A 55,427-nucleotide genomic window follows, 5' to 3' on the forward strand; every position below is an offset into this window, starting at 1 on the left:
CAGTTTGGCCAACTGGATCTCGATGTGGTTCTGGGCCAGCGGATGTGACAGGCCCTGGTGTGCTCCGATCGGGGTCTTCCACACCTGCCGGGTGGTGACGTAGTCGACGGCCTTGCCGATCGCGAAGCGGCCCATGCCGACGGCGCTGGCCGCGCCCATGATGCGCTCCGGGTTGAGGCCGGCGAACAATTGCGCGATGGCGGCGTCCTCGGAACCCACCAACGCATCAGCCGGCAGTCGCACGTCGTCGAGGAACACCTGGAACTGGCGTTCCGGGCTGACAATCTCCATCTCGATCGGCGTGTAGTTCAGCCCGGGGGTGTCCGTGGGAATCACGAACAGGGCCGGGCGCAGGTTGCCGGTCTTGGCGTCTTCGCTGCGGCCGACCATCAGCACCGCCTGCGCCTGGTCGATTCCGGAGATGAAGGTCTTCTGGCCCTTGAGGATCCAGTCCGGCCCGTCGCGGCGCGCGGTGGTGGTGATCTTGTGCGAGTTCGACCCGGCGTCCGGTTCGGTGATGGCGAACGCCATGGTCAGCGACCCGTCGGCGATGCCGGGAATCCACCGCTTCTTCTGCTCGTCGGTGCCGAACTTGGAGATGATGGTGCCGTTGATGGCCGGCGACACGACCATCATCAGCAGCGCGCAGCCGTTCGCCGACATCTCTTCCATGACCAGCGACAGCTCATACATGCCGGCGCCGCCGCCGCCGTACTCCTCGGGCAGGTTGACGCCGATGAAGCCGAGCTTGCCGGCCTCGTTCCACAATTCGTCGGTGTGCTGCCCCGAGCGTGCCTTCTCCAGGTAGTAGTCCTGGCCGTAGTTCTTTGCCATCGCGGCGACCGCCTCGCGCAGTGCCCGACGTTCGTCGCTTTCGATGAAGCTGGTGTCGCTCGTGGAATCGGTCACAGCGGATCTCCTTCTACTGATGCTTCGGGCATTTCGACACGGGCCAGCACGGCGCCGACCTCTACCTGATCGCCGGGTTTGACGTTGAGGTGGGTGAGTACCCCGTCGGCCGGTGCGCTGATGGTGTGCTCCATCTTCATGGCCTCCAGCCAGATCAGCGGTTGGCCGGCGGTCACCGGGTCGCCGAGCTCGGCACCCAACCGGATCACGTTGCCCGGCATCGGTGCCAGCAGTGACCCCTGTTCGACGGCGGATTCGGGGTCGGGGAATCGCGGTAACGCCACCAAGTGCACCGGGCCGGCCGGGGAGTCGACGTAGACGTCCTGGAAAGCCGGGCCGTAGCGGGCGACGCTGAACGTGCGCGCGACGCCGGCCGGGTCGGCCAGCACCACCTCGTCCGGACTGGATGAGACCAGGCTGATCTCGTCGTTGATGGTCAAACCGGTTCGGGTGAAACGGTATTCGATTCGATATTCGACACCGTCGTCATCGGCGTAGGTCTTGGTCTGGAACCCCGACGCCACGTTGCGCCAGCCGCTGGGAAGCGAGCCGAATACCTCTGCGGTGGCCCGGTTGTGCGCGGCGTCGGCCAGTGCCGCCGCCACCGCCGATGTCCGGACGGTCCCGGCGTCGGCCAGCGGTGCGGACAACTCGGGCAGGCCGTGGGTGTCGAAGAACGCCGTGTCGGTGGCGCCTTCGAGAAACGCCGGGTGCCGCAGCACGTTGACCAGCAGGTCGCGGTTGGTGCGCAGCCCGTGCAGCCGGGCGCGTGCCAACGCGCCTGCCAGTACCGCCGCCGCCTGACGGCGGGTGGGCGCGTAGCTGATCACCTTGGCCAGCATCGGGTCGTAGTGGATGGACACCGTCGACCCGTCGTCGATGCCGGAGTCCAGCCGAACCCCGGTGTGCCCGCACAGCGTGTGGAATCGTGCGGCCACTCCGGGGATGTCGATGGCGTGCACCGGCCCGGCCTGCGGCTGCCAGCCCCGGGCCGGGTCCTCGGCGTACAACCGCGCCTCGATCGAATGGCCGTGCGATGCAGGCGGTTGCGGCTCGAGCCGGGCGCCGTCGGCCACCGCCAACTGCAGCTCGACCAGATCGCAGCCGGTGGTCTCCTCGGTGACCGGGTGCTCGACCTGCAGCCGGGTGTTCATCTCCAGGAAGTAGAACTCGCCGCGGGAGTCGGCCAAGAACTCCACGGTGCCCGCACCGGTGTAGCCGATCGCGCTGGCCGCCAGCCGGGCGGCCTCGAACAGCTTGTCGCGCATCCCGGGGGTGCGTTCCACCAACGGTGACGGCGCCTCTTCGATGACCTTCTGGTGGCGGCGCTGAATCGAGCATTCCCGCTCACCGACCGGCCACACCGTGCCGTGCTGATCGGCCATCACCTGCACTTCGATGTGATGCCCGGTTGGCAGGTAGCGCTCGCAGAACACCGTCGGGTCGCCGAACGCCGAAGCGGCCTCGCGCTGGGCGGCCTCGACTTCGCCTGCCAGGGAAGATAATTCGCTGACCACCCGCATGCCGCGGCCACCGCCGCCCGCGGAGGCTTTCACCAGCACCGGCAGTTGAGCGGCGGTGACGGTTGCCGGGTCGAGTTCTTCGAGAACCGGCACGCCCGCGGCGGCCATCATCTTCTTCGACTCGATCTTGGAGCCCATCGAGGTCACCGCGGCCACCGGCGGCCCGATCCAGGTCAGACCGGCGGCCTGCACGGCCGCGGCGAAGTCGGCGTTCTCGGAAAGGAATCCGTAGCCGGGATGGATGGCGTCGGCGCCGGCGGCCTGCGCCGCGGCGATGATCGCCTCGGCAGACAGGTAGCTGGTGGTCTCCGGCAGGCGCACCTTCGCGTCGGCTTCGGTGACGTGCGGCATGTTCGCGTCGGGGTCGGTGTAGACCGCGACCGTGCCCAGGCCCAGTCGACGGCAGGTCGCGAAGACCCGTCGGGCGATCTCGCCGCGGTTGGCCACCAGAACAGTGCTGATCATTGACTCCGCCTTCTGCTCTTCGCGCAAGCGCTCATCGCGCTCACATCCGGAAGACGCCGAAGTTCGACGTCCCCTCGACCGGGCCACTGGCTATGGCGGACAAACACATTCCCAATACCGTGCGGGTGTCGCGCGGGTCGATCACCCCGTCGTCGTAGAGCATCCCCGACAGTACGAGTGGCAGCGACTCGGCTTCGATCTGACCTTCGACCATGGCGCGCATGGCGGCATCGGCCGCCTCGTCGACCTGTTGGCCGCGGGCCTCGGTGGCTGCCCGGCTCACGATCGACAGCACGCCGGCGAGCTGTGCCCCGCCCATCACCGAGGACTTGGCCGACGGCCAGGCAAACAGAAAACGGGGATCGTAGGCGCGCCCGCACATGCCGTAGTGTCCGGCGCCATAGGAGGCGCCGAGCAGCAGCGAGATGTGCGGCACCGTCGAGTTGGACACGGCGTTGATCATCATCGAGCCGTGCTTGATCATCCCGCCCTCTTCGTAGTCCTTGCCCACCATGTAGCCGGTGGTGTTGTGCAGGAACAACAGTGGGGTGTTGGAGCGGTTGGCCAACTGGATGAACTGGGTGGCCTTCTGGGATTCCTCGCTGAACAGCACGCCCCGCGCATTGGCCAGGATGCCGATCGGATATCCGTGCAGCTGTGCCCAACCCGTCACCAAGGATGACCCGTAGAGCGGTTTGAACTCATCGAAGTCGGAGCCGTCGACGATCCGGGCGATCACCTCGCGCGGGTCGAACGGGACGCGCAGGTCCGCGGGCACGATGCCGATCAGTTCTTCGGAGTCGAACAGCGGCTCGGTCACCGGCTTCGGCTTCGGGCCCTGCTTGACCCAGTTCAGCCGGGCCACGATCCGTCGACCGATCCGCACCGCGTCAAGCTCGTCGTTGGCGAGGTAATCGCCCAGTCCTGAAGTGCGCGAGTGCATCTCGGCACCGCCGAGCGACTCGTCGTCGGACTCCTCGCCGGTGGCCATCTTCACCAGCGGAGGCCCGGCCAGGAATACCTTGGAACGTTCCTTGATCATCACCACGTGATCGGACATGCCGGGCACATAGGCCCCACCGGCGGTGGAGTTGCCGAATACCAGCGCGATGGTCGGGATGCCGGCGGCCGACAGTCGCGTCAGGTCGCGGAACATCTGACCGCCCGGGATGAAGACTTCCTTCTGGGTGGGCAGGTCCGCTCCGCCGGATTCCACCAGGGAGATCACCGGAAGCCGGTTCTCCAGAGCGATCTTGTTGGCCCGCAGGATCTTGCGCAGCGTCCACGGGTTGGACGTGCCACCCTTGACCGTCGGGTCGTTGGCGACGATCATGCACTCCACGCCTTCGACCGCGCCGATCCCGGTGACCAGGCTGGCCCCGACCTGGAAGGCACTGCCCCAGGCAGCCAGCGGGCACAGCTCCAGGAACGGTGAGTCGGCGTCGATCAGAGCTTCGATGCGCTCCCGGGCGGTGAGCTTGCCGCGGGAATGGTGGCGCTCGACGTACTTGGGTCCGCCGCCGGCGAGTGCTTTGGCGTGCTCGGCGTCGATCTCGGCGAGTTTGTCGTTCAGCGCCTCCGCCGCCTCGGTGTAGGCGGGGGACATCGGATCGAGAGTGGATCGCAGTGTGCTCACGATTGGTATCCCAGCGTCTTGGCGGCCAGTGAGGTCAGGATCTCGGTGGTTCCACCGCCGATGCCGATGATGCGCATGTCCCGATACTGACGCTCCACCTCGGATTCGGCCATATAACCCATGCCGCCGAACAGCTGCACCGCCTGGTTGGCCACCCACTCGCCGGCCTCCACCGCGGTGTTCTTGGCGAAACACACCGAAGCGAAAAGGTTGACCTCGGCTGTATCTGATGTCGCCGCCTCCGCGGCTCCGGCTAGCTGCCGCTCGACGACGTGGCGGGTGTACACCCGGGCCACGTCGATGCGGCGGGCCATCTCGGCCAGGGTGTTCTGCACCGCCTGCCGGGAGATCAGCGGCCGGCCGAAGGTCTCCCGATCCCGGCACCACGCCAGGGTCAGCTCCAGGCAACGCTGCGCGCTGGCATAGGCCTGCGCTGCCAGCCCGACTCGCTCGGAGACGAAGGCCGACGCGATCTGGGCGAAGCCGGTGTTCTCGACGCCGACCAGGTTGGCCACCGGCACCCGGGCGTCGACGTAGGACAGTTCGGCGGTGTCCGAGGAGCGCCAGCCCATCTTCTCCAGCTTGCGGCTCACCTCAAACCCGGGCGTGCCCTTCTCGACCACCAGCAGCGACACCCCGGCCGCCCCGGGCCCGCCGGTGCGCACCGCGGTGACGACATAGTCGGCGCGCACCGCGGAGGTGATGAAGGTTTTGGCGCCGTTGACCACGTAGTGATCACCGTCGCGGACAGCCGTGGTGCGCAGGTGCCCGACGTCCGAACCGCCGCCGGGCTCGGTGATGGCCAGCGCGCCGATCTTCTCTCCCGCCAGGGTCGGACGGACGAACTCCTCGATCAGCCGGGGGTCGCCCGAGGCGATCATGTGCGGCACGGCGATGCCGCAGGTGAACAGGGAGGCGAACACCCCGCCGGGCGCGCCGGCCTGGTGCATCTCCTCGCAGATGACGACCGCGTCGGCGCCGTCGCCGCCACTGCCGCCGACCTCCTCGGGGAAGCCCGCACCCAACAAGCCGACTTCTGCGGCCTTGCGGTGCAGCTCGCGGGGCAGGTCGCCGGAGCGCTCCCACTCGTCGACGTGCGGTGAGATTTCGCGCTCGACGAAGCCGCGCACGGTCTTGCGCAGCGCTTGGCGCTCCGCGGTAGTCCAGATACTCACGATTTCCCTTCTGACAGCAGCTGCTCGGGTATCTCGAGGTGACGACTGCGCAGCCATTCGCCCAGCCCCTTGGCCTGCGGGTCGAATCGGGCCTGGTAGGCCACGCCCTGCCCGAGGATGCCCTCGATGACGAAGTTCACCGCGCGCAACTTCGGCAACAGGTGGCGGGTGACCGGCAACTCGGCGGTCTCGGGCAGCAGCTCGCGCAGCTTCTCCGCGGTCAACGTGTGGGCCAGCCAGCGCCACTGCTCGTCGGTGCGCGCCCAGACCCCGACGTTGGCCGAGCCGCCCTTGTCTCCGCTGCGGGCGCCGGCGATCAATCCCAGCGGCACACGCCGGGTCGGGCCGACCGGTAGGGGCTCGGGCAGCGCCGGCGCGGCTGCTGTAGCCAGCTCACGTGTTTGCGAGGCGGCCGGGATGTCCACCCGAGTCCCGTCGGCGTGCACGGCGACGTGCGGCACCGCCGTGGCGTCGACATAGCCCGGGGTGAATACGCCGTAGACCTGGCCGTCGCCGGGCGGGGCGGTGACGCAGAACCCCGGATAGCTGGCCAGCGCGAGCTCGATGCCGGCCGCGGAGAATTTGCGGCCCACCTTGGCCGGGTCGGGGTCGCGCACCACGCAGTGCAGCAGAGCGCTGGCGGCCTCCTCGGTATCGGCGTCCGGGTGGTCGGTGCGGGCCAATGTCCACTCCAGCTCGGCCGGGCGGACCGTCATCGCCGCCTCCAGCTGGGTGCGCAGCAGCTCGGCTTTGGCCTCGATGTCCAGGCCGGTCAGCACGAAGGTGGTGGAGTTGCGGAAACCCCCGATGCTGTTCAGCGACACCTTGCAGGTCGGCGGCGGGGGTTCGCCGATCACGCCGGAGATGCGCACCCGGTCCTTCCCGTCGGGGAGAAGTTCGATGCTGTCCATCCGGGCGGTGACGTCGGGGTTGGCGTAGCGGGCCCCGGTGACTTCGTAGAGCAGTTGCGCGGTGACCGTGTCGACACTGACCAACCCGCCGGTGCCCGGATGCTTGGTGATCACCGATGACCCGTCGGCGTGGATCTCCGCGAGCGGGAAGCCGGGGTGCAGCATCTGCTGGGTGGGAATCTCGGTGAAGAAGGCGTAGTTGCCGCCGCTGGCCTGGATACCGCACTCGATCACGTGACCGGCGACCACTGCCCCGGCGAGCTGGTTGTAGTCGGTGCGACCCCAGCCGAAGTGGGCGGCTGCCGGGCCGACGATCACCGAGGCATCGGTGACCCGCCCGGTGATCACGACGTCCGCGCCACCGGCCAGGCACTCGGCGATACCCCACGCGCCCAGGTAGGCATTCGCGGTCAAAGGGGAGCCCAAACCCAACTCGGCGGCGCGGGGGAGCAGGTCGTCGCCTTCGACGTGGGCCACCCGCGCCGGAACCCCGAGCCGGTCGGCCAGCTCGCGCACCGCGTCGGCCAGACCGGCCGGATTGAGCCCGCCGGCATTGGCCACAATGCGAACACCCTTGTCCCGGGCCAGGCCGAGGCACTGTTCGAGCTGGGTGAGAAAGGTCTTGGCGTAGCCGCGCTCCGGATGCTTCATCCGGTCGCGCCCCAGGATCAGCATGGTCAGCTCGGCCAGGTAATCGCCGGTGAGATAGTCCAGCTCACCATCGGTGAGCATCTCGTGCATCGCGGCATGCCGGTCGCCGTAGAAGCCCGAGCAGTTGCCGATCCGAACCGTTGCCGTCATCCGCAATCCCATCACTCAACCAACCGGTAGGTTAGCCGGTACCGCCGGTGTCGCGTCAAGGCGGCTGAACCGCCGACGGTGCCATTTTGGAGCCGACGCTGATCACCGGCTATCCTTTTGCAGAAGTCCCGCCGTTGTTCTCTGGCGGCAACCCGCGAATTTGAGGAGAGGCTCGAGCATGGCCGTGCCGAAGCGCAGAATGTCGCGCGCGAACACCCGTTCCCGCCGCGCGCAGTGGAAGGCTGAGGCAACCGGCCTGGTCAACGTCTCGGTCGCCGGCCGCGCGCACAAGGTGCCGCGTCGGTTGCTCAAGGCGGCCCGCCTGGGCCTCATTGATCTCGACCGCCGCTAATTAGGCCCCGACACGACCGGCGCCTGACCCTCCAGATCGCCTTTCGGATGATTGGATAGCACGTATGGCTACCCGGGTACTGGTTGTTGATGATGACCGCGCGGTGCGTGAGTCGCTGCGCAGGTCTCTGTCGTTCAATGGTTATTCCGTCTCGCTGGCTACCGACGGTGTCGAGGCGCTCGAGGCGATCACCAGCGACCGCCCCGACGCGATGATCCTGGATGTCATGATGCCGCGGCTGGACGGTCTGGAAGTCTGTCGTCAGCTGCGCAGCACCGGTGACGACCTGCCGATCCTGGTGTTGACCGCCCGCGACTCGGTCTCCGAGCGGGTGGCCGGCCTGGACGCCGGCGCTGACGACTACCTGCCGAAACCGTTCGCCTTGGAGGAGTTGCTGGCGCGGATGCGGGCGTTGCTGCGCCGCACCACCGCCGAGGACCTGTCCGAATCGGTGGCGATGTCGTTCGAGGACCTGACGCTGGACCCGGTGACCCGCGAGGTCACCCGTGGCGACCGGCAGATCAGCCTGACCCGCACCGAGTTCGCGCTGTTGGAGATGCTGATCGCCAACCCGCGCCGGGTGCTCACCCGTAGCCGCATCCTCGAGGAGGTGTGGGGGTTCGACTTCCCCACCTCGGGCAATGCGCTGGAGGTCTACATCGGGTATCTGCGTCGCAAGACTGAGGCCGAAGGGGAGCCGCGGCTGATCTACACCGTGCGCGGGGTGGGTTATGTGCTCCGCGAGACCCCGCCCTGATGCAATTGTTCCACCGGCGGCAGGACGGCGCTTCGGCGCAGAACACTTCCCTGTCGCTGCGCTGGCGGGTGATGCTGCTGGCGATGTCGATGGTGGCGCTGGTGGTGGTGCTGATGGCCGTCGCCGTCTACGCGGTGATCTCCGCGGCGCTGTACAACGACATCGATAATCAACTGCAAAGTCGCACCGAGATGCTGATCGCCAGCGGCTCGCTGGCCGCCGATCCCCGCAAGGCGATCGAGGGCACCGCCTACTCGGACGTGAACGCCATGCTGGTCAATCCCGGCCGGTCGATCTACACCGCCAACCAGCCCGGCCAGCGGCTGCCGGTCGGACCGCAGGAGAAGGCCGTCATCCGGGGCGAGCTGTTCCTGTCGCGCCGCACTGCGGCCGGTCAGCGGGTGCTGGCCGTGCACCTGCCCAACGGCAGCACGCTGTTGATCTCCAAGAGCTTGGCGCCCACCCGGGCGGTGACGATGAAGCTGCGCTGGGTGCTGCTGGTCGTCGGCGGGGTCGGTGTCGTGGTGGCCGCGGTGGCCGGCGGAATGGTCACCCGGACCGGTCTGCGGCCGGTGGGCCGGCTGACCGATGCGGCCGAACGCGTGGCGCGCACCGATGACTTGCGGCCCATCCCGGTCTACGGCAGCGACGAATTGGCCCGGCTCACCGAGGCGTTCAATGCGATGTTGCGGGCACTGGCCGAGTCGCGGGAACGGCAGGCGCGACTCGTCGCCGACGCCGGGCACGAACTGAAGACACCGCTGACGTCGCTGCGCACCAACGTCGAACTGTTGATGGCGTCGGCGGCGCCCGGCGCTCCGCAACTGCCCGACGACGAGATGGCCGATCTGCGTGCCGACGCAATCGGCCAGATCGAGGAATTGTCCACGCTGGTAGGCGATTTGGTGGACCTCACCCGCGACGACCAACGTGAGGTCGCCAACGAACAGGTCGATGTCACTGAGGTCGTCGACCGCAGCATGGAGCGAGTCAGGCGGCGTCGCAACGACATCGAGTTCGACATCCAGGTGGTGCCGTGGCACGTGTACGGCGACGCCGCGGGTCTGTCGCGCGCGGTGCTCAACCTGCTCGACAACGCGGCCAAGTGGAGCCCCTCGGGCGGGGTCGTGGGGTTGCGGATGCGCCAGATCGACCCGACGCACGTGGAGATGATCGTGTCGGACCAGGGAACCGGAATCCCGGAGAACCAACGGGAATTGGTGTTCGAACGCTTCTACCGCTCGGATTCCGCGCGCGCTATGCCCGGCTCCGGCCTGGGGTTGGCGATCGTCAAACAGGTGGTGCTCAAACACGGTGGGGCGATCACCATCGAAGACACCGTCCCCGGAGCTCAGCCGCCCGGGACGTCGTTCCGGATGGTGCTGCCCGGCGGGCCCAGGTCCGCAGACCGGGTATCGGCCGGAGCAGTCACAGGCGGTTCTCAGTCCACCTAGGCATGGTGGTGAGGCAACTTCGCGTCTCTAGGAGTAGGCAACGACATGACGAACTACCCCGGGTACCCCCCGTCGCATCAGCAGCCGGAACGGTCCAACCCGACCGGTGCCCCGGTGGCTGAGCAACGCGGACCTGCCGGCTACCCGGGCCGTGGCGCGCAGGGCCCGTACTCGCAGTCGTATGACTGGCGCTACGCCCAACAGCAGGCACAACAGCAGGCCCAGTCGGCGTACCGCTCCGCCTACGACACCTCCTACGGCCGGCCGCCGATCCCGGGTCCGGGTACCCCCCCGAAGCGCTCCCGCACCGGGGCGCTGGTGCTGGGCGCGGCCGCCATCGCGGTGATGTCGGGCGTGACGGGCGGCGTGGTGGGTTCGGCACTGCACTCCGACCACAAACCGGCCGCCAGTGGCAGTCGCACGCCGGGCTTTCAGTCGCCGGGTGTGCCGGCCGCGGTGAGCCTGCCGGACGGCTCGGTCGAGAAGGTCGCGGCGAAAGTGGTGCCCAGCGTCGTCATGCTGGAGACCGATCTGGGACGGCAGTCCGAGGAGGGCTCGGGCATCATCTTGTCGGCCGACGGGATGATCCTGACCAACAACCACGTGGTGGCCGCCGCGGCCAAGGCGGACGCAACCTCCAAGGCGCCGCCGAAGACCACGGTGACGTTCGCCGACGGACGCACCGCGTCGTTCGCCGTGGTGGGGTCGGACCCGGCCAGTGACATCGCGGTGGTGCGTGTACAGGACGTCTCGGATCTGACCCCGATCACGCTCGGCTCGTCGGCGGACCTGCGGGTGGGCCAGCACGTGGTGGCGGTCGGGTCGCCGCTGGGCCTGGAGGGCACGGTGACGACCGGGATCGTCAGTGCCCTCAACCGGCCTGTCTCCACCAGTGGCGAGGCGGGCAATCAGAACACCGTGCTGGACGCGATCCAGACCGACGCGGCCATCAATCCGGGTAACTCGGGCGGGGCGCTGGTCAACATGAACGGCGACCTGGTCGGGATCAACTCTGCTATCGCGACGATGGGTGGGGACTCCGCCGAAGCTCAGAGCGGCTCGATCGGCCTGGGCTTCGCGATTCCGGTGGACCAGGCCAAGCGGATCGCCGACGAACTCATCAACTCGCCGGATCACACGGCGTCGCACGCCTCGTTGGGGGTGCGGGTCACCAGTGAGCGCAGCCTGCACGGCGCCAAGATCGTCGAGGTGGTGCCCGGGGAGGCGGCGTCGAAAGCCGGGCTGCCCGAAGGCGCGACGGTCACCGCTTTCGACAAGCGCCCGATCGGCAGTGCCGACGCACTGGTCGCCGCCGTGCGATCCAAGGCGCCAGGAGACCAGGTGACGCTGACCTACCTGGATGCCGGCGGAGCGTCCAAGAGCGCGCAGGTCACCCTCGGTAAAGCCCAGCAGTGACGGGACTGGTGGGTCCGCCGGATTCATGCGGCGGTCCCAGCTTCGCCTCTCCTTCGTCGAGCCTCGCTGAACCGCCGTCGGATTCCGGATATACGGTTGCACCCATGGAACAGACCCAAGAACTCGCCGGCCGCGCGCTCGTCGTCGTCGTCGACGACCGCACCGCGCACGGCGATGAGGACCACAACGGTCCGTTGGTCACCGAACTGCTGGCCGAAGGTGGGTTCATGGTCGACGGCGTGGTCGCCGTCGCCGCCGACGAGGTGGAAATCCGTAACGCGCTGAACACGGCGGTGATCGGTGGAGTCGACCTGGTCGTGTCGGTCGGCGGCACCGGGGTCACCCCGCGCGACGTCGCTCCCGAAGCGACCCGCGACATCCTGGACCGCGAGATCCTCGGCATCGCCGAAGCGCTGCGCGCATCCGCTCTGGCCGCCGGCATACCCGACGCCGGGTTGTCGCGTGGTCTGGCCGGGGTCTCGGGCAGCACCCTGGTGGTCAACCTGGCCGGTTCCCGTGCCGCGGTGCGCGACGGGATGGCGACGCTGAACCCGCTGGCGGCCGTGATCATCGGCCAACTGTCCAGCCTGGAGATCTAGGCGGCCATGCCCGGTCTCGGCGAGCACCAGGAGTCCTCGGACGAACGCGATCCGGACGACGCCCGCGATGCCGAGGAGCGCGAGCGGTGGCTGCGTGACAACGTCCCACCACATCACGGTTGAGAATCGACTTCGCCGAATTCCCCTAGCTATGTGACGAGCGCCACTACCGTTCGCGGTAGGCGGTGTAGCGCCGCTTCGCAGTGGAACCGTACGGAAGGGGAGTTGCGGTGCTCAAGGGATTCAAGAATTTCCTGATGCGTGACGACGTCATCACCGTCGCCATAGGTCTGGTGGTGGCGCTGGCGTTCTCCAACCTGGTCAAGGCCTTCACCGACAGCGTGATCAATCCGCTGGTCTCGGCCGCCCAGCCGGACGCCGACGGTCTGGGCCTCGGTTATCAACTGGGGGCGGAGGGTAACGAGGCGACGTTCATCGACCTCGGTGCATTTATCTCGGCGATCATCTACTTCATCGTGTTCATGGCGACCGTCTACTTCTTCATCGTGTTGCCTTACAAGCACATTCAGAAGCGCCGCGGGAAGACCGTATACGGCGACCCGGCGCCGACCAAGACCTGCGCGGAGTGCAAGTCCGAGATCGACCCCGAAGCGACCAAGTGCAAATTCTGCGCCAGCCCGCAGTCGGCCGCCGCAGCTTGACGGCTCAGCGCAGGGTGAGCGTCACCGCCTGAGCCAGCGTGGCGCCGGCCACCGCCACAGCGGCGGCGGCCGGCAATGCCACGAGTACCACCCGATCGTCATGGTTCTGCTTGTCCGACACCAGCACCACGATCCCGCCGGTTGCCAGCAACCTGGGCGCGCCCGGCGGGTCGGCCGCGTCGTCGGCGGTCACGATGTCGACGACGTCGCCGGGGCGCACCAGGTCGATCAACGCCGCGTCGGCGGGGTGCACGCCCACGATGCGGGCGTCCGGGCCGACGGCCGCTTCGGTGAGCCGGCTGCCGAGCAATCGGACATCGGTGAGTATCTCGCCGCGGCGCGCCGGCCCCGCCAACGTGGTGTGCAGCATCGACGACAGGTCGGCGGAGACACCATCGGGAACCGTTCGGGCTGAACGGCTTTCGAGTGAAACGTCATCAGCGGTCAGCGCCGTGCCGGGAGCGATGTCGTGACTGGCCACCACGACGTCGACCCGGTCGCCCTGCGGGTCGGAGCGGATCGCCGCGACGCCGGCCAACATGACCAGCGCGCCGGCGGTCACCCGTCGCGCCAGCACGGTGCGGGCCCAGTCCGGGCGCAGCGCATGCGAGAACCGGGTGATCAAGGTCGGGTTGAGCGACTCGCCCATGGCGCCACGGTAAGCGGCCGGCCGGTCCGGGATCGTCGCCTCGGGTGTCGGCCTGTGGATAACGGGTCAGGCGGAGGTGGCGGCCGCCGGCGAAGCGGTGTTTGCCTTGGGCTTGTCGGCGGACTTGGTGCCGCTGTCTGCGGAGGACTTATCGGCTGACTTGGTGCCGCCATCACCGGAACCGCCGGTCCCACTTCCGGTGTCGCTCGATGCGGTGGCGGTTTTGGTGCCGTTCGAAGACGACTTGGCCGCGTCCCGGCTGTCGGTGCGGTAGAAGCCGCTGCCCTTGAACACCACGCCGACCTTGCCGAAGATCTTGCGGAGGCGACCGTTGCACTCCTCGCAGGTGGTCAATGCATCGTCGGTGAAGGCCTGGACCACATCGAAGCGGTTGCTGCACTCGGTGCAGGCATAGCTGTAGGTGGGCACGCGAACCTCCGTGAATCGGACAATCGGGTTAGCACTCTACCGTGCTAAGTGCTAGAACCGCTATTTGGCTTCTGGCATTCCGGGGCCATCGGGTGTCAGGACAGCGCCACCAAGCCGAGCTCGGGGGTCAGGGCGTGGGTCATGGCCACGTCGTGCGGCTCGGCGGGCAGTTCCAGGCCGTCCGGGAGCAGTTCGACGTCGCGCACCACTGCCACCAATGGGATCTGGGGCCGGCGCAGCAGCAGAGAGCGGTCGTAGAACCCGGCGCCGCGGCCCAATCGCACGCCTCGGCGGTCGACGGCCAACGCCGGCACCAAGACCAGATCGGCCTCCGCCAGCGCCTCCGCCGGCAGCCAGGGCTGCGCCGGTTCGAGCAGGCCGAATCGGGCGCGGACCAGGGCTGGCCCGGTGTCCCCCTCCCCGGGCCGGTACTCGCCCCACATCAGTGCCAGCGGCGTGCCGTCGTCGCGGGTACGCACCACCGGTAGCAGCACCCGTATACGGCGCTGCGTCAGGCCGTCGAGCATGGCGGTGGAACCGGGCTCGCCGCGCACCGGCACGTAGGCGCAGACCGTGCGGGCCTTGCTCACGAGTTGCTCCAGGTGGCCGGCCAGCGCGCGGGCCTCGGCGTCGCGCACTTCGGCCGGTACCGCAGTGCGGTTCGCGAGCAGTCGCGCCCGCAACGCGGACTTGGCGGCCATCACCGCGTTGTCGGTCATGCTTTTCAGCCTGTCAGCATCGGCGCGCCCACCGCCAGCGCAGGTTGCGGAGGCGATTGCGGTTATCGTGTGAGCAATGCCCACGCCGAAGGTTCCCATTCCGCGTACCGCCATTGTGCCCGCGGCCGGTTTGGGTACCCGGTTTCTGCCCGCCACCAAGACGGTGCCCAAGGAGTTGCTGCCCGTCGTCGACACCCCCGGCATCGAGCTGGTCGCGGCGGAGGCGGCCGAGGCCGGTGCCGAGCGGCTGGTGATCGTCACCTCCGAAGGTAAAGACGGCGTGGTCGCGCACTTCGTCGAAGACCTGGTGCTGGAGGGCACGCTGGAGGCGCGCGGCAAGAAGGCCATGCTGGCGAAAGTGCGGCGGGCCCCGGAGTTGATCAAGGTGGAATCGGTGGTGCAGGCCGAGCCACTCGGGCTGGGCCACGCCATCAGCTGCGTCGAGCCCACGTTGTCTGCCGACGAAGACGCAGTTGCCGTCCTGCTCCCCGACGATCTGGTGTTGCCGACCGGGGTGTTGGAGACGATGTCGAGGGTGCGTGCCCGCCGCGGCGGCACCGTGCTCTGCGCGATCGAGGTCAGCCCCGAAGACGTCAGCGCCTACGGCGTTTTCGACGTCGAGCCGGTTCCCGACGGTGACAACCCCAACGTGTTGCGCGTCAAGGGCATGATCGAGAAACCGCAGCCGGCCGACGCGCCGTCGACGTATGCGGCCGCGGGCCGCTACGTGCTGGACCGGGCGGTATTCGACGCGCTGCGGCGCATCGATCGCGGTGCCGGCGGCGAGGTGCAGCTCACCGATGCCATCGCGCTGATGATCGCCGAGGGTCATCCGGTTCACGTCGTGGTACACCGTGGATCGCGACACGACCTGGGAAATCCGGGCGGCTACCTCAAAGCTGCGGTTGACTTTGCCCTGGATCGTGACGACTACGGTCCGGATCTGCGCCGGTGGCTGGTGGCGCGGCTGGGCTTGGCGCAGAACTGAGGCAAAGTCAGTCCTGGTCAGCCCGGATCGGACCGAGGCTTTGAGGAAGGCGCACCGTGCGTTCGGTTGAGGAGCAGCAGGCCCGGGTTTCGGCTGCCGCGGTGGCGCCGCGTCCGGTCCGGGTGGCGATCGCCGAGGCGCAGGGCTTGATGTGTGCCGAAGAGGTGGTTGCCGAGCGGCCCATGCCCGCTTTCGACCAGGCGGCCATCGACGGTTACGCGGTGCGCAGCGTCGACGTACTCGGCGCCGATGCGATAGGCGACAGCTCCGACGAGCGCGGCAGTGCCCCCGCAGCCGCAGTCACCCTTCCGGTGCTGGGCACCATCGAAGCGGGAGCGCGCACCCCCACCCGGCTGCAACCCAAGCTGGCGACCCGGATCCAGACCGGAGCGCCGATGCCCACCCTGGCCGACGCGGTGCTGCCGCTGCGCTGGACCGACGGCGGTAACTCCCGGGTCCGGGTGCTGCGAGGTGTGCGCCCGGGCGACTACGTGCGGCGGATCGGTGACGACGTGCAGCCCGGCGATGTCGCCGTGCGCGCCGGCACGGTCGTCGGCGCCGCTCAGGTGGGACTGCTGGCCGCCGTCGGCCGCGACCGCGTTCTGGTCCATCCGCGCCCACGGCTCTCGGTGCTGGCGGTGGGCGGCGAATTGGTGGACGTCACCCGCACGCCCGGCAACGGGCAGGTCTACGACGTCGACTCCTACGCGCTGGCCGCGGCCGGCCGTGATGCGGGCGCGGAGGTGAACCGCGTCGGCATCGTCAGCAGCGAACCCAACAAGCTGCGCGAGGTGGTCGAGGGACAGCTCAACCGAGCCGAGGTGGTGGTGATCGCCGGCGGGGTGGGCGGCGCGGCGGCCGACCAGGTGCGCACCGTGCTGTCGCATCTCGGAGAGATGGAAGTCGCCCGGATCGCGATGCACCCCGGCTCGGTGCAGGGTTTCGGCCAGCTGGGGCCCGAAGGGGTGCCGACGTTTCTCTTGCCGGCCAACCCGGTCAGCGCGCTGGTGGTGTTCGAGGTGATGATCCGTCCGCTGATCCGGCTGTCGTTGGGCAAACGCGAGCCGATGCGCCGGGTGGTGCAGGCCCGGACGTTGGGGCCGATCAGTTCGATGCCGGGACGCAAGGGCTATCTGCGAGGCCAGCTGATGCGCGACGAGGAAACCGACGAGTACCTCGTGCAGGTGCTCGGGGCGACCGGGGGCACCTCGTCGCACCTGCTGGCGACTCTGGCCGAGGCGAACTGCCTGGTGGTGGTTCCCGAGGAGGTCGAGCAGATCGCCACCGGGGAGACTGTGGACGTCGCCTTCCTGGCGCAACGGGGTTGAGTCCGGGCACATGCTGGTCAATCTGTGGCCCTTCAAGGCCGTCCAGCACCCCGGCTGGCCGACGGTGCTCGGACCGCTGCGGGTTCCGGCAGGGGTGATCCGGCTGCGGCCGGTGCGGATGCGCGACGGCGTGGCGTGGAGCCGGATCCGCTTGGCCGACCGCGCGCGCCTGGAGCCGTGGGAGCCCAGCGTCGAAGCGGACTGGGCCACCCGGCACAGTTCGGCCGCGTGGCCGCCGGTGTGTTCCAGCCTGCGCACGGAGGCCCGGTACGGGCGAATGCTGCCGTTCGTGATCGAGCTCGACGGCCGATTCTGTGGTCAGTTGACGGTCGGCAACATCGCCCACGGTGCGCTGCGATCCGCCTGGATCGGCTACTGGGTGTCCAGTTCGGCGGCGAGCGGGGGAGTGGCGACCGGCGCGGTGGCGCTCGGGCTCGACCACTGCTTCGGGCCGGTGCGGCTGCACCGCGTGGAGGCGACCGTGCGGCCGGAGAACGGCGCGAGCCGTGCAGTATTGGCCAAGGTCGGCTTTCGTCAGGAAGGTCGACTGCAGCGCTACCTGGACGTCGACGGCGCGTGGCGAGACCACCTGCTGGTGGCGATGACGGTCGAGGAAGTCCACGGATCGGTGACCTCGGGGCTGGTGCAGGCCGGCCGGGCAGCGTGGGCCTGAACAAGATAGTCTGCCGTGTTGCCCGTGTGATAGTTGTGACTATCGAGGTCAGCGAGTAAATTACAACTGTGTAATTGGCTCGGCGCGCCATCCGGAGTCGTGTGGGTCACAGACCTAGCCTTGGCTGGGAAAGGAGCAGGCCACCATGCCCAGCATCCCGCAATCATTGCTCTGGATCTCACTGGTCGTCCTCTGGCTGTTCGTACTGGTGCCGATGCTGGTCAGCAAGCGAGACGCAGTGCGCCGCACCAGTGACATCGCGTTGGCGACCCGCGTGCTGACCAGTGGGACCAGCGCGCGGCTGCTCAAGCGTGGTGGTCCGGCCACCGGTCACCGCAGCGATCCCGACTGGCAGCAGCGCGCAACCGACACCGAACTCGATGACGCCGATGACATCGATGCCGTCGACGAGGACGAGCCCGCAGAGCGCGGATCGCGCGTGTTCGTCGCCGCCGCCGCCGGTGAGCAGGGCGAGCTGGACTACCCGGACGTCTTGGACGTAGAGGTCGTCGCCGACGATTCCGCCGAATTGCCGCTGTCGGAAGCGGGTTTGGCCGCTGAGGTCGAAGCGCAAGAGCGGGCGCGGGCCGAGGCGGAAGCCCAGGCCCAGGCCGAAGCTCGGGCCCAGGCCGAAGCTGAAGCTCGGGCCCACGCCGAAGCGGAGGCTCGGGCCCAAGCCGAAGCCGAAGCCGAGACCGAGACCGAGATCGAAGCTGAAGCGGACCCCGAATCCGACGCCTACGAATACGAATACGTCGAGGACAGCTCAGGTTTGGAGGCCGAAGCCGATTCGGCGGCGCCGGCAGCGGCGCGGCCACGCCGTTACGACACCAAGACGGCCGCCGCCGTCAGCGTCCGCAAGTACGAGTTCCGCAAGCGGGTGTTGATGTCGCTGGCGGTGATCCTGGTGTTCTCGGCGATCACGGCCTTCACCGTGGCGCCGAGCGCGTGGTGGATCTGCGGCGGTGCGGCCGGTGCGACGGTGCTGTATCTGGCGTACCTGCGGCGGCAGACCCGCATCGAGCAACAGGTGCGGGCGCGGCGGGCGCGGCGGGCGGACCGTCCACATGCCCGGCGGGAGAATGTCGGTGCCGAGGCGTTCGAGGTGGTGCCCTCGCGGCTGCGCCGACCCGGCGTCGCGGTGCTCGAGATCGACGACGAGGACCCGGTGTTCGAGCACCTCGAGTACGCGGCGAGCGCGCGCGGGTACGACTGGGGCGGCGACCTGCCACGAGCGTCCGGTCAATAGCGTCTCGGTTTCAGGGGACCGGCCGGTGGCTGGTAATCTCCTAGCGGTCAGGGGCTATGGCGCAGTTGGTAGCGCGACTCGTTCGCATCGAGTAGGTCGGGAGTTCGATTCTCCCTAGCTCCACAGATCTTGTGAAAGTTTTTGCAGGTCAGGACGGTTCCTGATCGTCAGCCTTATCGGCAGTGTATGGCGGGCCGAGGAATCGGCGTACCGCAGCCTCCTCGGCATCGCCGTCCTCCAGGGGCCAACACCAGAGCGCCAGGAACACCCGGATCAGCCACTGAGCGGCCAGCGGGTCGGGATTGTCGGCACCGACCATTTCCGCGGCGAAGCGGGCGATGACGGGAGAGTCGGTCAGCCACGCTGTGCCGGGAGAGCCGGTCATCGTCCGCATGATGTGTGCGAGGGGTTCGGCGCGCATGCGTTGTAAGGCGACAATGGTGGCGGTGACGATGCGCTCAGAGCCCGTCAGCCCCGCGATGGCCTCGCGCACTGAGTCCAGAATGCGTTCCGCTTGCCTGCTCAGCACTGCGTCACGGATCGCCGTCTTACCTCCGGCATGGCGGTAGATGGTCGCCGGTGAGCAGTGCACGACGCCGGCGAGGGCGTCGATGCTGAAGGCGTCGTAGCCGTGACGCGACATGAGCTCAGCGGCGGCTGCGTAAATCCGTTCAGCGCCTTCGCTGTGTCGATCCCGGCCGATCAGCCAGTCGTTTACCACTACCGGTCACTCATTCCCTTGTGGCGAAGTATCACAAAATTTTATCACTGTGAGAATAATTTCGACGTTCTTCTCATCAGCGGTGCTGGTCGGGCGACGGGCTGAGAACCCCCGCATGCATCGTCAACGAACCCGACTTGCAACTTCGGCTTGTACCGTTGACGCAGGTCACGGGCCCAGCGAGCCTTATGGTCATGAGTGCCGTGGTGGACCCGACCGATTTCTTCGGCAGTGCCGCAATCCAGGACCCGAACGTGTTGTACGACACGATGCGCAGCCGTGCCGGGGTGAATCGCATCGGTGATTCCGTCTTCTACGCGGTGTGCGGCTGGGACGCCGTCACGGAAGCGACGAACCGCGTCGAGGACTTCTCGTCGAACCTGACGGCGACCATGGTGTACCACGACGACGGGACCGTGACTCCGTTCGACATGGGACCGCTCGGTGGAGAGATGCAGGTGCTGGCCACCGCCGATGACCCGCTGCACGCGGGACACCGGAAGTTGCTGCTGCCCCACCTTGCAGCGAAGCGAGTGCGCGTGATCGAGGAGTTCGCTGACGCCACCGCGAGGCGGCTGTGGTCGGAGGCACCCGATGACGTACCGATCGAATGGATGAGCGCCATGGCCAACCGGCTGCCGATGATGGTGGTCGCGCGTCTGCTCGGACTCCCGGAGGAAGATGTGGACAAGCTGATCCGACTGGGGTACGCCACCACCACCCTGCTCGACGGGATCGTCAGTGCGTCCCAACTCGAGGCGGCCGGCATGGCCGCGATGGAACTGTCCGGCTATGTACTGGAGCATTTTGCGAAAGCGGCCGAAGATCCCCAGCCGGGCCTGATCGGCGACCTAGCCGTGCGTACCGAATCTGGTGAGCTGGAACAGCTCCCGGCGCTCGCCATCATGATCACCCTGTTCAGCGCGGCCGGCGAATCGACCGCTTCGCTGCTCGGCAACGGTGCCTGGATTCTGGCCGAGCAGCCCCACATCCAGGAGCAACTTCGTGCCGACCCCGACCTGCTGGGTGCGTTCATCGAGGAGACCTTGCGCTATGAATCGCCGTTTCGCGGCCACTATCGGCATGTGGTGAAAGACACCACCCTGGCTGGAGTCGAGCTGCCCGCTGATTCGCGCCTGCTGCTGATGTGGGGCGCAGCCAATCGCGATCCCCAGCATTTCGACACCCCCAACAACTTTCGGCTCGATCGCAGCGCGGCGCGGCAGCACCTGGCCTTCGGCAAGGGCGCGCACCTCTGTGTGGGAGCCTCGCTGGCTCGGCTGGAGGCTCAGATCGTCTTTCGGATGCTGCTCGAGCAGACCACCTGGATCGACGCGGCCGACGTGGGCCAATGGGTGCCCAGCATCTTGGTGCGCCGACTTGAACGGTTAGAGCTGAACATCCACTGACCTCGCTGACGGGCTGAGTTCCTCACGGGTGCCGGACGAGGTACGTCTCGTTGTCCAGCCCTTCGGTGAGTTCTGCAACGTCAAAGGGTCGGTCCAGGCGTGCGCGCAACGCCTTCGGGTCGATCAGCAGGCTGATCTCGACGGTCTGCCGGGCGAACAGGCGCGCGATCAGCGGGTAGAGGCGGCGCATGATCGCCCGCTCGGCCGTGGTGCAGCGCGATGCGCAGTAGCCGACGTGTCCGATCTCGTCGGTGAGGATCTCGCTGTAGAGCAGCGTGATTCGTTCGGCAACGTCGGGTTCGTCGGCGAACAGCTCGATGCCGACCCGGCGCAGTTCGTCGAACATGATGCAGCCCGCCATCTCTGCGGCTCCGACGAACATGAAACCGAGCCGTTCGGGGAGGAACACCCCGGTCTTGACGAACTGTCGCAGCACAAAGGGTGGCGGTACCACCTGGAAGGTCAGCTCGAATACGTCGATGGCGTAGGCCAGCAGCCGGGTGTGGTAGTGCTCCTCGAGTTCGAGGTAGACGTTCTCGGGAGGCAGACTCTCGTCGCTGTTGAGCCCGTAGGTCTCGCCCAGTCCGACGCCGAACCGCTCCGCCTGATTGAGTTTGGCGGTCGCCAGCAGGAACAGCATCTTGCGGTCCAGGCCGGGTTCGGGTCGCCGGCGCCGCAGGTTGCGAAGGAAAGTCGGCCGGTCGGCGGGGCGTGCGGAACGGACGGGGTTCGCTTCAAGCTCGTCGAAGAACAGTTCACGGTTGGCCAACCGCCTGTTGAGCAGGTCCGCTTTGCCATCCCGTCTGGCCAGGAAATCCCGGTAGCCCTCGATGCCGGTGTGATTCATCGGTTCTCCATTCCCTTGGTAATCGTTGTGACGTAACGGTTTAGCAGTGCAGCATCGTGCGCTCCGGTGGCCAACAGCGCAAACAGGCCGGAGAGGAAAAATGTTGCGAGTTCGCCCGCATCGAGCTCCGAGGACACCTGCCCGCGGTCCTGCGCCCGGCCGATCACGCCCACCAGGAACTCCGCGACCGGGTGCTGGGCCAATTCGTCTTCGACGGGACGAGACGAGGTGAAATGCAGCCCGAGCATGTCCCGGAGAACCACGGCCCCCAAGCGACGTTCGGCGCTGAGCACGTGGTGCACGACCTGCGAGAGCACCGCGGCGAACTCGCCGTCGGCCGCGCCGAGTTCATCGACGATCCGGGTCTCCTCATTGCGCTCGAGCTCGATGAGGACGTGTTCCTTGGTGGGGAAGTGGAAGTAGAAGGTTCCCCTCGCCACATTCGCGGCAGCGGCAATGGCGCTGACGTCAGCGGCGGCCAGCCCGCTTCGCGCGATCTCTGTCAGCGCGGCGTCGAACAGTCGCGCGCGGGTCTCGAGCCTTCGCGCCTCCCGAACGCCCCCGGCCCGCGACGGCGACACTGTCAGCTCACCCGACGACTGCATGCCCGCACCGTACGCCAATTCGCTGACGGTCGTCAATGACGATCGTCAGCGAATGGCTCCGCCGGTAGGCTCGAAGGGTGGCCGATACCGTTCTGCCCGGCATGTCCGATTACGAACGCACGGCCTGGGAAGCGCTGCTTGACGCGGCCACCGGCGCCGAGCGATCCGGACGTTTCGAGAGCCTGAGCCGAGGCCTCACCGGGCGCGCCAAAGCGGTGGCCGCTCAAACCCGTTCCCGGGTCGAACAGATCCCGGGTGCCTCCGCCGCCATCGGCAAGGTCGACGACTTCGGCGCCAAGGCGATGGAGACCCTGTATGTCGTCCTGGTCGAGCGTGGACTCAATTCGGTCAAGCCGGCCAAGGTGTTTGCGATGTTCGCCGAAGAGGGCGTCGTGGTGGCGTCCTATGACGAGGTAAAAGAACTCGACTTGAAACACTGCGACCGCTCGGTCCCACGCCGCAAGGAACGCTACATCGCTCTTGCGGTGGCCGAGGGTGCGGCGTCGTCGCTGGCGGTGACGGGCGCGACGGTGTCGAGCACGGTCACCGGCGGAACGACCCTGCCGGTCGCGGCCTCGGCGGTGGTGGCCGACGTGACCGCCGTGATGGTCGGCATGGGCCGCATCGTGGCACTGGTGGCCGCGCACTATGGCTATGACGTGCGCGAGCCGCAGGAGCAGGCCTTCGCCTCCGGCGTGATCGCCTATTCGGCCGCCGGCAACTCCGCGGAGAAGGCCGCAGCGCTGGCCTCGCTCTCGCGGTTGACCCAGCAGATGATGCGCCGTGCGACATGGCGACAGCTTCGGCAGCACCAGACGGTCAACGTGGTCCAGCAGATGTTCGCGGCACTGGGATTCAGGCTCACGAAACGGAAACTGGCGCAGGTGGTTCCGGTCTTGGGTGCGGTCGTCAACGGCGGGCTCAACGCCCGCATCGCCCATCGGACTTTCGAGCGGGCGCAGCAGGCCTATCGGCTACGTTTCCTCACCGAGAAACATGACTTGGACGCCAGTCAGTGGGCGCCGGTCGTGGTGTCGGACGCTGTCGTCGACATCCCGTTGGTCGACGAGGTGCTCGATGCGGAGCTCGCTTCGGAATCCGGTGACATCGAGGGTGTTACGGACTAGGTCAGGGTTTCAGGGCACAGTTCGTGCTGGGCGATGTCGATCACCGGGCGCAGGTTGACTGTGAGGTCATCGACCATCGACGGTCCGCCGAACGACGGCCGGCGCGCGTAAGCGTCCACCACCTGGTCGACCGTTTCGCCGCTGCGCAACTGGTTGCAGAACCGGTGTCCCGCCGACAGTCGTGCGTTCGGTGGACCGGACCGGAAGACGCCGTTGGCGTCGAGGGCGGCGATGTAGCTGGCGTCGTCGGCGTGGGCCGGTGCGCTGCCGAGCAGCGCCATGGACGCGACACCGGCGAGTGCGGCAGTGCGCAGAATCCAACTCATACGAGCGATGTTACGTCGAACGGGGCGAAAACACGTTGGCTCTGCGTTCACGGCGGAAACGTGCGAATGCACCCCGCCGTGGACGCAGAGCCAACAGTGTTAGAGCTGGTGCTAGATCAGGCCGAGCGCGGTCATCGCGTCGGCAACCTGGATGAAGCCGGACACGTTGGCGCCGACGACGTAGTTGCCGGGCGCCCCGTACTCATCGGCGGTCACCAGGCAGCGGTGGTGGATGCTCTGCATGATCGCCGCCAGGCGTTGCTCGGTGTACTCGAAGCTCCACGAATCGCGCGAGGCGTTCTGCTGCATCTCCAGGGCGCTGGTGGCCACACCACCGGCGTTGGCCGCCTTACCCGGCGCAACCGTGACGCCGGCCTCGGTGAACAGCTTGACGGCTTCCGGGGTGCACGGCATGTTGGCGCCCTCGGCGACGATCTTGCAGCCGTTTTTGGCCAGCGTGGCGGCGTGGTTGCCGTCGAGCTCGTTCTGGGTGGCAGAAGGCAGTGCGAGCTGGCAGGGCACGTCCCAGATGGAACCGTCGCTGACGAACTGCGTCGTGCCGCCGCGGGTCTTGGCGTAGGCCTCGATGCGCTCGCGCTTGACCTCCTTGATCTCTTTGAGCAGCTCCAGGTCGATGCCCTTCTCGTCGACGATGTAGCCGGACGAGTCCGAGCAGGCCACCACGGTGCCGCCCAGCTGGTGGATCTTCTCGATCGCGTAGATCGCCACGTTGCCCGAGCCCGAGACCACGGCCCGCTTGCCCTCGAAGGAGTCCTTGGAGGTCTTGAGGATCTCGTCGGCGAAGAACACCGCGCCGTAACCGGTCGCCTCGGTGCGGACCTGCGAACCGCCCCAGGTCAAGCCCTTGCCGGTCAGCACACCCGACTCGTAGCGGTTGGTGATCCGCTTGTACTGGCCGAACAGGTAGCCGATCTCGCGGCCGCCGACACCGATGTCACCGGCCGGGACGTCGGTGTACTCGCCCAGGTGGCGGAACAGTTCGGTCATGAACGACTGGCAGAACCGCATGATCTCGTTGTCCGAGCGGCCCTTGGGGTCGAAGTCCGACCCGCCCTTGCCGCCGCCGATCGGCAGGCCGGTCAGCGAGTTCTTGAAGATCTGCTCGAAGCCGAGGAACTTGACGATGCCCAGGTACACCGACGGGTGGAACCGCAGGCCGCCCTTGTACGGGCCCAGAGCCGAGTTGAACTCCACCCGGAAACCCCGGTTGATCTGCACGTTGCCCGAGTCGTCGAGCCACGGCACCCGGAAAATGATCTGACGCTCGGGTTCGCACATCCGACGGATGACCGCGCTGTCGACGTACTGCGGGTGCTTGGACACCACCGGCCCGAGGCTGCTGAGCACCTCGAAAACGGCCTGGTGAAACTCCGCTTCACCGGGGTTGCGGTGCAGCACCTCGTCGTAGATGTCGTGCAGCTTCGGATTCAGTTCGCTCATGTCTTGTGATCTCTTCCTCGCGTGTCGCAGTCAGCGGGCACAGGCTAGCCGCCTTAATCGCTAACGCCGAATCCAGTCCGTTACGTCGCTGTTAAATCATTACCGCTCCAGACGCACCGGTTAGCCTTGATTGGCGAACAAAGGCGGAGCAATCCATGGGGATATCGCGGCGAGACCGGGGTGCCACAGTGCCTGAAGTGGCGGTGCCCACCACCGAGCTCGCGGCGATGGAGATCTTCGCCGACTGCACCCACGACGAGCTGACGCCGCTGGCCACCGGCTTGCAGCCGCTGCAGGCCAAGGCCGGTACCGAACTCATGCGGCAAGGCGAGCAGGCTGTGTCCTTCTTGCTCATCTCGTCGGGATCCGCCCAGGTCAAGCATGTCGGAGACGACGGCGCGGTAGTGGTCAACGAGGTCTCGGCCGGGATGGTGGTCGGGGAGATCGCCCTGCTGCGCAAAGGCCGCCGAACTGCGACCGTCACCACCTCGACGCCGCTGACCGGCTGGATCGGTGACGAGCAGGCCTTCGGCGAGATGCTGCAGATCCCGGAGGTCATGGGCCGGCTGGTGCGCACTGCGCGCCAACGGCTGGCCGCCTACATCGACGCGGTGCCGATCCGGGCTCGCGACGGCACCGAACTGTTATTGCGGCCGGTGCTGCCCGGCGACAGTGCGCGAACCGTCCAGGACCAGGTCAAGTTCTCCCGCGAGACGCTCTACCGGCGATTCATGTCGACGCGCACTCCGAGTCCGGCGCTCATGCACTACTTGTTCGAGGTCGATTACGTCGATCACTTCGTCTGGGTGGTCACCGAGCCGGACGGCTCATTGGTCGCCGACGCCCGATTCGTCCGGGACACCGAGGACCCGACCGTCGCCGAAATCGCGTTCATCGTGGGTGACAGCTATCAGGGCCGGGGTATCGGCACCTACCTGATGGGGGCGGTGGCGGTCATCGCCCGGCTGGAGGGCATCGAGAAGTTCACCGCACGGGTGCTGTCCGAGAATGCGCCGATGCGCGCCATCCTGGACCATCTGGGCGCCTACTGGGAGCGCGACGAGCCGGGCATCGTCACCGCCGTGCTCGACGTACCCGGCGATGACCAACTGGTATTCGGTCGCGACGTTGCCGAACAGATCAAAGAGGTTGGCCGCCAAGCGATCCAGGCCGTGGGGTGACCGTCGTCACCTAGACCGGTCGGCGTTGGGTAGATTGGCTGCGATGTTGAACCTTCGCGCGGTGCTGGCGCTGGGCTGTGTCGGTCTGCTCGCCGCCTGCAGCTCCGGTCCCGGCGAGGTGACCGCCGACATCAGCAAGGTGACCGAACTCAAGTCCTCCTTCGGTCCGGAGTTCCAGGTCAAGAGCATCGAGCACACCGGCCTCGACCCGAAGCTGCTGGCGGCCACCACATTGCCCTCGGGCCTGAAATTCGAACCCGCCGACTGCTCGAAGTTCGCGGTCAGTCAACAGCTACCGCAGGGCGTGCAGGGCAACATGGCCGCCGTCGCCGCCGAAGGCAACGGCAATCGCTTCATCACCATCGCCCTGGAGACCTCCGAGCCGGTCCCGTTCAACGAGCCGGGACGATCCTGCCGGCGGATCGGCTTCGCCGGAGACCGGATGCGCGGCCTGGTCGAAACGGTCGAGGCGCCACGTATCGACGGCGTACAGACCATGGGAGTGCACCGGGTGGTCGAGGCGGTTGCCGGCGGCCAGGCCCGCGTGGGGGAGCTCTACAACTACTCGGCGTATTTCGGTCCGTATCAGGTGCTCGTCACCGCCAACCCGTTGGTGGCGCCCGACCAGCCCGTCATCCCCGTCGACACCGCCCGAGCGCGCGAGCTGCTGGTGGCCGCGGTGGCCGCAGTGCGCGGCTAGGCGTACTGATCCTTCGAGCTACCGCACGCCGCGCGGCCGGAACTGGATACTGATCCGCGGGCCGGTGGGTGTGGTCGTCTTCGGAATCGAATGCTCCCAGGTCCGCTGACAGGAACCGCCCATCACCAGCAGGTCGCCGTGGCGCTGTGACAACCGCTGCGCGGCACCGCCGCCTCGCGGGCGCAGCGCAAACGTTCGAGTGGCGCCGACGCTGACGATCGCGACCATGGTGTCGTCGGTGGCGCCGCGGCCAAGGGTGTCACCGTGCCAGGCCACGCTGTCGCCGCCGTCGCGGTACAGGCACAGGCCCACCGTGGTGAACGGCTCGCCGAGCTCCCCCGCGTAGATGTCGTTGAGCCGGCGGCGCAGCCTGGCGATCGCCGGGTGCGGCGCCGCGTCGACGGCCAGGTCGTGGAAGCTGACCAGCCTGGGGACGTCGAGCACCCGGTCGTACATCCGGCGGCGCTCCGCCCGCCACGGTATGGCGGACTGCAGTTCGCTGACCAGTTCTGCGCCATCGGACACCCAATTGGAACGGACGTCGAGCCAGGCGCCCCCACCCAGCTGCCGGCGATCGCTCAGGTCGAACAGCGACTCCTGTACCGATATCGCCACAGCGGCCAGCGTATCGCACACCAGTTCGATTCGTCGAGATTGAGCTATGACCAGCTGGGCAGCCAGATCTCCATGTTCCAGGTGGCCGGCGAGATCGGCACCCCGGTCAATATCGGATACAGCCAGGCGAAGTTCGTCAGCACCAAAGCGACGTAACAGCACACGGCGAGCAGCCCGAGAGTCCACCGCTCCTCGCCGCGGGTGCGCCCCCCGTCGACGATGTCGCTGCAGATCAACGCGAGCAGGATCGCCAGGAACGGCGCCATCGGCACCGCATAGAAGAAGTACATCTGCCGATCGATGTCGGCGAACCAGGGCAGCCAACCGGCGCAGTAGCCCACCAGCGCCGCGGCGTAGCGCCAGTCATGGCGCACCAGGGTTCGCCACAACGCGTACCCCAGCACCGGCACGGCGAGCCACCACATCGCCGGGGTGCCCACCAGCATCACCGCCTTGACGCAGGACTGGGCGCCGCAGCCGGGAACGTCGTGCTGGTCGATCGCGTAGAGAACCGGGCGCAGCGACATCGGCCAGGCCCACGGCTTGGACTCCCACGGGTGGTGGTTGCCGGCGGCGTTGGTCAGCCCGGAATGGAAGTGATAGGCCTGATAGGTGTAGTGCCACAGCGAGCGCAGCGCGTCGGGCACCGGGAACCGGCTCTCCAACCCGATCGACTGGCCTTCCTCGTGGCGGTCCACGCCGGTCTCGGAGGCGAACCACGCGGCATACGACGCCAGATACACCCCGAACGGAATCAGTGCCATCGCGTAGGCGGTGGGCCCGACGTCGCGGCGCAGTGTTCCCAGCCACGGTCGGCGCACCCGGTACTGGCGGCGGGCGGCCACGTCGAACGCGCACGACATCGCGCCGAAGAACACCACGAAATACAGCCCGGACCACTTGGTGGCGCAGGCCAGTCCGAGCAGCACCCCGGCGCCGAAGCGCCACCAGCGCACCCCCAGCCGCGGACCCCACGGCGTTGCGCCGCTTCGGCCGTCGGTCAGCACGGTGTGCATCCGCATTCGCACCTGGTCGCGGTCCACGATCAATGCCCCGAATGCGGCCACCACGAAGAAGGTCAGGAAGCCGTCCAGCAGTGCGGTGCGCGCGGCGACGAAGCTCACCCCGTCGCCGACCAGCAGCAGCCCGGCGATCCCGCCGGCCAGCGTGGAGCGGGTCATCCGCCGCACGATCCGCACCAGCAGCGCGACCGCGATCACGCCGAGTAGCGCAGTGGTGAACCGCCAGCCCAGCCCGTTGTAGCCGAACAGCGCCTCGCCGATCGCGATCAGCTGCTTGCCGACCGGCGGGTGGACCACCAGGCCGTAGCCCGGGTTGTCCTCGACCCCGTGGTTGTGCAGCATCTGCCACGCCTGCGGCGCGTAGTGCTTCTCGTCGAAGATCGGGGTGCCGGCGTCGGTCGGCGTGTACAGGTTCGAGAAGCGAGTGACCGCGGCCAGCGTGGTGACCGCCGCGGTCACCGCCCAGCCGCGGGCACGGTCGGTCGGTCCGAAATCGGCCACCGGCACCAGCAGTCCCGGGCTGATCACGGGTGCGGTGCGCTCCGGCACGGCCGCGGAGCTAGTAGCGGTCGGAGCGCTCATCCCCACGATCGTAGGCTGTGCGCCATGGCCGATGGTCGATTGCTGCTGGGTGCCACCCCGCTGGGCCAGCCCGGTGACGCGTCGCCACGGCTGGTCGCGGCACTGGGCACCGCCGATGTGGTGGCCGCCGAGGACACCCGGCGGGTGCGGACGCTGGCCAAGGCGCTCGACGTGCACATCGCCGGCAAGGTGGTCAGCCTGTTCGACGCCAACGAGGCGGCGCGGGTGCCCGCGCTGCTGGCCGAGCTGCAGGACGGGGCCACCGTGTTGGTGGTCAGCGACGCCGGGATGCCACTGATCAGTGACCCGGGTTATCGCCTGGTGGTCGCCTGCGCCGACGCCGGGCTGCCGGTGAGCTGTCTACCCGGCCCGTCTGCGGTGACGACGGCGCTGGCGGTGTCCGGGTTGCCCGGCGAGAAGTTCTGCTTTGAGGGTTTCGCGCCACGCAAGCCGGCGGCGCGCCGGACGTGGTTGGCAGCGCTGGCCGACGAACGGCGCACCTGCGTGTTTTTCGAGTCGCCGCGGCGGCTGGCGGACTGCCTGCGTGACGCGGTCGGCGAGCTCGGCGCCCAGCGCCGCGCGGTGGTGTGCCGGGAGCTGACCAAGACCCACGAGGAGGTGCTGCGCGGGACGTTGGCCGAGCTGGCCGACTGGGCGCTCGGCGGAGTGCTGGGGGAGATCACCGTGGTGCTGGCCGGGGCGGTCCCGCGCGCCGACCTGCCGACGTTGGTGGCCGAGGTCAACCGGCTGGCCGCCGAGGGTATGCGGGTCAAAGATGCCTGCGCGCAGGTGATCTCCGCAACATCGGCCGCAGTGTCACGGCGCGAGCTTTACGACGCGGTGCTGCGTTCCCGGGACTGACCGGCGAGTCACCCGAACGGGCAGGACCCCGCCCGATGGTCGGGGACCGCGAACGTGTCGAGGCCGTAGCTGTCGTAGAAGGCGGCGAGCCAGGCATTCTGGCGCTGCAGACGCTTCGCCGCCCGGTCGTAGCGGGCCCGGGCGCGCGCGGAGCCGTCGAGTCGCTCGCGCAGCGTGTCGAGACGCACCCGGTTGTAGTGGATGGGGTCGAGCAACAGCCGATCCGGCAGCAGCAGCCAGGCCAACTGGAGCAACCGGGAGTAGACGGCGAATTCCCAGTCGTGGCGGCGCTTGAGGCCGAATCCGATCATCGCCAGCACATCGGGGTGCATGGTCTTGGCCGAGCAGACCTGAACGACGTGCCCGAGCAGCGGCCGCACCAGCAACCACGGCGGGGTGAGTGCGGGACGAAGCCACCCCGGCAGCAGCAGGGTGGGCAGCGGCAACCGGGTCAGTGTGGCGAATTGGCCGCGCAGAAATCCGTTGGCGGCCAACCCGGTTGCCACCGTCTCCTCGTAGTACGCCTCGAACTCGTCGAACGTCGCGGGCAGTCGGCCCCGCTGACTCGGCAATTCCAGGTCGCTCAACAGGTGGCGCAGATATTGGTATCCTGCTTCGCTTTCCGCGGGCCGCAACGTGGTCCCGCTGCACACCGGATACGACACGATGATCGCGTGCACCGCACTGGCGATGATCCACAGCCACAGGTCGGGGTCCAGCGCGCTGTAGCGGACCCCGTCGTACTCGCCGACGCCGGTACCGTGCACGCTGCGGTGCTGGCCGATCAGCCACTGGGCGTGCTTCTTGCGCTGCTCGGCGCCGGCGAGGATCGCCTGTCCGCTGAACGCGCTGCGCAGCGCACGGTCGGTGAAGTTGTCGCGGAATCGGCCGGTGTGATCCACCGAGGCAGCGATCGGCAGCATGGCCACCTCGTCGAAAAGCACCCCGCCGAACACTCCGTTCAGCACGCTGCCCAGATGCTTGCGGAAATCCGCCATCACCCGGGGGCGTAGCCCGTCGCCGCGCAGCAGGTCGAGACCGTCATCGGCGGTCGGGCCGGCTGGGCGATCGTCATGGGAAAGCAATTCCGGCACGACAACCTCCTGATGTTAGTAAGTTATTGAAACGCTAACATCATCACATCGGGTTGGGAAGCATCGCTGTGGAAGGATCGCGTCATGCCTGTCGCCGAGACCGGTGAACGCATAGTGGACGCCGCCCTGCAGACGATCCTCGATTTCGGTGTGCGGCGGGCCTCCATGGAAGAGATCGCCCGACGGGCCGGGGTCTCGCATATGACCGTCTACCGGCGCTGGCCGACCAAGAAGGAACTGCTGGCGGCCGTGCTGGGCAAGGTCGCCGACGAGATCTTTGCCGCCGTCGACGACGAGGCGGCGGCATTGGACAGCTACGAAGACCGGTTCGTGGCGGGGTTCACCGGCATCTACTGGCGGGTCTGCACCCATCCGATGCTGAGCCGCACGCTGCAAACCGACCCCGAGGCCGTACTGCCGGCACTGACCACTGGCGCGGGGCCGGCGCTGGAACTCGCGACCAGCTATCTGGCCGGGCACATCGCCGACACCGCACGCCGTGGCGGTATCACCGTCGACGATCCGCACGGGCTGGCCGAGATCTTCGTGCGCCTGACCCACTCGCTGGTGCTCACCCAGCGGATCCATGAACCGCTGCAAAGCCGCGCCGACGCCGAACGCTATGCGCGGCAACATCTTTTGCCATTGGCATTGTCGGCGGTTCGGCCGGCGCGCGCCGACACCAAGTAGCGCTGCAACGCTTTACGACGCGGTGCTGCGTTCCCGGGACTGATCGGCGGCCAGGATCGGTGCGGCCTTGTGCAGGCACTCCTGCCATTCGGCGTCGACGTCGGAATCCGCGGTGATGCCGCCGCCCACCCCGAGCACCGCGCCGCCGTCGGCGTCGAACTCCACCGTGCGGATCGCGACGTTGAGTTCGCAGCCGGCTATCGGTGACGCCAAACCAACGGTGCCACAGTAGATCCCGCGCGGATGCGGCTCCCACTCTGAAAGGAGCTGGCGAGCACGGTGTTTGGGTGTCCCGGTCACCGATGCGGGCGGGAACGCCGCATCCAGCAGGGTCGCCATGCCCAACTGCACCGGTACCCGAGCCGACACCGTCGACACCAGATGCCACACGCCCGGCGCGGGCTGCACCGCCAGCAGCTCGGGAACGGTGACTGAGCCGGTGATGGCCACCCGGCCCAGGTCGTTGCGCACCAGGTCCACGATCATGATGTTCTCCGCGACGTCCTTGACCGAGGCCCGCAGTGCCGACGGACGGGCGTCAAGTGGGAGCGTGCCCTTGATCGGGCTGGACGTGACGACCTCGCCGCGGCGGCGCAGGAACAGCTCGGGTGACAGCGAGGCCACCGCGCCCCAATCGCCGGCGAGGTAGGCCGCCCGCGCCGGTCCGGTGCGCGCCACCGCGTCGGCGAAGAAGTCCAGCGAAGCGCCGGTGACGGTTCCGGTGAACCGGGTGCACACGCACGCCTGATACACCTCGCCGTCCCGGATCGCCTCCAGGCAGGCCAGCACCCCGGCGCGGTGTGCCTGCCGGTCCGGTGTGTCCCAGAAGATGCGGCAACCGCGAGCCGGCACCGGCGTGCTCAGCGCCGCGGTCAGCCAGCCCGGCATCGGCGCGCCGGACAGGCTCTCGAACCACCACTGCCCCTCACCGTCTTGCCGCAGCACACAGTCGGTCCAGCCGCCGGCGGCCTCGGGAATTCGGGGCGCCCGGCCATCGGCGCCGGGATCGGGGTAGGACAGATACCCGATCCAGCCGCCGCCCACCGCGCCGGCGTCCGCAGCGTGCAAGCCTCCCGCCGAACCCGTGACGTCGAACACCTCATCGGGCCGCACCGCCTCGACGGCAACGCTTGGGGCGATCACCGCCCGGGTGCCGAACCACTCGCCGGTCAGCGCGGCCGGCGGTGGCAGCCCGCGCCGGGCGGCGGCGTCGCCGACCGCGCGCAGCACCTCCGGTGCCGCACCCAGGCCGCCGAGCCGCTCGATTCGCACCGCACTAGCTTGACAGACGCTTCAGCTGCGGGTGATCTCTCGGGCGGCCGCCAGCGCCGCCAGCTTGTCCGGGTTGCGCATCGCGTAGAAGTTGGTGATCAGGCCGTCGACGATCTCGACGGTGAACACGCCTTCGAGTCGGCCCGCGGTGTGGAGCAGCATCGCCGGGGCGGAGTTGCAGATCGCCATCTCGATCCGGACGTCGGGCAGCTCCGTACCCAGGCGCAGCAGTCCGATGACCGACCGGGCCACCTTGTCGGCTCCGACGATGGGCCGGCGCGCCGCGCTGGCCTTACCGCCGCTGTCGGCGGTCCAGACCACGTCGGGGGCCAGCATCGACAGCACGGTCGCGATGTCCCCGCCGGCGGCCGCCGTCATGAACTCCTCGGTGATGCGGGCGCTCTCCGCCGGGTCCACCGGGCTGAAACGCGGCCGGCGGGCCTGGACGTGACCGCGGGCCCGGTGGGCGACCTGCCGTGCCGCGGTAGCCGATTTGCCCACCGCGGCGGCGATCTCGTCGTAGTCGAACCCGAACACCTCGCGCAGCACGAACACTGCGCGCTCGTCGGGGCTCAGGGTCTCCAGCACCACCAGCATCGCCATCGACACCGATTCGGCGAGCACGACGTCGGCCGACGGGTCGTGTTCGTCGAGCAGCAGTGGCTCGGGCAGCCACGGGCCGACGTACTCCTCGCGGCGCCGGGCACCCGCCCGCAGCGCATTGAGCGCCTGGCGGGTGACCAGCTGAGCCAGATACGGCTTGGTATCCCGAACGCCTGCCGTCTCTACTTCGGCCCACCGCAGGTAGCTGTCCTGCAGCACGTCGTCGGATTCGGTTGCCGAGCCCAGGATTTCGTAGGCGATGGTGAACAGCAGCGGCCGCAGCTCGGTGAACCGCTCGGCGTGTTCGGTACTCACACCGCCGCCTCCTGTTGGGTCATGTCCTGGTCGATGCAGGCCGGCCGGGCGCCGGCCTTGAGCCAACGGTAGGAGCCGGGCTTGGCTCCCTCGCGCCGAATCCCCCACACGGTGGCTTTGCAGATGGCCTCCTTGACCGCCGCGGCCACCCGGCCGCCGACGAACGCCTTGACCGGGGTGTCGTCGCGGCGGGACAACTGAACGGTCGCTGCCTGCCGGCCCACGCTGAGGCACTGGGCCACGAACGCCTGGTTCACCGGAGCCGGTTGGGTGCCGGCGAGGCGGGCCAGCACGGTGTTGGCGGCCTGGGCGCCCAGCGGGATCGCTGCCTGGCAGCTCATCCGCAGTGGCCGGCCCGAGGGCGCCACCGCGTCCCCGGCCGCCACGATCCACGGGTTGTCGATGCTGGTCAGGGTCTCGTCGGTGAGCAGCCGGCCCAGCGCGTCGGTGGCCAGCCCACTGGCCGCGGCCAGGTCCGGGACACCGAAGCCGGCCGTCCAGACGGTTACCGCGCCGGGCAGCACGGTGCCGTCGTCCAACACCACCGCGTCGGCGCGGACCTCGGCAACTTTGGCGGCTTCGAGCAATTCGACGTCCAGCTTGCGTAGCGCCTTGGCCACCGAGCGGCGACCCGGCGCGCCCAGTGACGGCCCCAGTGCCCCGCCGCACACCAGGGTGACGGCCCGGCCGTGGGCGGCCAGTTCGGAAGCCGCTTCGATGCCGGTCAGCCCGCCGCCGACCACAATCACCGGGGCGTCCGGCGCCAGGTCGCCGAGCCGCGCCAGCAGCTGCTGCGCCGGCTCCAATTCACCGATGGAATAGGCGAATTCGGCGGCGCCGGGAACTTCGGGGGTGATTGCGCCGGTGCTGCCCACGGCATAAATGAGGTAGTCGTAGCCCAGTTCGGCTCCCGAGGCCAGCTGGATCCGGCGGTCGGCGGCGTCGATCCGTTCGGCCGAGTCGACCACCAGCCGGACACCGTCGCCGAGCAGGTCGCCATAGTCGAAATCGGCCCGATAGGTGCCGGTCACATGCTGGTGCAGCCGGATCCGCTCGACGAACACCGGGCGCGGGTTGAGCAGGGTGACGTCGATGTCGGGACGCATCAGCAGGTGGTTGGCGGCCATGGTGCCGGCGTACCCACCGCCGACGACGACAACGCGAGTGCGGTTCATGAGTTGCTCCTGTCTTCGGGGTTATGCCCTCAAGACACCGGGGGCCGTCGGGTTGTGACGACGTGTGATCCGTTTCACTGCGTAGGGTGGGCCCATGGGGTTCGGCGGGCCGGCGCGGGTGTTCATTCGGGCGTTCAACGCGGTGACGACGGCGCTGGTCACCGCGCCGCTGCTGGGCCCGCAGCTGGGCCGGCGACTCACCATGATCAGCTACGTCGGGCGGCGTTCCGGGCAGACCTTCAGCCTTCCGGTGGGTTATTGGCGCAAGGGCGACCAGGTGAACATCGGTGTCGCCATGCCCGATGCGAAGGCCTGGTGGCGCAATTTCCTGGGCGACGGGGCCCCATTGCGGATCCGGCTCGACGGAGCGGACCGGACCGGGCACGGCGTCGCCGAGCGGGACGAGCTGGGCGGGGTGAAGGTGGTCGTGCGATTGGACGAGACGTAGCCGGAGCAGGTGGCGTAGGTCTGCAGCCGTCAAGACTGGTGGCGCGGGAACACCCCGGACGGTGCCGGCAGCGTCAGGCCCGGCGTCAGCCGCACCGGCACGGCGGTGAACATCCGCTGCTCGGCGGACTGGCCCAGCAGGTCCAGCAGCTTGCCCGCCGATTCGGGCATCACCGGCTGCACCAGCAGCGCCGCGATCCGCACCACCTCGAGCGTGGTGTACAAAACAGTGCCGAAGCGGGCCTGATCGGCAGCCGATTCGCTTTTGGCCAACTTCCACGGCTCGTTGGCGGAGAAGTACCGGTTGGCCGCGCCCAGCATCAGCCAGATCGCCTCCAGCCCCTGGTGCATGGCCTGGGCGGCGAACGCCGTCCGCACCTTGTCCAGCAACCCGTCGGCCAGCGCCATCAGCTCGTCGTCGTCGCCGGTCGGCGCGAGCGGCGCCGGCACCACCGCGTCCAGATTCTTGGCCACCATCGACAGCGACCGCTGCGCCAGGTTGCCCAGCTCATTGGCCAGGTCGGCGTTGACCCGGCTGATCATCGCCTCGTCGGAGATGCTGCCGTCCTGGCCGAACGGGATCTCCCGTAGCAGGAAATACCGCACCTGGTCGACACCGAACTTCTCGACGAACTCGATCGGGTCGATGACGTTGCCGACCGACTTGCTCATCTTCTCGCCGCTGTTGAGCAGGAAGCCGTGCGCGAAAACCTTGCGTGGCAGCTCGATTCCCGCGGACATCAGAAACGCGGGCCAGTACACGGTGTGGAACCGGATGATGTCCTTGCCGATCATGTGCAGATCGGCCGGCCAGTAACGCCGGTACAGCTCCGAGTCGGTGTCGGGGTAGCCGACCCCGGTCAGGTAGTTGGTCAGGGCGTCCACCCACACGTACATCACGTGGTCGGGGTGGCCGGGCACCTGCACACCCCAGTCGAACGAGGTGCGGGAGATCGACAGGTCGCGCAGACCCCCCGAGACGAAGCTGACCACCTCGTTGCGGCGTACCTCCGGGGCGATGAAGCCGGGGTTGGCCTCGTAGTGCGCCAGCAGCTTGTCGGTGTAGGCCGACAGCCGGAAGAAGTAGGTCTGCTCCTCGGTCCACGTCACCGGCGCCCCGGTGTCGTTCGCCACCCGTGTGCCGTCCTCGGTGACCCGGGTCTCGCCCTCGGTGAAGAACCGCTCGTCGCGCACCGAATACCAGCCGGAGTAGGCGTCCAGGTAGATATCACCGGTCGCCGCCATCTTTTCCCAGATCGCCTTGGACGCCTCCAGGTGATCGGCGTCGGTGGTGCGGATGAATCGGTCGAAGGAGATGTTGAGCTTGCGCTGCAGGCGCTCGAACACATCGGAGTTGCGACGCGCCAGCTCAGCGGTGGAGATCCCTTCGGCGGCCGCGGTTTCAGCCATCTTCAGCCCGTGCTCGTCGGTGCCGGTCAGATACCGAACGTCGAACCCGTCGAGCCGGTGGAAGCGGGCGATCGCGTCGGTGGCGATGTACTCGTAGGCGTGGCCGATGTGCGGGTCACCGTTGGGATAGGTGATCGCGGTGGTGACGTAGAAGGGATTCATCACCGATCACCTTATGGTGTGCTGGTGAGCTCCAATCGGTCAGCGGCTCCGCCGCCCGCGCCGGAGCCGCTGCCTGGGCTGGTCGACGCGCACACCCATCTGGATGCGTGCGGCGCCGACGACGACGACGCGTTGCGCGCGATCGTGGACCGAGCCGCCGCCGTAGGGGTGCAGGCGGTGGTGACCGTCGCCGACGACCTGGACTCGGCGCGCTGGGTGACCCGGGCCGCCGACGCCGACGATCGTGTCTACGCCGCAGTGGCCCTGCACCCGACCCGCGCCGAGGGCCTGACCGACGACGCCCGCGCCGAGATCGAGGCGCTGGCCGCCCACTCGCGGGTGGTGGCGATCGGGGAGACCGGGATGGATCTGTACTGGCCGGGCCGGTTGGACGGCTGCGCCGAACCGCAGGCTCAGCGTGAGGCCTTCGCCTGGCACATTGACCTGGCCAAACGCACCGGCAAACCGTTGATGATCCACAACCGCGACGCCGACGCCGCGGTGCTCGACGTCCTGCGCGCCGAGGGCGCCCCCGAGACGGTGATCTTCCACTGTTTCTCGTCCGGCCCGGAGATGGCTCACACCTGCGTCGACGCCGGCTGGGTGCTGAGCCTGTCCGGCACAGTCACCTTTAAAAACGCTCGTGAACTGCGAGAGGCCGCGCCGTTGATCCCGCGGGCGCAGCTGCTGGTGGAGACCGACGCGCCGTTTCTGACCCCCCACCCCTACCGCGGCACACCCAACGAGCCCTACTGCCTGCCATACACTGTCAGGGCGCTGGCCGAGCTGCTGGGGGAGTCGGCAGTAGAGCTGGCGGCGGTCACGAGCCAGAACGCCCGTCGGGTGTACGACTTGCGCTGAAACGTCGAGCTGGTCACATTCGGTTGCCCCAACGCTGGGGGTTCGTTACCGTCTCGTTATCAAACATGGGGCACCGTAAGGGCCCCTTTGCCGTGTCGTGAGGTTTTTTCCTTGAACACTTTGACCAGGCTGCATCAGGCCCCGTCGCCGATGCTGCGGATGCTGGTCGGCGCGCTCCTGCTGGTGCTGACCTTTGCCGGCGGCTTCGCGGTCGCCAGCGCCAAGACCGTGACGCTGGATGTCGACGGTGCTCCGGTGACCGTGACCACGATGCGGTCGCGGGTGATCGACGTCGTCGCCGAGAACGGGTTCGACGTCGGCGAGCGCGACGACGTGACCCCCGCCCTCGACGCCCGGGTGCACGACGCCGACACGATCGTGGTGCGGCGCAGTCGACCGCTGCAGCTGTCGCTGGACGGCCGGGAGCCCAAGCAGGTGTGGACGACGGCCCTGTCCGTCGACGAGGCTCTGGCGCAACTGTCGATGACCGACACCGCCCCGGCCGCGGCATCCCGCGGCAGTCGGGTGCCGCTGGCCGGGATGGCGCTGCCGGTTCTCAGTGCCAAGACTGTCGTGATCGACGACGGCGGTGTGGTGCGCACGGTGCGCCTGGCCGCGCGAAATGTCGCTGAACTGCTGGCCGCCGACGGCGCCCCGCTGGAGCAGGCCGACAAGGTCAGCCCGGTGGCCTCGACCCCGGTCACCGAGGGGATGCAGATCCAGGTGACCCGGATCCGGGTCAAGCAGGTCACCGAGCGGGTGCCGCTTCCCCCGGCCGCCCGCCGGGTGGAAGACCCGGCGATGAACGTCAGTCGGCAGGTCGTCGAGGATCCGGGCACCCCGGGTACCCAGGACGTGACCTATTCGGTGGCCGTCGTCAACGGCGCCGAGACGGGACGCCTGCCGGTGTCCAACGCCGTGGTGGCCCCGGCTCGCGACTCGGTGCTGCGGGTCGGCGCCAAGCCGGGCACCGAGGTGCCGCCGTCGATCTACGGCGCCGCGTGGGACCGCATCGCCGGCTGTGAGTCACACAACAACTGGGCGATCAACACCGGTAACGGTTTCTACGGCGGCGTGCAGTTCGACTACGGCACCTGGATCGCCAACGGCGGGCTGAAGTATGCCCCGCGCGCCGACCTGGCCACCCGCGAGGAACAGATCGCGATCGCCGAGGTCACCCAGGCGCGGCAGGGTTGGGGCGCCTGGCCGGTGTGCAGCGGGAGACGCTGACCATCGGACTGCTCGGGGCCGGCGACATCAGAGCCCTGGCGAGAGAACTCGACCTGCGGCCCCGGAAAGCACTGGGGCAGAACTTCGTTCACGACGCCAATACCGTGCGCCGGATCGTTGCCGGTGCCGGGATCAGCGCCGCCGACCATGTTCTGGAAGTCGGGCCCGGGCTCGGTTCGCTGACCTTGGCCCTGCTGGAGCACGGCCCGACGGTCATCGCCGTCGAGAAGGATCCGGTGCTGGCGGACCGGCTGCCGAGAACCGTCGCCGAGCGCGCGCCCGCCGACGCCGACCGCTTGGCGGTGCTCGGCCGCGACGTGTTGACCCTGGGACGCGACGAGGTGGTCCCTGAGCCGACGGCGGTGGTGGCGAACCTGCCCTACAACGTCGCCGTCCCGGCTCTGTTGCACTTGCTGGCCGAATTCGACTCCATCCGGACCGTGATGGTCATGGTGCAGTTGGAGGTGGCCGAGCGGCTGGCTGCCGAACCGGGCGGTAAGGACTACGGAGTGCCCAGCGCCAAGGCCCGGTTCTTCGGTGCGGTGCGCCGTTGCGGCACGGTGCCGCCGAGCGTGTTCTGGCCGGTACCGCGGGTGAATTCCGGGCTGGTGCGAATCGACCGGTACGACGCCGCGCCATGGCCGACCGACGAGGCGTTTCGCCGACAGGTTTTCGCGCTGATCGATATCGCGTTCGCCCAGCGCCGCAAGACTTCCCGCAATGCCTTCGCGGGCTGGGCCGGATCGGGTGCGCAGGCGGCCGAGCGACTCGAGGCCGCCGGTATCGACCCGATGCGGCGCGGTGAGACCCTGTCGATCGCGGATTTCGTTCGCTTGCTTCAGATCTCGGGACCGCCGCATCAACCCGGCGGTTCAGCGAGGCTCGACGGAGGAGAGGCGAAGCTGGGACCGCCGCATCAACCGGGCGGTTCGCCCAGCACCCGGGATAGTTGTTCGACGAACTCGGTGCAGGAGCCGTAGCGCCGCGCCGGGAACTTGGCCATGGCACGTTCCACCACGACGTCGAGGGCCCGGGCAGTCGGACCCAACGTCGTCGAGACGGGCGGCGGCAGTCGCCGCAGGTGCGCATCCACCAGTTCGGCCGCGCTGAGTGCGGAGAAGGGCGGTGCCCCGGTGAGCAACTCGACAGCGGTGCAGGCCAGCGCGTATTCGTCGGTGGCGGCTGACGGGGCTTTGCCGCACAGGATCTCCGGCGCGGTGTAGGGCAGCGAGACCTCGGGGTTGCTGACGTTGCGTGGCCTTCTCCACACGTCCTCGACGACTGCGTGGGCCGAGCCGAAGTCGGTCAGCACCGCCCCGGTACGGGGGAAGTCCGCGGGGATCAAGATGTTGGCGGGTTTGACGTCGCAGTGCACGATGCCCTGGTGGTGGGCGTAGTCCAGCGCGTCGGCGATCTGAGCCAGTGCGGACAGTTGATCGGGCAACATCTGCAGCCGGTTCGACTTGCCGCCGTCCACGAACTGCATCGCCAGCCAGTACGGCCCGTGCCGGTAGACCGTGACGATGTTGGGGTGGTCCAGGATGCGCGCGAACTCGAACTCGCGGTCCAGCCGGGCCTGCTCGACGGGGGTGCGATGCGCTTCGTCGAGGACCTTCAGCGCGACCGGCGCGGCGGGGTCGGTCTGGAGATGGGAGTTGTGGGCCAGGTATACGGTGGCGTGCCCGCCGCGCCCGACCTCCCGGTCGACCAGGTAGCCGCCGAACTCCGCGCCGGCTTCGCCCATGCTCCTCAGGTTATGGCGACGGCGCCGACTTCGTCGCCGGAGCGCGCGGATCGCCGAAAACTAAGAAACAGATGATTACACGGCTAAAAATAGATGACATTCCGCTGGTACGGAGTAATAATCATCCGAACGTCATCTTGGGAGGTCGCCATGACAACGCTGACCCATCGCAACCTGCGCTCCTTGGGCGCGGTTCCGCTGGCCGTCGCCACGATCGCCGCATTGGGTGTCGCGCCGGCGGTGGCGCCCGGTCTGGCAGCGAGTGCGAAAACCGTGGTGGCCCAGGCGCAACTGCTGGACACCGAGTCGTGGATCATGGGCGGCAGTGGTCTGCCCATCCCGCCGCCGCAATACCTGACCGCTCTCACCGATCGGTTCCTGGACCCCGCGACACCCAAGTTCGACGGTCAGCCGTTGTTCCCGGTCGACGTGACCAACGCGCTGTTCACCCCGGAGGGCCTCTACCCGCTGACCGGTGTGAAGACGCTGCCGTTGGACACGTCGCTGGCCCAGGGCGTCGAGATCCTGCACCAGAAGATCATGAGCGAGACCGCCGCCGGCAATAACCTTGTCGTGCTGGGCTATTCGCAGAGCGCCACCATCAACTCGCTGGAGATGGAGAATCTGCTGGCGTTGCCCGTGGACCAGCAGCCGACCGCCGACCAGCTCTCGTTTGTGTTGCTCGGTGACCCCAGCAACCCCAACGGCGGTCTGCTGTCGCGCTTTGACCTGCAGAGCGTGAATCCGAATATGCCGGAGCTGACCCTGCCGAGTCTCGGCGTCACGTTCAGCGGCGCCACCCCGGCCGACACGCCCTGGGAGACCGCGGTTTACACCCAGGAGTACGACGGCTTCGCCGACTTCCCCAAGTACTCGCTCAACTTGTTGTCGGACATCAACGCCTTTATGGGCATCATGTACGTGCACGGCACCTATCCGACGCTGACTGACGCTCAGCTGGCGTCGGCCATCGAGCTGCCGGTCTCCGACGACTACACCGGCAACACCCAATACTTCATGATCCCCACTGAGGATCTGCCGATGCTGCAGCCGTTGCGCGGCAGCGGATTCGGCAACGCGTTCGCCGACCTGTTGCAGCCCGCGCTGAAGGTGCTGGTCAACCTCGGCTACGGCGACATCGACCACGGTTGGGATCAGGGCCCGGCGGATGTGGCCACCCCGTTCGGGCTGTTCCCGGACGTCAACCTCCAAGACGTATTCACCGCCCTGGTCAACGGCGCTCAGCAGGGTTGGACCGACTTCACCGAAGACCTGCAGAACCTGTCGTCCAGTAGCGCGGCGGACTTGTTCGGCGGCGGCCTCGGCAGCAGTGCGGACTTCGTCATGCCGAGCCTGACCGACATCGTCAACACGTTCACCAGCGTGTCGGCGACCCTGTACAGCACCTTGCTGCCCACCGCGGACATTCTCAACGCCGTGTTCACCACGTTGCCGGCCTACGCCACGACGATCTTCGCGCAGGAACTGGCATCGGGTGACCTGCTGAACGCGATCGGCTTGCCGATGGCGGCCACCACCGGACTGGTCACGATGGCGGCCGGCTTCGAGTTCGAGGTCATCACGAATGCGCTCAACTCGATCCAGGCGGACTTCGCCGAGCTCTTCGGATAGAAGTCACAGCGGATCGACCCGCTAGTGTCATCGGCGTGACCGCATCCGACGGAAACGCCGCCACCGAGTGGTCCCCGACCGGGTCGGTCACCGTACGGGCGCCGGGCAAACTCAACCTCTACCTGGCCGTCGGCGACCGCCGCGATGACGGCTACCACGAGCTGACCACTGTTTTTCACGCCGTTTCGCTGGTCGACGAGGTGACCGTCCGCGACGCCGACGTGCTGTCGTTGCGGATCACCGGCGAGGGCGCCGACGTGCTGCCCACCGATGAACGGAACCTGGCCTGGCAAGCCGCCGAACTGATGGCCGAGCACGTCGGCCGGGCCCCCGACGTGGCGATCGCGATCGACAAGTCGATTCCGGTCGCCGGCGGCATGGCCGGTGGCAGCGCCGACGCCGCGGCGGTGCTGGTCGGGATGAATGTGCTCTGGGAGTTGGGCGTGCCACGACGCGATCTGCACGCCTTGGCCGCCCAGCTGGGCAGCGACGTGCCGTTCGCGCTGCACGGCGGTACCGCATTGGGTACCGGCCGCGGCGAAGAACTGGCGACGGTGCTCACCCGGGAGACGTTCCACTGGGTGCTGGCCTTCGCCGAAGGCGGGCTGTCCACTCCTAAGGTCTTCGCCGAACTCGACCGGCTACGCGACACCGGGCGCACCCTGCCCGAGTTGGGCGAGCCCGAGCTGGTGCTGGCGGCGTTGGCCGCCGGTGATGCGCAGCAGTTGGCCGGCCGGCTCGGCAATGACCTGCAGACCGCGGCGGTCAGCCTCAACCCCGCGTTGCGGCGCGCGCTGCGCGCCGGCGTGGAGGCGGGCGCGCTGTCGGGCATCGTGACCGGTTCCGGGCCGACGTGTGCGTTCCTGTGCGCCTCGGCTGCTTCGGCTGCCGATGTCGCCGTCGAGCTGGCAGCGGTGGGTGCGGGGCGTGCGGTGCGGGTGGCCAGCGGCCCGGTCTACGGTGCCCGGGTGGTGCCGTCATCGATCACCGGAGTGTGACGGCGCACCCAATCCGACGCGAAAATTTGCTCGCTGATTAAGAGGAGTTTAAGATACAGCGCGGTGACTAGTTGCGGTCAGGACGTCCCTGCCAACCAGGCGCTCGCCGTCGAGGTGGGCGCACATTTGCCGTATCGAGATGTAACCGCCGCCTATTTGTGCGTGCGTGCCTCTCGCAAAGTGGTGACCAGCAGGTGGAACATGAAATCTCAGCGCGTGAGGAAAATACCGGTGCCGGCTAGGAGGCCGTCGTGAGCAGGTTTACCGACAACATGTATCGCAGCGCACGCGAATCCTCCAAGGGCATGGTCACCGGAGAGCCGCACGAACCGGTCCGGCACACCTGGGCCGAGGTTCACGAGCGCGCGCGCCGCATCGCGGGCGGGCTGGCCGCGGCCGGTGTCGGCCCGGGCGACGCAGTCGGGGTGCTCGCCGGCGCGCCGGTCGAAATCGCCCCCACCGCCCAGGGCGTGTGGATGCGCGCCGCCAGCCTCACCATGCTTCACCAGCCCACCCCGCGCACCGACCTGGCGGTCTGGGCCGAAGACACCATGACTGTCGTCGACATGATCGACGCCAAGGCCGTCATCATCTCCGATCCCTTCATGGCCGCGGCGCCCGTGCTCACCGAGAAGGGCCTGAAGGTCGTGACCGTCGCCGACCTGCTGGCCGCCGAGCCGATCGACCCGGAAGAGGCCGGTGAGGACGACCTGGCGTTGATGCAGCTGACGTCCGGGTCGACCGGGTCGCCCAAGGCCGTGCAGATCACCCACCGCAACATCTACTCCAACGCCGAGGCGATGTTCATCAGCGCCGAGTACGACGTCGACAAAGACGTCATGGTCAGCTGGCTGCCGTGCTTCCACGACATGGGCATGATCGGATTCCTGACCGTGCCGATGTACTTCGGCGCCGAGCTGGTCAAGATCACCCCGATGGACTTCCTGCGCGACACCTTGCTGTGGGCCAAGCTGATCGACAAGTACAAGGGCACCATGACCGCGGCCCCGAACTTCGCCTACGCGCTGTTCGCCAAGCGGCTGCGCAAGCAAGCCACCCCGGGGCAGTTCGACCTGTCCACGCTGCGTTTCGCGCTCTCGGGTGCTGAGCCCGTCGAGCCGGCCGATGTCGAGGACCTGATCGATGCCGGTAAGCCGTTCGGGCTGAACCGGACGGCCATCCTGCCCGCTTACGGCATGGCGGAGACGGTGCTGGCGGTGTCGTTCTCCAAGTGCGGCGCAGGTCTGGTGGTCGACGAGATCGACGCCGATCTGCTGGCCGCGTTGCGCCAGGCGGTGCCCGCGACCAAGGGCAACACCCGCCGACTGGCCTCGCTGGGCCCGCTGCTGGAGGGCATCGAGATCCGGATCGTCGACGAGCACGGCTCCTCGTTGCCGGCGCGCGGGGTCGGTGTGATCCAGCTGCGCGGTGAGCCGGTGACCCCGGGTTATCTGACCATGGCCGGCTTCTTGCCGGCACAGGATGAGCACGGTTGGTACGACACCGGAGACCTGGGCTACCAGATGGAGGACGGCCACGTCGTGGTGTGCGGCCGGGTCAAGGACGTCATCATCATGGCTGGCCGCAACATCTACCCGACCGACATCGAGCGGGCCGCGGGCCGGGTCGAGGGCGTGCGACCGGGCTGTGCCGTGGCGGTGCGCCTGGACGCCGGGCATTCCCGCGAGACGTTCGCCGTCGCGGTGGAGTCCAACGCCTGGCAGGATCCCGCTGAGGTGCGCCGGATCGAGCACCAGGTGGCCCACGAGGTGGTCACCGAGGTCGACATGCGGCCCCGCAATGTGGTGGTGCTGGGACCGGGCAGCATCCCGAAGACCCCGTCGGGCAAGCTGCGCCGGGCCAACTCGGTCGCCCTGGTCACCTAGGTTCTTCCCCGCGAGCGTGCGGGTCCCCGGCGGACACGCCGAGCGGATCACCGTTTTTGCGCACGCTCGCGCCAGAGAGCGAGGCTGGTCAGCCCCAGGCGTGCACGACGTTCTGCGCGGGCTCCAAACCCAATTCGATCAGCAACTCGGTGGCGTCGGCGGCCTGCTCGCAGATCGTCGGCAACTCGTCGCGCTCGCGCGTGCCGAACGCCTGCAGCACGTACGCCGCCGGATCCTGACGCCCGGGCGGCCGGCCGATTCCCAGCCGGACCCGCTGGAAGTCCTTGCTGCCCAACACGGTCGCCAGCGAACGCAGCCCGTTGTGGCCGCCTTCGCCGCCGCCCTGCTTGAGCCGGATCCGGCCGAAATCCAGGTCGAGATCGTCGTGAATGACCACCATGTCACCCGGCGGCACCGAGTAGAACTTGGCCAACGGCCCCACCTGGCGCCCGGTCTCGTTCATGTAGCAGCGCGGACGGGCCAGCACCACCGAGCGACCACTCAGGCGCCCGGTGGCCACATCGGCACCGGATTTCTTGTGCAGCTTGAACGCCGACCCGATCCGCTGGGCGAGCAGGTCGACGACCATGAAGCCCACGTTGTGCCGGGTGCGAGCGTAGTTCGGCCCCGGATTGCCCAGGCCGACCACCAGTATCGGCGGTGACTCGGCCACGCCGTGCTCGGTCTACTCGGCCTCGGCGGCCGCGGCCTCGCCGGACTCCTCGCCGGCTGCCTCGCCCGCCGCCTCGGCCTCGGGCTCCTCTTCGGCCCGCGGCTCGACCACGTTGACCAGCAGCAGATCCGGGTCGGACACCAGCGTCACGCCCTTGGGCAGTTCCAGCCCGCCGGCGGTGAACTGGGTGCCGGCTTCGGCGCCCTCGATCGAGAGGGTCAGCTGCTCCGGAATCGACATCGCGTCGGCCTCGATCTCCACCGCGGTCGCGTCCTGGGTGACCAGGGTGCCGGGGAAGGCTTCGCCCTCGACGAGGATGTTGACCTCGACGACGACCTTCTCGCCGCGGCGCACCACGATCAGGTCCGCGTGCTGAATGGTGCGGCGGATCGGGTGGATGTCCAGGGCCTTGGTCAGTGCCAGTTGCTCGGTGCCCTCGATGTCGAGAGTGAGCACCGCGTTGGTGCCGCCGTTCCGCAGCACGGCCGCGTATTCGCGTGCACGCAGCTCCAGGTGCTGCGGGTCGGTGCCGTGGCCGTAGAGGACCGCGGGGACGTTGCCTTCGCGGCGGGACCGACGAGAGGCGCCCTTGCCGGTCTCGGAACGCACAGCGGCGGTGAGCTTGTTCGGGGTGCTGGACTTGGCCATCGGTACTCCTGTGGTCGGTGCGGCGTGCATGGGGCACGGCCAGATCGCGACAACCACCTAGGAGGTCCTCGCCGATAACGGCGGCCGAAATTGCTGGCCGCCCTCGCCGTGACGCCTGGTCAGGCTAGCGCATCAGCACCTCAGAGCGGAAATTGCACCCCGGTGAGCTGCTCGGAGAGCTCCCACAACCCGGCGGCGGTGGAGCCGCGCTTGGCCAGCAGACTGCGGCCGACCGACCCGGTGCGGCCGAGGAAGGCGAACCGCGGCCCGACAAAGGTGTTGCCGGATAGATCCTGCGATGCCGCATACAGCGTCTGGCGCGCCCCGAAATCGGGGCTGGTGGCCAACAGGCCGTTGCCGAGCGTGCGCATCAGCGCATCGCCGATCCGATTGCCGGTATGGCCTTGCAGGTTGGTGCTCGAATAGCCGGGGTGCGCGGCCAACGCGCGAACCGGCGAACCGGCCGCCACCAACCGACGCTGCAGCTCACTGGTGAACAGCAGGTTGGCCAGCTTGGACTGGCCGTAGGCCAGCCAGGCCGAATACCGCCGGGATTCCCAGTTCAGATCCTTGAGGCTGACATAGCCCATCCGGTGCATGAACGACGACACCGTCACCACCCGGTCGGTGAGCTTGGGCAGCAGCAGGTTGGTCAGCGCGAAGTGGCCCAGATGGTTGGTGCCGAACTGACTCTCGAAACCGTCGACGGTCTTCGCGTACGGCACCGCCATGATGCCGGCGTTGTTGATCAGCACATCGACATCCGACGTCTCGTCGGCGAACCGCCGCACCGAGGACAGGTCCGCCAGGTCCAGGGCGCGGACCGTTACCCCATCTTTAGAGCCGGGCATGCTCGTCGCGGCGGCCTGTCCCTTGGCGGTATCGCGCACGGCCAGCGTGACGCGGGCGCCCGCCCGGGCCAGCTCACGTGCGGTCACGGCGCCCAGTCCGCTGTTGGCGCCGGTGACGATCACGGTGCGTCCGGAGAACGAGGGCAGGTCGCTAGCGGTCCAGGAGGCCATGAATCACACCTTAACGAGAGCGCTCAGCGGCAGTTGTTGGTGTCGATCCAGCGGCCGTTGTAGCCGACGCAGGGGTGGACCGGGGGCGGTGGTGGCGGCGGTGGCGGCATGTCCTCGGGCAGCGGGGCGTAATAGGCCGGCGGTGGCGTGAGGTCGGTGCATCCGCTGACGTGGATGCGGCGGCCCACGCCGACGCACACGTCGGCGGCGGCGGTACCGGCCGGTGTGATGACGACGGTGCCCGGCAACGCGATCAATGCCAGTGCCGCGGCGGCGCGAATCCGGCGTGCCATCACTGGCCCAGCAGGGGGCGGTCGGCCTCGGGCAGTCCACAACGGCTGCGGAAGTCGACGAGGGGCCGGCGAAGACCCAGCAGGTCGGTGTGGGCCTGCGGATTGCCGTCGAAGAAGCTGCGGACGGCCTCGGGCACCTCGTCATCGGGCCGGTCCTGCAGACCGGTGTAGAACTCGTTGACGTCGGGATGCGCGAACAAGTACCCGGAGGTCGACGCGGCAACGCCGGCGGCCACGTTGGCGAGGTCTGCGGCGGTGCAGCCGGGTGGTGCTTCGCCCATCGCGGCCTGCGGTGTCAGCAGACTCGTGGCGATAGCGGCGGCGCCGAGGATGCTGAGGCGCAGTGGTGACCGGGGGGCGGGGGCCATCGCGGAACTCCTTCTCAGGGGGCCTGGCCCGGTGACGTTAGCAGCAGTACTGCCGGTTGTGGGTCACTTCGCGGCGACGGTGAACCCGTTGATGATCGCCTCGACGTCAGCAGCCTCCTTGGGCGCCTGGTCGTTCAGGCTGGTGACCGCCAACTGCACCAGGTAGCGCTGGTCGGCCGGTGCCGAGCCGGTGGCGATCACCATCCGGAACCAGCTGTGCAGGCGTTGACCCTCCATGTCGTGGGTGCCCTGGACCATCGAGGACGGGAAGCCCTGGTAGTCCTCATTGGAGGCGTCCAGCAACCGGAAGTTCTTCGAGAGCTGGGCGTCGACCACACCGTGCTTGATGGCCTCACGCGCATCGAAATCGCCGTCGAGTCTGACCACGCTCAGGATCGCCCGCGGAAGCTTGTCGCCCTTGCCGATGACCAGGGTGGTCGCCGGCAACATCGGGTTCTCTTTTTTCGTCCAGCCCGGCGGCGTCGGGATCGACACTCTCAGATCGGTCAGGGTGTTCGGGGCCACCGCCTGGGCGACCACTCCCTTGTCTTCCAGGAAGCGACCCACCGTCACCGGAGCCTCCGGTGCCTCTGTCGTGGTGGTGGTACTACCGCTGGACCAAATCGATTGGTAGTCAGGAGTTTTGGTACCGCATCCGGTCGCTGTTCCGGCCAGCGTCATGCACGCCAGCGCTGCGACGGCCGCCCAGCGCAGTGAAGTCACAGTATCTCGCGGACCGCGTCAATCGGGCGGGCCAGCCGGGTTCCCTTGCCGGTGACGACGAACGGCCGCTGGATCAGGATGGGATGGGCGACCATCGCGTCGAGCAGTTCGTCGTCGGAGGCGCCGGCCAGGTTCAGCTCGGCGTACACCGCCTCACCGGCGCGCACCGCGTCGCGGACACCGACACCGGCGGCGCGGATCATCTCCGCCAGCTCTGCGCGCGACGGCGGGGTCTTCAGATACTCCACGATCGTCGGCTCGATACCGTTGTCGCGCAGCAGATCCAGTGTCTTGCGTGAGGTGGAGCAGCGCGGGTTGTGGTAGATAGCCGTAGTGCGGGATTCGGCGGGATCGTCGGCGGTCATTCAGGCGTCTCCATCGAAAAGTCCGGTGACCGAGCCGTTTTCGAACACCGCTCGGATCGTGCTGGCCAGCAGCGGGGCGATCGACAGCACGGTCAGCTGGGGGAATTGCTTGTCCTCGGTGATCGGCAAGGTGTTGGTGACGATCACCTCGCAGGCGCCGGAGGCCGCGAGCCGCTCGGCGGCCGGGTCGGACAGCACCCCGTGAGTGGCCGCGATGACGACGTCCTTGGCGCCGTCTTCGCGCAGCAGATTCACCGCCGCGGCGATGGTGCCACCGGTGTCGATCATGTCGTCGATCAGCACGCAGGTCTTGCCCTGCACCTCGCCGACGACGCGGTTGGACTTCACCTGATTGGGCACCAGCGGGTCGCGGGTTTTGTGAATGAAGGCCAGCGGCACCCCGCCCAGGGAGTCCGCCCACTTCTCGGCGATGCGCACCCGCCCGGAGTCCGGCGAGACCACCACGACATCGGAGTTGCCGTAGTTCTCCTTGATGTAGCCGATCAGCAGCGGCTGGGCCCGCATGTGGTCGACCGGGCCGTCGAAGAAGCCCTGGATCTGGTCGGTGTGCAGATCCACCGTGACGATGCGGTCGGCGCCGGCCGTCTTGAGCAGGTCGGCCACCAAGCGGGCCGAGATCGGCTCGCGGCCCCGGTGCTTCTTGTCCTGGCGGGCATAGGGATAGAACGGCAGGATCGCGGTGATCCGTTTGGCGCTGCCCCGCTTGAGCGCGTCGATCATGATCAGCTGTTCCATCAGGTGCTTGTTCAGCGGCGCCGGATGCGACTGCAGCACGAAGGCGTCGCAGCCACGCACCGACTCCTCGAATCGCACGAAGATCTCACCGTTGGCAAAGTCACGGGCCGTCTGCGCGGTGACCGGGACGTCCAGTTCTTTGGCGACCTGCTCGGCCAGCTCCGGGTGCCCGCGACCAGCGAAGAGCATCAGGTTCTTGCGGTTGTCTGTCCACTCGTGGCTCACGTGCTGCCCCCGCCGTTGGAGATCTTGGGAATTGGTCGAGTTAACTCGGGCCTTATGGTACGTAGCCCGGCCCGTGATTTCGCCTCGGGCTGCCTCAACGCGACCAACCTCACGGTGACCGGTCGGGTTGATCTGCGCCGGACCCGCCGGACGCGCCGGTCGCCTGGGCTTTCTCGGCGGCCTCGGCGGCCGGGCTGCCGGGGCGCTTGCGCTGCACCCAGTTCTCGATGTTGCGCTGCGGGCCGCCCGACACCGCCAGCGCACCCGGCGGCACGTCGTCGCGCACCACGGTGCCGGCGCCGGTGTAGGCCCCGTCGCCGATCGTGACCGGCGCGACGAACATGCTGTCCGAACCGGTGCGCACATGCGAGCCGACCGTGGTCCGCCGCTTGGTCTGGCCGTCGTAGTTGACGAACACGCTGGACGCACCGATGTTGGAATGTTCGCCGATGTCGGCGTCACCGACGTAGGTCAGGTGCGGAACCTTGGTGCCGCTGCCGATGGTGGAGTTCTTGGTCTCGACGAACGCCCCCAGCTTGGCGTCGGGGCCCAGCACGGTGCCGGGGCGCAGATAGGCGAACGGTCCGACCGTCGCGCCGGCCCCGATCGACGACGAGGAGGCGTGGCTGCGGATCACCGACGCGCCGTCGCCCACGGTGACGTCGGTCAGGGTGCTGTCCGGCCCGACCGCGCAGTTCCCGCCGATCCGGGTGTGGCCGAGCAGCTGGGTTCCGGGCGCGACGGTGGTGTCGCGCCCGATGGTCACGTCCACGTCGATCCAGGTGGTGGCGGGGTCGAGCACCGTGACACCGGCCCGCTGATGCGCGGCAACCAGTCGGCGGTTGAGTTCGGCTGCCAGCGCGGCCAGCTGCACCCGGTCGTTGACACCCGCCACCAGCGCGGCGTCGTCGACGTGACGGGCGTGCACGGCCTGGCCGTCGCCGCGCACGATGCCGATCACGTCGGTGAGGTACAGCTCGTGCTGGGCGTTGTCCGAACCCAGCCGGCCGAGTGCGGAGCGCAGCGGCGCGATGTCGAAGGCGTACACGCCGGCGTTGACCTCGCGGATCTCGGCCTGCGATTCGGTGGCGTCGGCCTGCTCGACGATCGCCGTGATCTCACCGTCCTGGGTGTGCAGGATGCGGCCGTAGCCGGAGGGGTCGGCCATCGTGGTGGTCAGCACGGTGACCGCGGCCGGGGCGCTGCGGTGGGTGTCGACCAGCGCCTGCAGTGTGACGGTGTCCAGCAGTGGAATGTCGCCGGAGGTGACGACGACGGTGCCGGCGAAGTCCTCCGGCAATGCCGACAGGCCGCACAGCACCGCGTGCCCGGTGCCGAGCTGCTGATCCTGTAGGGCGATGTCGATGGGGCAGTCCAGGGCCTGCGCCAGCTCGGCGACCGGGCCGGCGATGTGTTCGTGGGCGTGGCCCAGCACCACCACCAGGTGGCGGGGGCCGATCCCGGCGGCCGAGCGCAGGCAGTGCGACAGCATGCTGCGCCCGCCGAGGGTGTGCAGCACCTTGGGGGTGTCGGAGACCATCCGGGTGCCGGCCCCGGCCGCCAGGACGATCACGGCGGCATCTTGGCGCGATTTGGGGGTATCACCCGCTTGCGGGGGAGCGTGTTTGTACGTCGACACGCCGTCTAGCCTGTCATTCTGCGCACGCTCGCGGCAAAGGGTGGGCCAAATCCGTGCCCGCTGAGCTCCGTCGCCAGGACTCGAACCTGAACTATCTGAACCAAAATCAGAGGTGCTGCCGATTACACCACGACGGATGGAGTGCAAGGAGACTCTACCGAACTGGATATCCTGGGAATCGTGGCTGCTCTGGACAGGGACGGTAGGCCCCCGCGGGCCCGGATGACGGGTAGCGAGCGCCGTCATCAACTCATCGAGGTCGCCCGGTCGCTGTTCGCCGAGCGCGGCTACGAGGGCACTTCCATCGAGGAGATCGCGCTGCGGGCCAACGTGTCCAAACCGGTGGTCTACGAGCATTTCGGCGGCAAGGAGGGGCTGTACGCGGTGGTGGTCGACCGGGAGATGTCGGCGTTGCTGGACGGCATCACCACGTCGCTGACCAAGTCGACCGACAACCAGTCCCGGCTGCGGGTCGAACGGGTCGCCTTGGCGCTGCTGACTTACGTCGACGAGCACACCGACGGTTTCCGGATCCTGATCCGCGACTCCCCGGCATCGATCAGTGCCGGCACCTATTCGACCCTGCTCAACGACGCGGTCGGCCAGGTGTCGTCGATCCTGGCCGGCGACTTCTCCCGGCGCGGGCTGGATCCGGAGACTGCGCCGCTGTACGCCCAGGCGTTGGTCGGTTCGGTGTCGATGACGGCCCAGTGGTGGCTGGATGTGCGTGAACCCAAGAAGGAAGTGGTCGCCGCCCACCTGGTCAACCTCTGCTGGAACGGGCTGACCCACCTCGAGGCCGATCCGACCCTGTACGACGAATAAGGCATGCACCGCAACGCAAATCGGCGCCCTGGAGCCACACCGCTTAGAATTGCCCGCATCATGACCGCACCGGGGCACCAGACTGTCCAGACCCCGACTGCGGGGCTCGTAGACCTGGCGTTGACCGCGCCGACCTTCACCGAACTCATCGAGCGTGCCGGTGACCGGCCCGCTGAGCTCCAGCTCGTCGGCCCGGCCGCCGCTCGGCCGTTCGTCGCCGCCGCGCTGGCCCGCGACACTGCGCTGCTGGTGGTCACCGCCACCGGCCACGAGGCCGACGATCTGACCTCCGAACTGCGCGGCGTCTACGGCGACACCGTGGCGCTGTTCCCGTCCTGGGAGACGTTGCCGCACGAGCGACTCTCACCCGGGGTGGACACCGTCGGAGCCCGGATGCTGCTGCTGCGCCGGCTGGCGCGGCCCGACGACGCGCGCCTGGGGCCGCCGTTGCGAGTGGTGGTGACCACCGCCCGTTCACTGCTGCAGCCGATGACCCCGCAACTCGACGCGATCGAGCCGGTCATCCTGGCCGTCGGCGACGAGACGCCCTTCGAGGCGGTGATCGCCCGGCTGGTCGAGCTGGCTTACACCCGGGTGGACCTGGTCGGCAAACGCGGCGAGTTCGCGGTGCGAGGCGGCATTCTCGATGTCTTCCCGCCGACCGCCGAACATCCGGTGCGCGTCGAGTTCTGGGGCGACGAGATCACCGAGATACGGCCGTTCTCGGTGGCCGACCAGCGTTCCATCCCCGAGATCGAGGCGGGCGCGGTGGTGGCGGTGTCCTGCCGGGAGCTGCTGCTCACCGACGACGTCCGCGAGCGTGCCGCTGAACTGTTGGAACAGGGCTGCACCGACTCGCCCACCGACAACACCATCACCGGCGGTGTCGGCGACATGCTCGCCAAGCTCGCCGAGGGCATCCCGGTCGACGGCATGGAGGCGCTGGGCCCGGTGCTGCGGCCCGGCCCGCAGGCACTGCTGACCGACCAACTCGGCGCCGGCACGCCGGTGCTGGTCTGCGATCCGGAGAAGGTCCGCGCCCGGGGCGCCGACCTGATCAAGACCGGCCGCGAATTCCTGGAGGCGTCCTGGTCGGTCGCGGCGATCGGCGGGGATGCGCCGATCGACATCGAGCAACTGGGCGGGTCGGGGTTCCGTGAGCTCGCAGAAGTGCGGGCGCACGCGCTCGATACCGGCCATCCGTGGTGGACGCTGAGCCAGTTGTCCGACGAGTCGGCGATCCAACTCGAGGTGCGTCCGTCGCCGTCGGCGCGCGGCCGGCAGCGCGATATCGACGAGGTCTTCGCGATGCTGCGGGCGCACACCGCGACCGGCGGCGCGGCGGCGATCGTGGCTCCCGGCGTCGGCACGGCAAGGCGGCTGGTGGAGCAACTGGCCGAATCCGACACCGCGGCAATGATGTTGGAGACCGGTGCGGCGCCGAAACCCGGCGTGGTCGGGGTACTTGCCGGCCCGCTGCACGACGGCATTGTGATACCGGGCGATCCGGCCAACCTGGTGATCGTCACCGAGGCCGACCTGACCGGCAACCGGGTCGCCGGACCGGAGGGCAAGCGGCTGGCGGCCAAGCGCCGCAACGCCGTCGACCCACTGGCGCTGACCGCCGGCGATCTGGTGGTGCACGACCAGCACGGCATCGGGAAGTTCGTGGAGATGACGGAGCGCACCGTGGGCGGGGCGCGGCGCGAATACCTGGTGCTGGAATACGCCTCGGGCAAACGGGGTGTGAACGGCACCGACAAGCTCTACGTGCCGATGGACTCCCTGGATCAGCTGTCCCGCTACGTCGGGGGGCAGGCACCGGCGCTGAGCAGGCTCGGTGGCAGCGACTGGAGCCAGACCAAGACCAAGGCCCGCAAGGCGGTGCGGGAGATCGCCGACGAACTCGTCGCGCTCTACGCCAAGCGCCAGGCCGCGCCCGGGCACGCGTTCGCCCCGGACACCCCGTGGCAGGCCGAGATGGAGGACGCGTTCGGGTTCACCGAGACCGTCGACCAGCTCACCGCGATCGGCGACGTCAAGGCCGATATGGAAAAGCCGGTCCCGATGGACCGGGTGATCTGCGGCGACGTCGGTTACGGCAAGACCGAGATCGCGGTGCGGGCGGCGTTCAAAGCCGTCCAGGACGGCAAGCAGGTCGCGGTGCTGGTGCCCACCACGCTGCTGGCCGATCAGCACCTGCAGACGTTCAGCGCCCG

General features: G+C 68.2%; 55 protein-coding genes and 2 tRNA genes (2 of these 57 only partly in view). 26 read left to right on the forward strand and 31 right to left on the reverse strand.

Annotation, left to right across the window (positions count from 1 at the left end; all coding sequences use genetic code 11):
* The 5 genes in view from ACZYY4_RS14590 to ACZYY4_RS14610 are tightly spaced (at most 40 nt apart) and all read right to left on the reverse strand, a layout consistent with a single transcriptional unit that may run on beyond the window.
* On the reverse strand, positions 1-909 hold the 5' portion of the coding sequence (locus ACZYY4_RS14590; RefSeq protein ID WP_463810712.1) for an acyl-CoA dehydrogenase family protein. 270 nt of this gene lie to the left of the window's left edge; 909 of the gene's 1,179 nt are visible here — the first part of the coding sequence; its start codon is at positions 907-909; its stop codon lies beyond the left edge, outside the window.
* Positions 906-2,897 carry an ATP-binding protein gene (locus tag ACZYY4_RS14595; protein ID WP_463810713.1) on the reverse strand — a complete coding sequence of 664 codons (1,992 nt, stop codon included), beginning with the start codon at positions 2,895-2,897 and terminating at the stop codon, positions 906-908. Before ACZYY4_RS14595 ends, ACZYY4_RS14590 begins: the two co-directional genes overlap by 4 nt.
* Before the next feature lie 40 nt (positions 2,898-2,937).
* Positions 2,938-4,503: an acyl-CoA carboxylase subunit beta gene (locus ACZYY4_RS14600; RefSeq protein ID WP_463810842.1), complete on the reverse strand. Its 1,566-nt coding sequence runs from the start codon at positions 4,501-4,503 to the stop codon at positions 2,938-2,940.
* A 26-nt stretch (positions 4,504-4,529) separates the two neighbouring features.
* A complete protein-coding gene (locus ACZYY4_RS14605) occupies positions 4,530-5,708 on the reverse strand; it encodes an acyl-CoA dehydrogenase family protein (RefSeq protein ID WP_463810714.1) in 1,179 nt (392 codons plus the stop codon).
* On the reverse strand, positions 5,705-7,420 hold the full coding sequence (locus ACZYY4_RS14610) for an acyclic terpene utilization AtuA family protein (protein WP_463810715.1): 1,716 nt from the start codon (positions 7,418-7,420) through the stop codon (positions 5,705-5,707). The genes ACZYY4_RS14605 and ACZYY4_RS14610 overlap by 4 nt, the downstream gene beginning before the upstream one ends.
* A 178-nt stretch (positions 7,421-7,598) precedes the next feature.
* On the opposite strand from ACZYY4_RS14610, the gene rpmF reads away from it, so the two are divergent.
* The 6 genes from rpmF (at position 7,599) to ACZYY4_RS14640 (ending at position 12,660) form a co-directional block, all read left to right on the forward strand.
* A complete protein-coding gene (gene rpmF / locus ACZYY4_RS14615) occupies positions 7,599-7,772 on the forward strand; it encodes a 50S ribosomal protein L32 (protein ID WP_013827873.1) in 174 nt (57 codons plus the stop codon).
* 64 nt (positions 7,773-7,836) lie between these two features.
* On the forward strand, positions 7,837-8,529 hold the full coding sequence (locus ACZYY4_RS14620) for a response regulator transcription factor (RefSeq protein ID WP_024442851.1): 693 nt from the start codon (positions 7,837-7,839) through the stop codon (positions 8,527-8,529).
* Entirely contained in the window at positions 8,529-9,983 is a 1,455-nt protein-coding gene (locus ACZYY4_RS14625; protein WP_463810716.1) for a HAMP domain-containing sensor histidine kinase, read from the forward strand. Before ACZYY4_RS14620 ends, ACZYY4_RS14625 begins: the two co-directional genes overlap by 1 nt.
* A gap of 45 nt (positions 9,984-10,028) precedes the next feature.
* Positions 10,029-11,399, forward strand: a complete 1,371-nt coding sequence (locus tag ACZYY4_RS14630) for a S1C family serine protease (RefSeq protein ID WP_463810717.1) — start codon at positions 10,029-10,031, stop codon at positions 11,397-11,399.
* Between the two features lie 104 nt (positions 11,400-11,503).
* A complete protein-coding gene (locus ACZYY4_RS14635; protein WP_463810718.1) occupies positions 11,504-11,998 on the forward strand; it encodes a MogA/MoaB family molybdenum cofactor biosynthesis protein in 495 nt (164 codons plus the stop codon).
* A gap of 230 nt (positions 11,999-12,228) precedes the next feature.
* A complete protein-coding gene (locus ACZYY4_RS14640) occupies positions 12,229-12,660 on the forward strand; it encodes a large conductance mechanosensitive channel protein MscL (RefSeq protein WP_463810719.1) in 432 nt (143 codons plus the stop codon).
* A gap of 4 nt (positions 12,661-12,664) precedes the next feature.
* Here the strand turns inward: ACZYY4_RS14640 and ACZYY4_RS14645 are convergent, their stop codons facing one another.
* From ACZYY4_RS14645 to ACZYY4_RS14655, 3 genes are all read right to left on the reverse strand, one after another.
* Positions 12,665-13,309 carry an SAF domain-containing protein gene (locus ACZYY4_RS14645; RefSeq protein ID WP_463810720.1) on the reverse strand — a complete coding sequence of 215 codons (645 nt, stop codon included), beginning with the start codon at positions 13,307-13,309 and terminating at the stop codon, positions 12,665-12,667.
* A gap of 66 nt (positions 13,310-13,375) precedes the next feature.
* Positions 13,376-13,738 (reverse strand): FmdB family zinc ribbon protein, encoded by a 363-nt coding sequence (locus ACZYY4_RS14650; protein ID WP_463810721.1) that lies wholly within the window; start codon positions 13,736-13,738, stop codon positions 13,376-13,378.
* A 95-nt stretch (positions 13,739-13,833) separates the two neighbouring features.
* Entirely contained in the window at positions 13,834-14,457 is a 624-nt protein-coding gene (locus tag ACZYY4_RS14655) for a 5-formyltetrahydrofolate cyclo-ligase (protein WP_463810722.1), read from the reverse strand.
* Between the two features lie 76 nt (positions 14,458-14,533).
* On the opposite strand from ACZYY4_RS14655, the gene ACZYY4_RS14660 reads away from it, so the two are divergent.
* The 5 genes from ACZYY4_RS14660 to ACZYY4_RS14680 all read left to right on the forward strand — a co-directional run bounded on the left by ACZYY4_RS14660 (position 14,534) and on the right by ACZYY4_RS14680 (position 18,818).
* Positions 14,534-15,445 carry a UTP--glucose-1-phosphate uridylyltransferase gene (locus ACZYY4_RS14660; protein ID WP_463810723.1) on the forward strand — a complete coding sequence of 304 codons (912 nt, stop codon included), beginning with the start codon at positions 14,534-14,536 and terminating at the stop codon, positions 15,443-15,445.
* A 56-nt stretch (positions 15,446-15,501) separates the two neighbouring features.
* Positions 15,502-16,773 (forward strand): molybdotransferase-like divisome protein Glp, encoded by a 1,272-nt coding sequence (gene glp / locus ACZYY4_RS14665; RefSeq protein WP_463810724.1) that lies wholly within the window; start codon positions 15,502-15,504, stop codon positions 16,771-16,773.
* 10 nt (positions 16,774-16,783) lie between these two features.
* Complete coding sequence (locus tag ACZYY4_RS14670) at positions 16,784-17,446, forward strand: GNAT family N-acetyltransferase (RefSeq protein ID WP_463810725.1); 663 nt, start codon at positions 16,784-16,786, stop codon at positions 17,444-17,446.
* A 145-nt stretch (positions 17,447-17,591) separates the two neighbouring features.
* Positions 17,592-18,695 (forward strand): divisome protein SepX/GlpR, encoded by a 1,104-nt coding sequence (gene sepX / locus ACZYY4_RS14675; RefSeq protein WP_463810726.1) that lies wholly within the window; start codon positions 17,592-17,594, stop codon positions 18,693-18,695.
* A gap of 50 nt (positions 18,696-18,745) precedes the next feature.
* A tRNA-Ala gene (locus ACZYY4_RS14680) sits at positions 18,746-18,818 on the forward strand.
* Between the two features lie 25 nt (positions 18,819-18,843).
* Here ACZYY4_RS14680 and ACZYY4_RS14685 read toward each other — a convergent pair.
* Positions 18,844-19,416, reverse strand: coding sequence for a TetR/AcrR family transcriptional regulator (locus ACZYY4_RS14685; RefSeq protein ID WP_463810727.1), 573 nt, complete (start codon positions 19,414-19,416; stop codon positions 18,844-18,846).
* 194 nt (positions 19,417-19,610) lie between these two features.
* Here ACZYY4_RS14685 and ACZYY4_RS14690 point away from each other — a divergent pair, with 194 nt between their 5' ends.
* Positions 19,611-20,825 (forward strand): cytochrome P450, encoded by a 1,215-nt coding sequence (locus ACZYY4_RS14690; protein ID WP_463810728.1) that lies wholly within the window; start codon positions 19,611-19,613, stop codon positions 20,823-20,825.
* Positions 20,826-20,847: 22 nt separating this feature from the next.
* On the opposite strand, the gene ACZYY4_RS14695 is transcribed toward ACZYY4_RS14690, so the two are convergent.
* Positions 20,848-21,672, reverse strand: coding sequence for a hypothetical protein (locus ACZYY4_RS14695; RefSeq protein ID WP_463810729.1), 825 nt, complete (start codon positions 21,670-21,672; stop codon positions 20,848-20,850).
* Positions 21,669-22,277 carry a TetR/AcrR family transcriptional regulator gene (locus ACZYY4_RS14700; RefSeq protein ID WP_463810730.1) on the reverse strand — a complete coding sequence of 203 codons (609 nt, stop codon included), beginning with the start codon at positions 22,275-22,277 and terminating at the stop codon, positions 21,669-21,671. Before ACZYY4_RS14700 ends, ACZYY4_RS14695 begins: the two co-directional genes overlap by 4 nt.
* 77 nt (positions 22,278-22,354) lie before the next feature.
* Here ACZYY4_RS14700 and ACZYY4_RS14705 point away from each other — a divergent pair, with 77 nt between their 5' ends.
* Positions 22,355-23,404 (forward strand): EcsC family protein, encoded by a 1,050-nt coding sequence (locus ACZYY4_RS14705; RefSeq protein ID WP_463810731.1) that lies wholly within the window; start codon positions 22,355-22,357, stop codon positions 23,402-23,404.
* On the opposite strand, the gene ACZYY4_RS14710 is transcribed toward ACZYY4_RS14705, so the two are convergent.
* On the reverse strand, positions 23,401-23,730 hold the full coding sequence (locus ACZYY4_RS14710; protein WP_463810732.1) for a DUF732 domain-containing protein: 330 nt from the start codon (positions 23,728-23,730) through the stop codon (positions 23,401-23,403). The two genes, ACZYY4_RS14705 and ACZYY4_RS14710, sit on opposite strands and share 4 nt — an antisense overlap.
* 111 nt (positions 23,731-23,841) lie before the next feature.
* Positions 23,842-25,191 (reverse strand): NADP-specific glutamate dehydrogenase, encoded by a 1,350-nt coding sequence (gene gdhA / locus ACZYY4_RS14715; protein WP_463810733.1) that lies wholly within the window; start codon positions 25,189-25,191, stop codon positions 23,842-23,844.
* A 155-nt stretch (positions 25,192-25,346) separates the two neighbouring features.
* On the opposite strand from gdhA, the gene ACZYY4_RS14720 reads away from it, so the two are divergent.
* Positions 25,347-26,372: a GNAT family N-acetyltransferase gene (locus ACZYY4_RS14720; RefSeq protein WP_463810734.1), complete on the forward strand. Its 1,026-nt coding sequence runs from the start codon at positions 25,347-25,349 to the stop codon at positions 26,370-26,372.
* 43 nt (positions 26,373-26,415) lie between these two features.
* Complete coding sequence (locus ACZYY4_RS14725; RefSeq protein WP_463810735.1) at positions 26,416-27,072, forward strand: DUF5642 family protein; 657 nt, start codon at positions 26,416-26,418, stop codon at positions 27,070-27,072.
* 18 nt (positions 27,073-27,090) lie between these two features.
* Here the strand turns inward: ACZYY4_RS14725 and ACZYY4_RS14730 are convergent, their stop codons facing one another.
* Positions 27,091-27,687, reverse strand: a complete 597-nt coding sequence (locus tag ACZYY4_RS14730; protein WP_463810736.1) for an alpha-ketoglutarate-dependent dioxygenase AlkB — start codon at positions 27,685-27,687, stop codon at positions 27,091-27,093.
* Between the two features lie 44 nt (positions 27,688-27,731).
* Entirely contained in the window at positions 27,732-29,291 is a 1,560-nt protein-coding gene (locus tag ACZYY4_RS14735) for a dolichyl-phosphate-mannose--protein mannosyltransferase (RefSeq protein WP_463810737.1), read from the reverse strand.
* A 24-nt stretch (positions 29,292-29,315) separates the two neighbouring features.
* On the opposite strand from ACZYY4_RS14735, the gene rsmI reads away from it, so the two are divergent.
* Complete coding sequence (rsmI, locus tag ACZYY4_RS14740; protein WP_463810738.1) at positions 29,316-30,152, forward strand: 16S rRNA (cytidine(1402)-2'-O)-methyltransferase; 837 nt, start codon at positions 29,316-29,318, stop codon at positions 30,150-30,152.
* Between the two features lie 8 nt (positions 30,153-30,160).
* Here rsmI and ACZYY4_RS14745 read toward each other — a convergent pair whose 3' ends face one another.
* Positions 30,161-31,246, reverse strand: coding sequence for an oxygenase MpaB family protein (locus tag ACZYY4_RS14745; protein WP_463810739.1), 1,086 nt, complete (start codon positions 31,244-31,246; stop codon positions 30,161-30,163).
* Between the two features lie 84 nt (positions 31,247-31,330).
* Here ACZYY4_RS14745 and ACZYY4_RS14750 point away from each other — a divergent pair, with 84 nt between their 5' ends.
* Positions 31,331-31,936 carry a TetR/AcrR family transcriptional regulator gene (locus tag ACZYY4_RS14750; protein ID WP_463810740.1) on the forward strand — a complete coding sequence of 202 codons (606 nt, stop codon included), beginning with the start codon at positions 31,331-31,333 and terminating at the stop codon, positions 31,934-31,936.
* A gap of 12 nt (positions 31,937-31,948) precedes the next feature.
* Here ACZYY4_RS14750 and ACZYY4_RS14755 read toward each other — a convergent pair whose 3' ends face one another.
* The 3 genes from ACZYY4_RS14755 to ACZYY4_RS14765 are packed head-to-tail and all read right to left on the reverse strand — an operon-like array spanning position 31,949 to position 35,301.
* The gene (locus ACZYY4_RS14755) at positions 31,949-33,208 is read right to left on the reverse strand and encodes an aminodeoxychorismate synthase component I (RefSeq protein ID WP_463810741.1); all 1,260 of its coding nucleotides are present in this window, start codon (positions 33,206-33,208) and stop codon (positions 31,949-31,951) included.
* Positions 33,209-33,229: 21 nt separating this feature from the next.
* Positions 33,230-34,126, reverse strand: a complete 897-nt coding sequence (locus ACZYY4_RS14760; RefSeq protein ID WP_463810742.1) for an RNA polymerase sigma-70 factor — start codon at positions 34,124-34,126, stop codon at positions 33,230-33,232.
* Positions 34,123-35,301: an NAD(P)/FAD-dependent oxidoreductase gene (locus ACZYY4_RS14765; RefSeq protein WP_463810743.1), complete on the reverse strand. Its 1,179-nt coding sequence runs from the start codon at positions 35,299-35,301 to the stop codon at positions 34,123-34,125. The genes ACZYY4_RS14760 and ACZYY4_RS14765 overlap by 4 nt, the downstream gene beginning before the upstream one ends.
* A gap of 94 nt (positions 35,302-35,395) precedes the next feature.
* Between ACZYY4_RS14765 and ACZYY4_RS14770 the strand changes: the two genes are divergently transcribed.
* A complete protein-coding gene (locus tag ACZYY4_RS14770; protein ID WP_463810744.1) occupies positions 35,396-35,749 on the forward strand; it encodes a hypothetical protein in 354 nt (117 codons plus the stop codon).
* A 29-nt stretch (positions 35,750-35,778) separates the two neighbouring features.
* On the opposite strand, the gene metG is transcribed toward ACZYY4_RS14770, so the two are convergent.
* The gene (gene metG / locus ACZYY4_RS14775; protein WP_463810745.1) at positions 35,779-37,320 is read right to left on the reverse strand and encodes a methionine--tRNA ligase; all 1,542 of its coding nucleotides are present in this window, start codon (positions 37,318-37,320) and stop codon (positions 35,779-35,781) included.
* A gap of 24 nt (positions 37,321-37,344) precedes the next feature.
* Here metG and ACZYY4_RS14780 point away from each other — a divergent pair, with 24 nt between their 5' ends.
* The 3 genes from ACZYY4_RS14780 (at position 37,345) to rsmA (ending at position 40,391) form a co-directional block, all read left to right on the forward strand.
* Positions 37,345-38,181: a TatD family hydrolase gene (locus ACZYY4_RS14780; RefSeq protein ID WP_463810746.1), complete on the forward strand. Its 837-nt coding sequence runs from the start codon at positions 37,345-37,347 to the stop codon at positions 38,179-38,181.
* A gap of 111 nt (positions 38,182-38,292) precedes the next feature.
* On the forward strand, positions 38,293-39,411 hold the full coding sequence (locus ACZYY4_RS14785; protein WP_463810747.1) for a transglycosylase family protein: 1,119 nt from the start codon (positions 38,293-38,295) through the stop codon (positions 39,409-39,411).
* The gene (gene rsmA / locus ACZYY4_RS14790) at positions 39,384-40,391 is read left to right on the forward strand and encodes a 16S rRNA (adenine(1518)-N(6)/adenine(1519)-N(6))-dimethyltransferase RsmA (RefSeq protein ID WP_463810843.1); all 1,008 of its coding nucleotides are present in this window, start codon (positions 39,384-39,386) and stop codon (positions 40,389-40,391) included. The genes ACZYY4_RS14785 and rsmA overlap by 28 nt, the downstream gene beginning before the upstream one ends.
* Here the strand turns inward: rsmA and ACZYY4_RS14795 are convergent.
* Positions 40,328-41,155: a serine/threonine-protein kinase gene (locus ACZYY4_RS14795; RefSeq protein ID WP_463810748.1), complete on the reverse strand. Its 828-nt coding sequence runs from the start codon at positions 41,153-41,155 to the stop codon at positions 40,328-40,330. The two genes, rsmA and ACZYY4_RS14795, sit on opposite strands and share 64 nt — an antisense overlap.
* A gap of 150 nt (positions 41,156-41,305) precedes the next feature.
* Here ACZYY4_RS14795 and ACZYY4_RS14800 point away from each other — a divergent pair, with 150 nt between their 5' ends.
* From ACZYY4_RS14800 to ACZYY4_RS14810, 3 genes are all read left to right on the forward strand, one after another.
* Positions 41,306-42,787, forward strand: a complete 1,482-nt coding sequence (locus ACZYY4_RS14800; RefSeq protein ID WP_463810749.1) for a PE-PPE domain-containing protein — start codon at positions 41,306-41,308, stop codon at positions 42,785-42,787.
* A gap of 35 nt (positions 42,788-42,822) precedes the next feature.
* Positions 42,823-43,785, forward strand: a complete 963-nt coding sequence (locus ACZYY4_RS14805; RefSeq protein ID WP_463810750.1) for a 4-(cytidine 5'-diphospho)-2-C-methyl-D-erythritol kinase — start codon at positions 42,823-42,825, stop codon at positions 43,783-43,785.
* A 251-nt stretch (positions 43,786-44,036) separates the two neighbouring features.
* Positions 44,037-45,671: a fatty acyl-AMP ligase gene (locus tag ACZYY4_RS14810; RefSeq protein WP_463810751.1), complete on the forward strand. Its 1,635-nt coding sequence runs from the start codon at positions 44,037-44,039 to the stop codon at positions 45,669-45,671.
* A gap of 88 nt (positions 45,672-45,759) precedes the next feature.
* Here the strand turns inward: ACZYY4_RS14810 and pth are convergent, their stop codons facing one another.
* From pth to ACZYY4_RS14860, 10 genes are all read right to left on the reverse strand, one after another.
* Entirely contained in the window at positions 45,760-46,344 is a 585-nt protein-coding gene (pth, locus tag ACZYY4_RS14815) for an aminoacyl-tRNA hydrolase (RefSeq protein ID WP_463810752.1), read from the reverse strand.
* A gap of 12 nt (positions 46,345-46,356) precedes the next feature.
* Positions 46,357-46,992, reverse strand: a complete 636-nt coding sequence (locus ACZYY4_RS14820) for a 50S ribosomal protein L25/general stress protein Ctc (RefSeq protein WP_463810753.1) — start codon at positions 46,990-46,992, stop codon at positions 46,357-46,359.
* Between the two features lie 140 nt (positions 46,993-47,132).
* Positions 47,133-48,014: an oxidoreductase gene (locus tag ACZYY4_RS14825; protein WP_463810754.1), complete on the reverse strand. Its 882-nt coding sequence runs from the start codon at positions 48,012-48,014 to the stop codon at positions 47,133-47,135.
* A gap of 23 nt (positions 48,015-48,037) precedes the next feature.
* The gene (locus tag ACZYY4_RS14830; protein WP_463810755.1) at positions 48,038-48,307 is read right to left on the reverse strand and encodes a hypothetical protein; all 270 of its coding nucleotides are present in this window, start codon (positions 48,305-48,307) and stop codon (positions 48,038-48,040) included.
* Positions 48,307-48,675 carry a heme-binding protein gene (locus tag ACZYY4_RS14835; protein WP_463810756.1) on the reverse strand — a complete coding sequence of 123 codons (369 nt, stop codon included), beginning with the start codon at positions 48,673-48,675 and terminating at the stop codon, positions 48,307-48,309. The genes ACZYY4_RS14830 and ACZYY4_RS14835 overlap by 1 nt, the downstream gene beginning before the upstream one ends.
* 63 nt (positions 48,676-48,738) lie before the next feature.
* A complete protein-coding gene (locus ACZYY4_RS14840) occupies positions 48,739-49,356 on the reverse strand; it encodes an LpqN/LpqT family lipoprotein (RefSeq protein WP_463810844.1) in 618 nt (205 codons plus the stop codon).
* 38 nt (positions 49,357-49,394) lie between these two features.
* Positions 49,395-49,763, reverse strand: a complete 369-nt coding sequence (gene arsC / locus ACZYY4_RS14845; protein WP_463810757.1) for an arsenate reductase (glutaredoxin) — start codon at positions 49,761-49,763, stop codon at positions 49,395-49,397.
* Complete coding sequence (locus tag ACZYY4_RS14850; protein WP_463810758.1) at positions 49,764-50,744, reverse strand: ribose-phosphate diphosphokinase; 981 nt, start codon at positions 50,742-50,744, stop codon at positions 49,764-49,766. It abuts the gene before it with no gap.
* Between the two features lie 109 nt (positions 50,745-50,853).
* A complete protein-coding gene (gene glmU, locus ACZYY4_RS14855; protein WP_463810759.1) occupies positions 50,854-52,383 on the reverse strand; it encodes a bifunctional UDP-N-acetylglucosamine diphosphorylase/glucosamine-1-phosphate N-acetyltransferase GlmU in 1,530 nt (509 codons plus the stop codon).
* 65 nt (positions 52,384-52,448) lie between these two features.
* A tRNA-Gln gene (locus ACZYY4_RS14860) sits at positions 52,449-52,520 on the reverse strand.
* 85 nt (positions 52,521-52,605) lie between these two features.
* Between ACZYY4_RS14860 and ACZYY4_RS14865 the strand changes: the two genes are divergently transcribed.
* Positions 52,606-53,208: a TetR/AcrR family transcriptional regulator gene (locus ACZYY4_RS14865; RefSeq protein ID WP_463810845.1), complete on the forward strand. Its 603-nt coding sequence runs from the start codon at positions 52,606-52,608 to the stop codon at positions 53,206-53,208.
* 60 nt (positions 53,209-53,268) lie between these two features.
* Positions 53,269-55,427 carry the 5' portion of a transcription-repair coupling factor gene (gene mfd, locus ACZYY4_RS14870; RefSeq protein ID WP_463810760.1) on the forward strand. The gene runs 1,528 nt beyond the window's last position, so 2,159 of the gene's 3,687 nt are visible here — the first part of the coding sequence; its start codon is at positions 53,269-53,271; its stop codon lies beyond the right edge, outside the window.

The organism is Mycobacterium sp. IDUB_21 (genome assembly GCF_055419425.1).

Coding starts and splice junctions, on each gene's coding strand:
- ACZYY4_RS14770 (WP_463810744.1), top strand. CDS start 35,396: ATGGGGTTCGGCGGGCCGGCGCGGGTGTTCATTCGGGCGTTCAACGCG.
- ACZYY4_RS14825 (WP_463810754.1), bottom strand. CDS start 48,014: ATGGCCTCCTGGACCGCTAGCGACCTGCCCTCGTTCTCCGGACGCACC.
- ACZYY4_RS14595 (WP_463810713.1), bottom strand. CDS start 2,897: ATGATCAGCACTGTTCTGGTGGCCAACCGCGGCGAGATCGCCCGACGG.
- ACZYY4_RS14655 (WP_463810722.1), bottom strand. CDS start 14,457: ATGACCGACAACGCGGTGATGGCCGCCAAGTCCGCGTTGCGGGCGCGA.
- rsmI (WP_463810738.1), top strand. CDS start 29,316: ATGGCCGATGGTCGATTGCTGCTGGGTGCCACCCCGCTGGGCCAGCCC.
- ACZYY4_RS14690 (WP_463810728.1), top strand. CDS start 19,611: ATGAGTGCCGTGGTGGACCCGACCGATTTCTTCGGCAGTGCCGCAATC.
- ACZYY4_RS14660 (WP_463810723.1), top strand. CDS start 14,534: ATGCCCACGCCGAAGGTTCCCATTCCGCGTACCGCCATTGTGCCCGCG.
- ACZYY4_RS14820 (WP_463810753.1), bottom strand. CDS start 46,992: ATGGCCAAGTCCAGCACCCCGAACAAGCTCACCGCCGCTGTGCGTTCC.
- ACZYY4_RS14865 (WP_463810845.1), top strand. CDS start 52,606: ATGACGGGTAGCGAGCGCCGTCATCAACTCATCGAGGTCGCCCGGTCG.
- ACZYY4_RS14695 (WP_463810729.1), bottom strand. CDS start 21,672: ATGAATCACACCGGCATCGAGGGCTACCGGGATTTCCTGGCCAGACGG.
- ACZYY4_RS14835 (WP_463810756.1), bottom strand. CDS start 48,675: ATGGCCCCCGCCCCCCGGTCACCACTGCGCCTCAGCATCCTCGGCGCC.
- ACZYY4_RS14840 (WP_463810844.1), bottom strand. CDS start 49,356: ATGACGCTGGCCGGAACAGCGACCGGATGCGGTACCAAAACTCCTGAC.
- ACZYY4_RS14610 (WP_463810715.1), bottom strand. CDS start 7,420: ATGACGGCAACGGTTCGGATCGGCAACTGCTCGGGCTTCTACGGCGAC.
- ACZYY4_RS14720 (WP_463810734.1), top strand. CDS start 25,347: ATGGGGATATCGCGGCGAGACCGGGGTGCCACAGTGCCTGAAGTGGCG.
- ACZYY4_RS14735 (WP_463810737.1), bottom strand. CDS start 29,291: ATGAGCGCTCCGACCGCTACTAGCTCCGCGGCCGTGCCGGAGCGCACC.
- ACZYY4_RS14620 (WP_024442851.1), top strand. CDS start 7,837: ATGGCTACCCGGGTACTGGTTGTTGATGATGACCGCGCGGTGCGTGAG.
- rpmF (WP_013827873.1), top strand. CDS start 7,599: ATGGCCGTGCCGAAGCGCAGAATGTCGCGCGCGAACACCCGTTCCCGC.
- ACZYY4_RS14700 (WP_463810730.1), bottom strand. CDS start 22,277: ATGCAGTCGTCGGGTGAGCTGACAGTGTCGCCGTCGCGGGCCGGGGGC.
- ACZYY4_RS14630 (WP_463810717.1), top strand. CDS start 10,029: ATGACGAACTACCCCGGGTACCCCCCGTCGCATCAGCAGCCGGAACGG.
- ACZYY4_RS14830 (WP_463810755.1), bottom strand. CDS start 48,307: ATGGCACGCCGGATTCGCGCCGCCGCGGCACTGGCATTGATCGCGTTG.
- ACZYY4_RS14795 (WP_463810748.1), bottom strand. CDS start 41,155: ATGGGCGAAGCCGGCGCGGAGTTCGGCGGCTACCTGGTCGACCGGGAG.
- ACZYY4_RS14710 (WP_463810732.1), bottom strand. CDS start 23,730: ATGAGTTGGATTCTGCGCACTGCCGCACTCGCCGGTGTCGCGTCCATG.
- ACZYY4_RS14635 (WP_463810718.1), top strand. CDS start 11,504: ATGGAACAGACCCAAGAACTCGCCGGCCGCGCGCTCGTCGTCGTCGTC.
- ACZYY4_RS14670 (WP_463810725.1), top strand. CDS start 16,784: ATGCTGGTCAATCTGTGGCCCTTCAAGGCCGTCCAGCACCCCGGCTGG.
- ACZYY4_RS14800 (WP_463810749.1), top strand. CDS start 41,306: ATGACAACGCTGACCCATCGCAACCTGCGCTCCTTGGGCGCGGTTCCG.
- ACZYY4_RS14725 (WP_463810735.1), top strand. CDS start 26,416: ATGTTGAACCTTCGCGCGGTGCTGGCGCTGGGCTGTGTCGGTCTGCTC.
- ACZYY4_RS14750 (WP_463810740.1), top strand. CDS start 31,331: ATGCCTGTCGCCGAGACCGGTGAACGCATAGTGGACGCCGCCCTGCAG.
- arsC (WP_463810757.1), bottom strand. CDS start 49,763: ATGACCGCCGACGATCCCGCCGAATCCCGCACTACGGCTATCTACCAC.
- ACZYY4_RS14765 (WP_463810743.1), bottom strand. CDS start 35,301: ATGAACCGCACTCGCGTTGTCGTCGTCGGCGGTGGGTACGCCGGCACC.
- ACZYY4_RS14645 (WP_463810720.1), bottom strand. CDS start 13,309: ATGGGCGAGTCGCTCAACCCGACCTTGATCACCCGGTTCTCGCATGCG.
- gdhA (WP_463810733.1), bottom strand. CDS start 25,191: ATGAGCGAACTGAATCCGAAGCTGCACGACATCTACGACGAGGTGCTG.
- sepX (WP_463810726.1), top strand. CDS start 17,592: ATGCCCAGCATCCCGCAATCATTGCTCTGGATCTCACTGGTCGTCCTC.
- ACZYY4_RS14600 (WP_463810842.1), bottom strand. CDS start 4,503: ATGTCCCCCGCCTACACCGAGGCGGCGGAGGCGCTGAACGACAAACTC.
- metG (WP_463810745.1), bottom strand. CDS start 37,320: ATGAATCCCTTCTACGTCACCACCGCGATCACCTATCCCAACGGTGAC.
- ACZYY4_RS14625 (WP_463810716.1), top strand. CDS start 8,529: ATGCAATTGTTCCACCGGCGGCAGGACGGCGCTTCGGCGCAGAACACT.